Genomic DNA, 55,844 nt, shown 5'->3' on the forward strand with positions numbered 1-55,844 from the left:
CCGCCCCGGCCTCGTTGATGCCGGGGTGCACGATTTGGCCGCTGATGGACTCCTTGTAGGCCAGGACGAGGTCCCGGTCCACGGACAGGTAGTTCTGGCCCTTGGGGTTGTAGATCTTCGCCGTCGGGAAGAACGAATCCATGCCGAAGGTGCGCGCCTCGTCGGGAATGATCGGAACCACGCGGGTGCCGAACTCCTTGTCGCGCATCAGGTCCTTGAGCAGGCGGACGAACGCCATCGTGGTGGCGGCCTGTTGCTTGCCGGATCCGCGCTTGGCGACCTCGTAGGCCTTGTCGTCCGGAAGGTGGACGCTGGCTCGCTTGCCGCGCCGTTCGGGAACAGATCCGCCCAGGTCCGCGCGGCGGTCCATCATGTACTGGATCTCGGGCGAATCAGCACCAGGGTGGTAGTACGGCGGAAGGTACGGATCGGCCTCGAGTTGCTCGTCCGTGATGGGGATGCGCAGGTGGTCGCGGAAGGCCTTGAGGTCATCCAGCGTCAGCTTCTTCATCTGGTGGGTCGCGTTGCGTCCCTCGAAGTGCGGACCCAGTCCGTAGCCCTTGACCGTCTTGGCCAGGATGACGGTCGGCTTGCCCTTGAACTCGGTGGCTGCCTTGTAGGCGGCGTAGACCTTGTTGTAGTCGTGCCCGCCGCGCTTGAGGTTCCAGATCTGCTCGTCGGTGAGGTCCGCGACCATTTCCTTCGTCTCGGGGGACTTCCCGAAGAAGTGCTCGCGCACGAATCCGCCGGACTCCGCCTTGTACGTCTGGTAGTCGCCGTCCGGGGTCTGGTTCATGATGTCGACCAGGGCGCCCTGTTTGTCGTTGTCCAGGAGCGAGTCCCACTCGCGGCCCCACACGACCTTGATGACGTTCCAGCCGGCTCCGCGGAAGAACGCCTCCAGCTCCTGCATGATCTTGCCGTTGCCGCGCACCGGTCCGTCAAGGCGCTGCAGGTTGCAGTTGATGACGAAGTTGAGGTTGTCCAGCTTCTCGTTGGCCGCCAGCTGGAGTAGGCCGCGCGATTCGGGCTCGTCCATTTCGCCGTCGCCCAGGAACGCCCAGACCTGCTGGTCCGAGGTGTCCTTGATGCCGCGGTTCTGCAGGTAGCGGTTGGACTGCGCCTGATAGATCGCGTTCATCGGACCGATGCCCATGGACACGGTCGGGAACTCCCAGAACTCCGGCATGTTGCGCGGGTGCGGGTAGGACGGTAGGGCGTTGCCCTCCTTGGACTTCTCCTGGCGGAACCCGTCCAGGTCCGCCTCCGAGAGCCGTCCCTCCATGAACGCGCGGGCGTACATGCCAGGCGAGGCGTGGCCCTGGAAGAAGATCTGGTCGCCACCGCCCGCGTGGTCCTTGCCGCGGAAGAAGTGGTTGAAGCCCACCTCATACAGCGTGGCGGCGCCCGCGTAGGTGGAGATGTGCCCGCCGACCCCGATGCTGGGGTGCTGCCCACGGTGCACCATGACCGCCGCATTCCAGCGCATCCAGGCGCGATACCGCCGCTCGATCTCCTCCTTCCCGGGGAAGGCCGGTTCCTGGTCCACCGGAATCGTGTTCACGTAGTCCGTGGTCGTGACCATCGGCACGCCGACGCTCTTCGCACCCGCGCGTTGCAGGATGGAGCGGACAATGAATTGGGCACGCTCGGTGCCCTGGGTCTCCACAAGGGCGTCGAATGACTCGAGCCATTCGGCGGTCTCATCCGGGTCGCGGTCCGGCAGCTGGCTGGTCAAGCCGCTACGGATGTGGGAAATGTGATCGTCTTCAGCCACGTCCAACTTCTCCTCGTTACGGGTACAGCGTGGGGCGAGCGGCGGGTTCCTCCCGGGAGTGGAAACTCGTCGCGGCGGCTCGGCCGCCTGGTGGTACGCCGCCGACTCGTGGTCGCGCGTGCCTCCACGACACTCTAATGGGCTGGCGGGCGTCATGCGTAGCCGGACGCCCGCGGGGCGGGCGAATGAGTCGCGCACCGGTTACGCGTAGCATTACGCGTGGTTGAATGCATCATCGTCGGCCAATCGACACTTTTGACGGCGTGTCAAGGGGGTCCCGCTTGATGGCGGGGAACAAAAGGTGTTGGCTGGTGGTGACGCCAACCACTAGTAGGAGGAGAAACGTGAGCGACGCCGGAGCGGCTAACACCGCGGCTGTGGGCAAGATGGGCTTCAAGGACGGAGACCTGATCCAGGAGCTGGGGTATGACGACGACGTCGATTACGATCTGCGCGACGCCCTCGAGGAACTGACGGGCAGCGAACTGCTGACTGAGGAAGACCACGACGTGGTGGATTCGGTCCTGCTGTGGTGGCGGGACGACGAAGGGGATCTGGTGGATGCCCTGATGGATTCACTCACGACCCTCGGCGAGGACGGCGTCGTGTGGTTGATGACGCCCAAGTCCGGCAGGCAAGGATATGTGCGCCCGGCCGAGATTCTCGAGGCCGCGCCAACGGCCGGCCTCCATGTGACCACCAGCGAGGGTGTTTCCGCCGACTGGGCCGCGTCCCGTCTGGTGGCCCGGCGAAAGAACTAGGTGTTTCCTGTGCCCGGTCCGGAGGAGCTCGATCGCGCCGGAGTTCGGCGGCCCGGCGTCGGGGACCGTGCCCCGGCGTTCTCGCTGGAGAACCAGTTCGGCGAATGGGTCACGGGATCCAGGCCAGGCGCCGACGCCTTCTTCCTCGTGTTCTACCCGTTCGCTTTCAGCCGGGTTTGCACGGCGGAACTCGCCGATCTGGAGACAGTTCGCAAGGATCTATCGGCACGCGGGATTCGGCTGTTCGGTGTTTCGGTTGACCACAAGCACGCGCTCCGCGCGTATGCGGAGGACCTCGGCATCGGGTTCGATTTGCTGTCCGACTTCTGGCCACATGGTGCCGCCGCGCGCGCATTCGGATGTTTCGACGAGGAGCACGGGCGCGCCACGCGTGCCACTTTCCTGGTCGCCGGGGGGCGGGTTGCCGCGCGCTTCGACAGCCCCGTCGGGCGTTCCCGGAACTTGTCCGACTACCGTGCCGCGGCGGACGCGCTTGGCTCTTCGCTCCCCTGACGCGCGACGATTGGCGCCCTGCGGGGCGGCCCGGTAGGGTAGGGCGTCGCAAGGGTCTTTAGCTCAGCTGGTAGAGCGCCACGTTTACACCGTGGATGTCATCGGTTCGATCCCGGTAGGACCCACCAGCTGGAAAGTCTCCGCATCAATGCCACGGCAATGATGCGGGGACTTTTTTTCTTATGTGTCGGGCGTCTTTCTGCGCCCGAGGCGGACGCGGTACTAGGCTGGATGCCGAACCCCGCCCGCTTCGGGCCCACACCCCGCTACTTGGAGGAACTCCCAGCATGCCTGCACAGATTGGCGTCACCGGCCTGGCCGTTATGGGCGCGAACCTCGCCCGGAACTTCGCCCGCAACGGCTACACGGTCGCCCTGCACAACCGCTCCGTCGAGAAGACCGACGCCCTCCTGGAGGCCCACGGCGGCGATGGTGAATTCATCCGCACGGAGACGCTCCAGGAACTCGTGGACTCCCTGGAGACCCCGCGCCGAGTCCTGATCATGGTGAAGGCCGGCAAGCCCGTCGATTCCGTGATCGACCAGCTGGTGCCGCTCCTCGAGGAGGGCGACATCGTCATCGACGCCGGCAACTCGCACTACGAGGACACCCGCCGCCGCGAGGCCGCCTTGGCCGAAAAGGGCCTCGACTTCGTCGGCGTCGGCGTCTCCGGCGGCGAGGAGGGTGCCCTGCTGGGCCCCTCGATCATGCCCGGCGGCTCCAAGCGCTCGTACGACGCCCTCGGACCGATGCTCGAGAAGATCTCGGCGAAGTACGACGGCGAGCCCTGCTGCCGCTGGGTGGGCACTGACGGTGCCGGCCACTTCGTGAAGATGGTCCACAACGGCATCGAGTACGCCGACATGCAGGTCATCGGCGAGGCCTACGACCTGCTGCGCTCCGCCGCCGGGATCGAGCCCGCCGAGCAGGCCGGCATATTCCGCGAATGGAACAAGGGCACCCTGTCGTCCTTCCTGATCGAGATCACGGCCGAGGTGCTGGGGCACGTGGACGCCAAGACCGGCCGTCCGTTGGTCGACGTGGTGGTGGATTCCGCGGGCCAGAAGGGCACCGGCCGCTGGACCGTGGTCTCCGCCCTGGAGCTTGGTTCGCCCGTGTCCGGTATCGCCGAGTCGGTCTTCGCCCGCGGCCTCTCGTCGCAGCGCGAGCAGCGCGCCATTGCCCAGGACGTCCTGTCCGGGCACGAGGCGCAGGTCGATGTGCCGGAGAACTTCGTCGAGGACGTGCGCCTGGCGCTGTTCGCCTCCAAGCTGGTCAGCTACGCGCAGGGCATCGACATGCTCGGCTCCGCCGCCGCCGAATACGGATGGGAGTTGAACCTGAAGGAGATCGCCTCGCTGTGGCGCGCCGGGTGCATCATCCGCGCTGAGGTCCTGGACGACATCATGAAGGCGTACGCGGGGGAGTCCGCGCCGAAGAACCTGCTGTTCGCCCCGGCCTTCGCCGGGGCCATCGCCGAGGCGTTGCCGGCTTGGCGGCGGGTGGTCGCCACGGCCGTGCAGATCGGCATTCCGGTGCCGGTGTTCTCTGCGTCGCTGGCCTACTACGACGGACTGCGCCGCGATCGCCTCCCGGCCGCGCTGACCCAGGGCCTGCGCGACCTGTTCGGCGCGCACACGTACCAGCGCATCGACGCCGAGGGCACGTTCCACACGCAGTGGAGCGGCGACAGGTCCGAGGTTTCGGCCGTCGATACCCACTAGGCGCACGCGTAGCAACAGGACGACGCCGGAACCCGCGTTCCGGCGTCGTTTGTCGTTGGTTGCCCCTTAGGCTGGAGGCATGGACTATCGATACCTCGGGAACTCTGGCCTCAAGATCACCGAAATCACCTACGGCAACTGGCTGACACACGGTTCGCAGGTGGAGAACGACGTCGCCGCGGAATGCGTCGCGGCGGCGCTGGACGCCGGCATCACCACATTCGACACGGCCGACGCCTACGCAAACGGCGCGGCCGAAGAGGTGCTGGGGAAGTCGTTGGCCTCCGAGCGGCGCGAGTCACTCGAGATCTTCACCAAGGTCTACTGGCCGGTCGGGCCCAAGGGCCCCAACGACACCGGGCTGTCCCGCAAGCACATCATGGAGGGCATCAACGGGTCGCTCCGGCGCCTGGGGATGGACTACGTGGATCTCTACCAGGCCCACCGCTATGACCACGAGACGCCCCTTGAGGAAACCATCCAGGCGTTCGCCGACGTCGTGCGGTCCGGGAAGGCCCTCTACATCGGTGTCTCCGAATGGTCCGCCGACCAGTTGCGCGCCGGGCAGGAGCTTGCCAGGGAGGCGGGTTTCTCGCTGGTGTCGAATCAGCCGCAGTATTCGGCCCTGTGGCGGGTCATCGAGGCGGAGGTTGTCCCCGCTTCGGAGGAACTCGGCATGTCGCAGGTCGTCTGGTCGCCGATGGCTCAGGGAGTGCTGTCCGGCAAGTACCTTCCGGGGCAGCCCGCGCCCGCCGGGAGCCGCGCGATGGACGAGAAGGGCGGGAAGAACACGATCTCGCGGTTCATGGACGACGATGTGCTTTCGCGTGTGCAGAAGCTCCGGCCCATCGCGGAGGAGTTGGGTCTGGAGATGTCGCAGCTGGCGATCGCATGGGTGCTGCAGAACCCGAACGTGGCCACCGCGCTCGTGGGCGCCTCGCGGCCGGAACAGGTCGCCGAGAACGTGAAGGCCGCCGGGGTGCGCATACCGCGGCCCGCGATGGAAGCCATCGATGCGGCCCTCGACGGTGCCGTGGAGCGGGATCCGGCCAAGACCGTCAGCCCGGAGACCCGTCCGGCCTGACCGGCGGACGGGTACCTTGCCGGCCACACGGTAAAAACGGGTCCGGATGGCGCATGGCGCGCCTTCCGGACCCGTTTCCGAGCTGGTGTTCCTAGATCCACATGGCGGGATCGATGTATTCGGCCGGATCGACGGCCGGCTTGTGCTCCTCCGGCCTGCGCGGGCGGTTCGTCGCCGGGATCCCGGTGATGCTGGAGTCCGGAGGCGCGTCCTTCACGACCACGGCGTTGGCTCCGATGGCCGAGTCGGCTCCGATGACGATGGGTCCGAGTACCTTGGCGCCGGCACCGATCACCACACGATCCCCGATGGTCGGATGGCGCTTGACCTTGGCCAGGGAGCGGCCACCGAGGGTCACGCCGTGGTAGATCATGACGTCGTCCCCGATTTCGGCGGTCTCGCCGATGACGACGCCCATGCCGTGGTCGATGAAGAACCGGCGCCCGATCGTGGCTCCCGGGTGGATCTCGATGCCCGTGGTGAAGCGCGCTGCCTGCGCCAGCAACCGCGCAGGCAACCGCAGGGACGGGTTCTGCCAGAGCCGATGCGTCAGGCGGTGGACCCAGATCGCGTGCAGTCCCGAGTAGGCGAGCGCGTTCTCGGCATTGCCCCGGGCGGCCGGATCGTGGGCGCGCGCACCTTCGAGGTCTTCCTTCAATCGGGAAAAGAAACTCACACCGTGCCTTCGTTGGTTCGGGGCCCCGTGGGACTGGTCGCCGGGCTGTCTAGCCGCGGATGTCGTCGTAGAGGAGTGTCGAGATGTAGCGCTCGCCAAAGTCGCAGACGATTGCGACGATCAGCTTACCTTCGTTCTCCGGGCGCTTGGCCAATTCAAGGGCGGCCCAGACGATGGCCCCGGAGCTGATGCCGCCCAGGATGCCCTCCTCGGTGCCGAGCGCGCGCGCCGTGGTGATCGAGTCCTCGATGCTGGCGTCGAACACCTCGTCGTACACCTTGGTGTCCAGGATTTCGGGCACGAAGTTGGCGCCAAGGCCCTGGATCTTGTGGGGGCCCGGGTTGCCGCCGTTGAGGATGGGGGAGTCCTTGGGCTCGACGGCCACGATCTGCACGGAGGGTTTGAGCTCCTTGAGCAGGTTGCCCGCGCCGGTGATGGTTCCGCCGGTGCCCACGCCGGACACGAAGATGTCCACTTGGCCGTCCGTATCGTCCCAGATCTCCTGGCCGGTCGTGGCCCGGTGGACTTGCGGGTTGGCCTCGTTGGCGAACTGCTGCGCCCAGATGGAGTTTTCGGTCTCGGCGACGATTTCCTTCGCTTTCTCGACGGCTCCACGCATGCCCTCCGAGCCGGGTGTCAACACGATTTCGGCGCCGTAGGCGCGCAGCATGACGCGGCGTTCGGTGGACATGGTTTCCGGCATGGTCAGAATGACCTTGTATCCGCGTGCCGCGCCGACCATCGCCAGTGCGATGCCAGTATTCCCCGACGTGCCTTCGACGATGGTTCCGCCGGGCTTCAGGGCCCCCGCACGCTCTGCCGCGTCGACGATCGCGACGCCGATACGGTCCTTGACGCTGTTCGCAGGGTTGTAGAACTCCAGCTTGGCTACGACCGTGCCCGGCAGCCCCTCCGAAAGTCGGTTCAGACGAACCAGCGGGGTCCGCCCCACCAGTTCCGTGACGTCGTTGTGGATCTTGCCCATGAGTGTCTCCCTGATCTAATCAATGTCGTGGGGCCCTACCGCACGACAGCCTAATCAATCCCGCGGTTTCGCCCGGGTTCACGGCGGCCCTAGAGGTCGGCGGGCGTCATGTCCAGCCATTGGGAGTAATCTTTACGGGCCTTCGCCAGTTTTGGATTGATTATTACGCGGCAGTACCCCTCCCAAGGGTTTTTGGCGTAGAAGTCCTGATGCACGTCCTCCGCCGTGTGGAAGCGCGGTGCGCGCGTCACCTCCGTGACGATCGGATCGGACCAGTTGGCCTGGTTCCGCTCCACGGCCCTGCGGAACAGATCGCGTTGTTCGCCGTCCAGGTAGAACATGGCGGAACGGTACTGTGTTCCGACGTCGTGGCCCTGGCGGTTGAGCGTGGTCGGATCGTGCGTGGCGAAGAAAATGTCCAGCACGACGTCGGCAGGCACGGTTTCCGGATCGAACGTCACGGCCACCGCCTCGGCATGGCCGCTGGTGCCGCTGCATACCTCGCGGTAGTGGGGACTTGGGGTGTGGCCGCCTAGGTAGCCGGACACCACGTCGGCGACCCCGCGGATCTTGCGGTAGACGGCGTCGAGGCACCAGAAACATCCACCCGCCAGAATGAACGTCTGCGGCCGGCTGGGCATGGTCGGTTGCGTGTCAGTGGAAGTGGTCACGATGTGTTCAATGCGTTCGGGAGCGCAAAGATTCCCGGTGCGCCCCAAAACACTCCGGGGCGGTGGGGTGGCGCGGGCGCGGGCCGGTCTACGGTAGAGGCATGCAGAACGATGATTCAGCGGTTCCGGAGGGCGACGCAGACGTCGCGAACGCAGGGTCGCGCGAGGCTTCCGAAGAGGGCCTTCCCACTCTTGGCGATGTCATGCTCGCCATTGAGGAGCTATGGCCGGAGTCGTTGGCCGAGGGCTGGGACGCCGTGGGGCTGGTGGCCGGACGGCCCGAAAAAACCGTGAAACGGATAGTCCTCGCCGTCGATCCCACGCTCGAGGTGGTCAGCGACGCCGTTTCCCGCGGGACGGACCTGCTCATCACGCACCACCCGTTGCTGCTCAAGCCCGTCAACGGAATCGGGGCGACATCCGCCAAGGGCGAGGCCGTGCACCAGCTGATCGAGGCCGGTTGCGCCCTGGTCACAGTCCACACCAACGGCGATGCTGCCGTGGGCGGGGTTTCCGACGTACTGGCCGACATCGTGGGTCTGACGAATGTCGAGCCGCTCTCACCGTCGTCGACCGGCCTCCCGGAAGAGGGAATCGGGCGTGTGGGCTACCTGGCCAAGCCGTTGACGCTGGGCGACTTTGCTGCGCGCGTGTTCGGTGCGCTGCCCGCGGTTGCGGGCGGCGTGCGGGTGGCGGGGGACCGCCTGGGGCTGGTGCGGAAGGTCGCGGTATGTGGTGGCGCGGGCGACAGTTTGTTCGACAGCGTTCGCGAGTCCGGTGCGGACGTCTACGTGACGGCGGACCTGCGCCACCATCCGGCATCCGAGGCGCGCGAGTCGGCGGTGGAGGGCCGGCCGTACCTCATCGACGTCTCGCATTTCGCCAGCGAATGGTTGTGGCTGCCGGCGGCGGCGGAGGCACTGGGCAACGTGCTGGGGGACCAGGACTACGCCGTCGACATAGCTGTCAGCGGGATTAACACCGACCCTTGGGATTTCATCCTGACGCCGGGTGGCTGACTGCCACACTAGGCTGGGGTATCAGCGCATCGTCGGGCGGTTGTCCGACGCCAAACTTCGGAGGCATCCATGGCCAAGGCCCCGCAAAGCCAACAGCACAAGCTGTTGGAACTCCAGTCCCACGATTCGAAGCTCACCAAGATCCACCGGCGCGCGGCCGAGTTGAAGACCGATCCTGCCGTGGCGGCGGCACTCGCCGACCGGCGCGATGCTGACGCTGCGCGGGAGGCCGTGGCCGCCGAACTCGAGGACGCCAAGCGCGCGCTGGCGGCGTCCGAACACGAGGTCGAACGCGTCCAGTCGAAGATCGAGAAGGACCAACAGCGCATCGAAAGCGGCAAGGGCACCGCCCGGGACATGATGGCCCTGCAGCACGAGATCGAAACCCTCCTGCCGCGCAAGGCCCACCTCGAGGACACTGAACTGGAATTGATGGAGGCCCTAGAAGCGGTTGCCGACCGTCACTCGGAAGCGTCCGCCGCGGCAGTCCGGGCGGCGGACGTCCTCGCCGGGGCCGAAGGCGTCCGCGACGCCGAACTGGCTTCGCTTGCGAGCGAGCGCGAGGACATCGCGTCTCGGCGCTCAGAGCTGGCCGCATCGATCGACCCCGGTCTCCTGGCCGTTTACGAAAAACGGTTGGCACAGCACGGGGTGGGGGCGGCGCGTCTCTACCACGGCACATCGGAGGGATCGGGCATGCGATTGGCCGCGGGGGACCTCGCCGAGATCAAGGCCGCGGCCGAGGACGACGTCGTCTTCTGCCCAGACTCCGGATGCATACTGGTGCGCTCCGACGAGTGGAACTCGGCGGCCTAAGCGGGCGCCGCCGTCGCGGTGTAGTGCGGGCGACCTTCGGCTACGCGTGGTCCTCCGGCAAAACGATGTTGAGCTGGTGCGGCTTTCGGTCGGTTCCGGGCACCAGATCGGCCTCCCACTTTTCGCGCGTCGCGTCCAGAAGCGCGGAGGGCGTCGCCGGGGTCCTCCCGGGTCGTGTCAGCAGGTGGCCCGCCAGTGCGCCGCGGGTGTGCTTGGCGAAGTGTGAAACGACCTTGAGCTGACCCTTCCGGCGCTGGTACACGTTGACCGCGACGGCATGGATGGGATCCGGGTGCCACGCTGCTGCGTAGGTGCTGGAACGGCAGTCGACCACGAGCCGGCCCGCTGCCCGGGGTGCAAAGTGCGCGTCCAGACGTGGCCGCCACCAGGCGGCGAGACGTCCGGTCTCCGGCAGCGATACGGACATCGAGAGCCGGTACGCCGGGATCCGGTCCGCGAATCCCACGGCTCCCCACAATGCGGAGACCACGACGACGGATTCGTCCGCCCTGCGTCGCTGCGCTGGCTTCATGCTCGCGTAGCCGAGCGCCTCGTACAGCACGCCTGTGTAGACGGTGTGCGCGGGAACTGCCGGTTGCGTCCTCAGCTGGCGGTTGCGGGCAACGTCGGCCGCCAGGGATGCCCCCACGCCGAGAAGCTCATGCGCGTCCGCCCGGGCCGACGCCGAGGCCAAGGCATCCAGTACGTGTTCGCGGTCCGCGGCGAGACCGGGGAAGCTCAGATCCTCCAACTCGAACGGTTCGCCGGAGTCGGCGGCGTGTTTGCCTTCGGACGGGGGGAGGAGGATCAGCACGCCCCGTAGCCTATCCGGCACATGTCTCCTCCGGCGAAAGTGCCGGTGCGGGCGCGTGCGTGGCGTGGCCGTCCCGGGTGGCCGGTAGAGTGTCATGCGGATGGGTCGGCTGGACGGTCGCGTGTCGCTTCGGCGGCCCGAGGAACGTCCGGGCTCCACGGAACAGGGTGGTGGGTAACGCCCACTCGGGGTAACCCGCAGGCCAGTGCCACAGAAAAGAAACCGCCCGCTTCGGCGGGTAAGGGTGAAACGGCGGTGTAAGAGACCACCAGCGGTCCGGGTGACCGGGCCGGCTAGGTAAACCCCACCCGGAGCAAGGTCAGACAGGTTGCGCCACGAGGGCTGTTCGCCCCAGTAACCGGGTAGACCGCTCGAGGCCAACGGCAACGTTGGCCCTAGATGGATGACCGTCACCGGTTCCCGGGTAACCGGCTACCGGAACAAAACCCGGCGTACAGGCCGGCCCGTCCACACATCGCCTGCGTCGTCGAGTCGCCCGGGCGCATTTGCCGCCGCCGGGGGCGCTCGTCCGCGGCGATGTTCCCCGCCGAACACCCTCGTTGGAGGCGTTCCTGCCCGGCACATACGCGCATTGCACTAGGGCGGCGTAACGGCCTGGCCGCGTCGCGCATCGACTGACGCGTGTCATGATTATTCGATGTTTCGGTTAAAAAGACGTGTCGCAGAACTCGAGTCGACTGTTGAGGAGCTCCGTCGTGAACTGGCCGCAGTCCGGAAGCCGCGTTCATACCGCCCGACTCCCGGCGTCAAAACCGGCCGGGGGGCGCGCATACACCCCACTTGCGAGCTCGTTGCCAGCGGCGGTCGCGACATCGTCGTTGGCGAGCGCACGCTGATACGCAGGAACGCTGAGATGGTGGGTCCAATCACGATCGGCGCGGGATGCTCCTTCAACCGTGATGCCTATGTGCGTGCGAACGTGACAATCGGCAACAACGTCAACATCGGTGCCTTCGCGCGGATCATCTCGGATAGCCACCAGCTCAGCACTGCGGAACGTCGCGCGGGCGTCGTGACTTTCCCCGGTATTGTCATCGGAAACGGCGTCTTCATCGGAGCGAGTGTGACGATTCTGGGCGGGGTCACCATAGGCGACGGTGCCGTGGTCGCGGCCGGCTCCCTCGTTAATAAGGACGTACCCGCCAACACCGTGGTCGGCGGGGTGCCGGCCCGGCCTCTACGCACGCTGGTGGATTAGGCGAGGTCCCCGCACCTCCTGTGAGTGAGGTCACCCGCGGCCACGCGGAGGGGAGCCTTGGAGCGCCTAGAATGGGAGGCGGGGTCCTGCCCCAGGGGAAAGATCCTGATACCCCGATCAACCGTATCTGCAATGGTGCTTTCACGGTGCCAACCGGCCAGTGGATCCCGGCCGGCTGAATTGGAAGGACAACAAGTGACCCAGCAGTCTGTCGCCGCCCTGAATGAATGGAGCGGACGCGAAGAACTCGCCGAGGCCATGATTCCGCTCATCGGGCGTCTGTACCGCAAGAACAACGTGGTGACGTCGATCTACGGACGAAAGCTCATCAACAAGTCGGCCATCGACATCCTCAAGGCCCACCGCGTGGCCCGCCACATCGACGGTGCCGAACTGCCACTAGAGGACACGTTCCCCCTGCTCGCCGCCTTGGACAGCCTCGACCTCGGTGCCGTGTCCGTTGACCTCGCACGCCTGGCCCGCAAGTACAAGAACGCGGCGGACGGCGCAACGCTCAAGGACTTCCTGCTCGCCGAATTTGGCGCGAAGGTCGGTGCCGCCGGAGCCACCGACGCAGAGCCGGTCGACGTTGTTCTCTACGGATTCGGCCGCATCGGGCGTCTGCTTGCCCGCATTCTGATCGAACGCGGTGGCTACGGATTGCGCCTGCGCGCCGTCGTGGTCCGCAGCGGGGGGGAAAACGACCTCGTCAAGCGCGCGTCGCTGCTGCGCCGCGACTCGGTGCACGGCCCGTTCGAGGGATCCATCACGGTGGACCACGAGAACAACACCATCCTTGCCAACGGGACGCTTATCCAGGTCATCTACTCGAACGACCCGTCGACGATCGACTACACGGAACACGGCATCAACAACGCGATCGTCGTGGACAACACCGGCCGCTGGCGGGACCGCGAGGGGCTGTCCCAGCACCTCAAGTCCAAGGGTGTCTCCCGGGTGCTCCTGACGGCACCCGGCAAGGGCGACCTGAAGAACATCGTGCACGGCATCAACCACAAGGACATCACCGCGGACGACGCCATCGTCTCAGCCGCGTCCTGCACGACCAACGCGATCACTCCGGTACTCAAGGCCCTGAACGACGAGTACGGCGTCGCCCACGGCCACGTCGAGACGGTCCACTCGTTCACCAACGACCAGAACCTGATCGACAACTTCCACAAGGGTGACCGCCGCGGACGCTCCGCCGCGCTCAACATGGTGATCACCGAGACGGGTGCCGCCAAGGCCGTCTCCAAGGCGCTTCCGGAGTTCGAGGGCAAGTTGACGGGCAACGCCATCCGCGTCCCCACCCCGGACGTCTCCATGGCCATCCTCAACCTGAACCTGGAGAAGGAGACCACCAAGGAGGAGCTCAACGCCTACCTCCGCCAGACGTCGTTGACGTCCGAGCTGCACAAGCAGATCGACTACATCGATTCCCCGGAGGTCGTATCCACCGACTTCATCGGCTCCCGGCGCGCCGGCATCGTTGACGGACTGGCCACCATCGCCACGGGGAAGAACGCCGTCGTCTACGTCTGGTACGACAATGAGTTCGGCTACTCGTGCCAGGTGGTTCGCGTGATCGAGGAACTCGCCGGCACGCACCCGCTGGCGGTCCCCGCCGTTGCGGCGGCCGACCATGAAACCGTCACGGCCTAATCCAGCCCAACGCGCAAAAGCGGGCCCGCCGGAGACATCCTCCGGCGGGCCCGTCGTGTGTTGCCGGGCGTTGCTAGTGCCCGAACGGGTCGGGGTCGACACCGGGCATCCAGCTGATTCCCGGCACGCCCCACTCCAGCTGCTTCTTGGCCTTTTTCCAGCGCCGGGCCCATTTGTCGTTGAGGCGATCGACGTAGAGGTAGCCGTCCAGGTGGTCGTACTCGTGTTGGACAACGCGGGCGAACCAGTCGGTCGCCTCGAAGTCCACGGCCCCGCCGTCGGCGTCGAATCCCTGAACCCTGGTGTACTGCGCTCGCTTGAGCGGAAAGGCGAGGCCGGGCGCCGACAGGCAACCCTCGGATTCGTCGTCCGGGTCCGGCTGGGCGCCGGACACCTTCGTCAGCGTGATCCGCGGATTGACCACGACGCCACGGGGCGGGACACCGTCGTCGTTCACGAACTCGTAGGTGAAGAGCCGCAGGCCGACGCCGATCTGCGGCGCGGCGAGCCCGACGCCGTTGGCGGCGTCCATGGTGTCGTACATGTCCGCGACAAGTTCACGAAGCTCCGCGTCGAATGCGGTGACCTCCGTGGCGCGGCGATGGAGCACTTCGTCCCCGTAGACGACGATCGGACGGACGGACATCTGCTGCCTTCCTGTGACATGGAAGAGCCGCCCCGGACGGATCCGGGGCGGCTTGTTGGGGTGAGTAACGGGGCTTGAACCCGCGACCTTCTGGACCACAACCAGACGCTCTGCCAACTGAGCTATACCCACCATTGCGCCTCGCGACGCCGTGCCGTGGGACCGATTCCGAGGAACCTGCCTTGCGGGCAACGGATACTAGTTTACACACTTTCCGAGGCTTCGGCGTCACTTCGCGCCGGGTGTGGCACACAACACACGAACGCTCCGCAGGCTAGTCGCCGCGGGTTCCCACGATGCGGCGGGAGATCTCCTGGGCCGTTTTGCTGTCCGGACCGGGAGCGGGCACCATCACGGCCTCGCGGTAGTACCGCAGCTCCTCGATGGAATCCCGGATGTCGCCCAGCGCGCGGTGTCCTCCGGTCTTCGGCGGAGCCTGGAAATAGGCGCGGGCATACCAGCGGCGGGCCAGCTCCTTGATCGTGGAGACGTCGATGACGCGGTAGTGGAGGTGGTCAATGACGCCCGGCATGTCACGGACCAGGAAGTTGCGGTCCGTTCCCACCGAGTTGCCCGCCAGCGGAGCCTTGCCTGGTTCCGGCACCCACATGCGGATGTATTCGAGGACCTGTTCCGTCGCCGTCTCGAGATCGACACCCCGATCCAGGACCTCCAGCAACCCGCTATCGGTATGCATGCCGCGAACGAAATCGCCCATTTGCTCGAGCGCTCCGGGCTCCGGGCGGATGACGACGTCCACGCCCTCGCCCAGGATGTTCAGTTCGGGGTCCGTGACCAGGACGGCTACTTCTATGAGGGCGTCGGCCTGCAGGCTCAACCCCGTCATCTCGCAGTCGATCCAAACGATGTTTTCAGCGGTAATAGGCACCACGTCAATGTACCGGAAAGGAGGACCGTAGGGTGTCCTAGCCTCGTTCGCTGCCCACCGTTCGCCCGGCCGTGCCACTCAGGAGCCACAAGGCCACGAAGACGACGGCGCTTGTCGCCGCCGCTGCGGCGGCACCCGCTGCGGGAAGACCGAGAGCCGGTGACGCAACCCCAAGCAACACGGAGACGAAGAAGCCCCAGCCCAAGAGGCCCGTTTGCCGCGGGGTCTCCGACGCCCGTGTCGAGCGCTGCCCACTGCTTGCGTGCCGTCCCATGATCCGTCCCCCGATGTTCAGCATGCCGTGTCGGCCCGTCGCCTCCGTCTATCAGCGTAGGCGGGGGAGCGGGCAACGAGCGGGTATGCCGCACCGAAACGCGTCGCAGACCCGTTCCGATGCGCTGCGTGGCCCCAGTGCTAATATCGGGGGAGGTTTTTACGGGTCTGCCATGCCCCGCGCGCCCGGCCGTCTCAGAGGCCAACGGGGGCGTCGGCGGCCGGCGGACCAACAATCGAGGGAAAAGGGCCGCAGCGAATGAAGGTCGCCGAGACCGGCATGGGGGCCGGCCGCACGTTCGGCACCGGCTCGGGAACGCTGGTCCACGGACTGGTTGGATCGCTTCTGGTGCTTTTGGGTTCCTTCGGGGTCGGCTGGCTGGCCTCTGTGTCCCCGCTCAACCGCAATGGATTGCTCATCGCCGTGCGCACCGAGCAATGGGGCGTTGTCGCCTCCACAGTGGTGTTGACCGTCGGCTGTTGGGTCATGTTCCGGGCGTGGCTGCGGCTGGGTCAGGTTCTGGCCGGCTGGCCCGACGGGTCCCTGGCGACGGTCCGGTGGGCGTGCCTCCTCTGGGGAACACCGCTGTTGCTGTGCCTGCCGATCTTCAGCCGGGATGTGTTTGCCTACATCGGTCAGGGACGGCTGGTTTCCGCTGGGCAGGACCCCTACCAAGACGGCATCTCCACACTCTCCAACTGGTTCCAGCTAGGTGCGGACGTCACCTGGGCGGAATCGGAGACGCCCTACGGGCCGTTGTTCCTGAGCATTGAACACCTGGTGAACCAAACTGTGGGATCTTCGCCGGACCTGTCGGTGTTCCTCTACCGGCTCGTGGCCTTCGCTGGTGTGGTGGTCTGTGCCGCCTACATTCCCAAGCTGGCCTCGCTGCACGGCGTGTCCGGCGCCAAGGCATTGTGGATCACCGTGCCGAACCCGTTGTTCCTCATTTCGTTCATTGCGAGCGCCCACAACGACGGGCTGATGATCGGGCTCGCCGTCGCGGGCACGTACTACGCTGCGACCGGCCGGGGGATACTCGGCGTCGTGCTGGTCACGGCGTCCATCGGCATCAAACCGATCACCCTGGTCCTGCTCCCCTTCATCGGGCTCCTATGGGCCGGGCCGGGCGCCGGATGGGGTCGGCGCATCGCCTATTGGTGCTACACCGCTGGCCTTTGCCTGGGGATCATGGCCGTGATCGGTTGGGCCAACGGCTACGGGTTCGGCTGGCTCGCCGTCATGCTGGGCACCGGCTCGGGAAGCGTCTTCTTCGCGCCCTTGGGGATCCTGTCAACGTTCTTCCAGGGGGCTTTCGGGGCACTGGGGATGGAGACCGGTTGGGTCCTGCCGACCCTCAAGACCGTGGGCAGGCTGGCCTCTGTGGCCGTTGTGTTGATCCTGGTGTTCAAGGGCAGCCACAGCCACCTGGTGCAGCGGCTGGCCTTGGCGTTCTCCGCGATCGTGGTCCTTTCCCCGATTATCCAGCCCTGGTACATCCTTTGGCTCCTTCCTTTCTTCGCGGCCACCGGCATCCGTGACGACTGGCAGATCGTCTGGGTCTACTTCACCGTCGCCTTCTTCGTGGCCTTCGGAGCGGCGGACCAGATCTTCATCTGGCAGTTCCTCGGGGTCCTTGATCCGTGGGTCAAGCACCTTTCCACCGCAATCTCCTGGCTGGCCATGGCCTATCTGGCGTTTGTGGACCCGCGCACGAAACACTTGTTCCGCGGGTTTTGGACGTCCATCCGGCCGCCCAAGGCCGCGGCCTAGATGGCGTCCGAATCGCCGTCCACCGGTGGGGCGACACGCGGCCTCCGGGCGAGGGCAACCGCGTCGGTACAGGACCTACGCCAACGCCTGGGGCACTTGCCGGTGTTGCGCCGCCTCGCCGGTGGCAGCGAGCTGGACACCGGCGTCGCTCTGGCCCAGGGACTGGTGGCCTCGCTCATGATCCTGATCGGGTCCTGGGGGGTGGGCTGGCTCGCGACGACGCAACAGTCGGTGTTCGCGCGCACCACGTTCCTGAATCCGCTTCGCGTCGAGTCCGCGGGGGTCGTCACCTGCACCGTCCTGCTGGCGCTGGGCTCGATGCTCCTCTGCCGCGCCTGGCTCCGTCTGGGGCAACGCGGCGGTCCGCACGGTTGCGCATCACTGGCCGCGGTGCGCAACGCCGTGCTCCTGTGGACTGCCCCGCTGATGCTGACGTTTCCGGTTTTCAGCCGCGACGTGTATTCGTATCTGGGGCAGGGGAGGCTCATGCATTCGGGGCTGAGCCCCTACGAGAACTGGATCTCCCAACTTCCCGGATGGTTCGCCCAAGGGTCCGACAGCCTATGGGCCGAGTCGGCTTCCCCCTACGGACCGCTGTTCCTGATGGCCGCCCGCGGCGTCTACTACGTCACCGGAGGGGTGCCGGAGGCGGGTGTCGTCATCTTCCGCCTGTTTGCCGTCGGCGGCGTCTTGCTGTGCCTTTATGCGCTGCCCAGGCTGGCCCGCCACCTCGGCTCGGACGCCACCTGGGCGGTCTGGGTTACGATCGCCAACCCGCTGTTCCTTTTGAACATGGTGGCGGGGGTCCACAACGACGCCGTCATGGTTGGGGGGCTGCTCTACGGCTTCCTTCTGGTGTACCGCGGGCATCGGTTCGGCGGCGTCCTGGCGGTGGGGATCGCGATCAGCATCAAGCCCATCGTGGTGTTCGCGCTCCCGTTCCTCGGCCTCGCCATGCTCGGGCGCGACGCGACGCTGCGGAAGAAACTCGGTGCATGGCTTTACACGGCCGCCGTGGCCGGTGCGGCGACGACCTTCTTCGGATGGGCATCGGGCCTGTGGTTCGGCTGGATCAAGGCGGCGGCCACCGCCGGTTCCGCGGCGTTCCCCTACGCGCCGGTGGGGTTGCTGGGACTAGGCATCGGATGGGTGTCGACTCTCGTGGGGGGAGACCTCGACACGACAGCCAACGCCGTCTACGCCCTCTTCAAGATCCTGATGGTGGCGTTCATCGCCTGGCTGGCGGTGCGCCGCACCACGGGCCCCCCCGTACTGCACTGTGCCTATGCCCTGACCGCCGCGGTGGTCCTGGCCCCGATCATCCAACCGTGGTACCTGTTGTGGCTGGTTCCGCTCTTCGCGGCCAGCCGCGTGTACGACGGCGGGTGGGTGCGTTTCTGGTACCTGCTGTCCATGGTGCTGGTCCTGGTGGGCGTCGTCGACCAGGTGAGCGTTGCCCAGTGGATCAACCTGACATTGGTTCGAATCCTCGCCGGAGCCGTGGGACTGTGCTACCTCGCCTACATCGTTTTCATCGACCCGAAGACGTCATCGCTTTTCGCCCTTCGCAACAACACCCCCCGTAGAGACGGAGCCACCTCGCCGTGACCGGACCGCTGAAAACGCTCCTCCAAGCCAGACGGGCCAATCGCACCGTCGTGGTGCTCCTGCTCGCGGCGACGGCCATCGGCGGCGTCCTCGCGGTCCTCAGCAAGCAGTGGTGCCGCTCCAACGGCTGGGGCGGGGCCGAGCAGCACATCCACATGTGCTACTCGGACTTCGCGCAGCTCTTCGGCACGCGCGGGCTGGCAGACAAGCTTTTCCCCTTCTACACGGGCCTGCCGGCCGAGCAGGCCATGGAATATCCGGCTCTCTTGGCCGTCATCGCCGGGGTGGCCGCCATGCTGGTCCCCGGCACGGGGTTCAGCGCGGAACGCCAGCTCGCCTACTTCGACCTCAACTCACTGGGATCGTTTCTTTGCTGGGCCGTGATCGTCGTGGCCGTTGCCTACGCCGCGCGCAACCGAAGCCGTGATGCCCTGATGGTGGCGATCGCACCGGGCATCATCCTCACCAGCACGCTGAACTGGGATCTGTGGGCGGTGATGTTCGCGACGCTGGCCCTCTTGGCGTTCTCCCGAAACAAGGTGGTGCTGGCCGGCCTGCTGTTGGGTCTCGGGACGGCGGCGAAGCTGTACCCGCTCTTCCTCTTCGGCGCCATCCTCGTGCTTTGCTGGCGCACGGGACGCATGGGGGAGTTCTGGAAGTCACTGGCAGTGGCCGTCGCCGCATGGCTCGCGGTCAACGTGCCCTTCATGCTCACCGCCTTCGACGAGTGGTCCCGGTTCTACACCTTCTCCTCGGAACGCGAGATCAGCTTCTCCTCCATGTGGCTGGCCTTCACCTGGACAGGTCTCGACGGCGAAGGCTTTTCCCTGCTGTCCAATGGGCTTTTCGCCGTGGCCTGCCTGGGCATCGCGTACCTCGGTCTTAGCTCCGTGCGGCGTCCACGCATGGCCCAGCTGGCCTTCCTGATCGTCGCGGCCTTCCTCCTGCTCAACAAGGTGTATTCGCCGCAGTTCGTCATGTGGCTCATCCCGCTGTACGTCTTGTCGCGCCCGCGCTGGAGGGAATTCCTCGTGTGGCAAGCGGTCGAGACGTTTCACTGGGCGGCCGTCTGGCTCATGAGTGCCAAGATCGTTTCCGGCGGCGAGTTCGGCTCCGGCGGGCCCCTCATCGAGATGCTCTACGGCGCGGGGATCGCCGCGCACATGGGGATGGTGGTCTACATCGGGGTCCGGATCATCGGCGACATCCGGCGTCCCGACGACGATCTGGTGCGCGCTGGCGGTGACGACGATCCGCTGGCCGGGCCCCTGGAGGGCCTGCCGGACGCGTTCGTGCTCCCCGCGCCATCCCGGATTCGCCGTCAGTCGTAGGGCAGGTACCCGGAGCAGACCGGAGAAACGGGTTTGTCCCGGGTCAGCACCCAGATGCCGTGGTCGTCTTCCGTGACCACGCGGAACCCGAGGTCCGCGGCGCGGTCGAGTGCCTCCCGCGGCGTGAGCGGTTCCCAACCGCCGAGCTCGTCGGCGTTGAAGTCGATGATCATCCAGGTTGACAGGTCGTCGCCGATGTCGCCGTGCAGGCCGACATACGTCCGGTCCACCAGGTGGGGTACGGCGGTGTCGGCCGCCTCGACGCAGACGCCGTTGGGGATGAGGTCCACCGCCCGCTGATGGGCTTGCGCAACCACGGGCATGGACCAGTTCTGGCCGGTCAGCGTGCGCCCGAGCGGAAACACCGCGTGGATGAAGAGCGTGCACACCAGCGCCAGTGCCAACAGGAACGCCGGACCCCGGACCCGCAGCGATGTCCATCCCCTTCGGCCGATGACCTTCGCCAACACCTGGACTGCCGCCATCAGGAAGATGGGGGCCAGGATCGCATCGTATTGGTACACGGGTGCCCACGTGTTCAGCCTGTCGTTGAACAACCGGCTGAGGAGGATCGGCGCGCCGAGAATCACGTAGGGCGAGAAGAACGGCAGGAGTGCGAGAGGCACGAAACTCATGAGCCACAATAGGACCTTGAGCTCGTGGTCGAACAAGAGGACGACCGTCCTGATCGGATGCGTCAGCATGAACGCGATCGCCGCGCCGGCCGTGGGTCCCAATGCCGTGTACTGCCAGTAGGACATGGCCTCCGGCGGAGCGAACAGGGGGATCAGGACCGACGTCGTGACCACGTAACCCGCCACGCCGACGACGGCGAGGAGAATCGCTTTGCCCCACTGCCGGTGGAAGGCGAGGACCACACCGACCGCGGCCACCGTGATGCCCATGTCCTCCCGGATAAGCAGCATGGGCAGCGCAAGTCCGACGACGAGCCAATAGCGCCGCCGATCAAAGGCCCAAATCACCCAGGCCATCAGCGGGACGCCAAAAGCGACCTCGTGGAAGTCCCAGTTGACCATGGCTTGGAAGGGCCACCAGACCAACAGCGCGCAGGACGTCAAGAGCCCACCGACGTGGCCCAGGTGCCTGCGCGCGAAGAGGTAGACGGGCACTGCCGTGGACACCAGCAGCACGATCATGGCCACGTTGAGCATCCGGGGATCGGGCCACACCCAGTACAGCGGCGCCAGAAGGGCAAGAACCGGATGGAAGTGGTCGCCCAAAAGATTGAAGTCCACGCCCTTGACGGGAACGATCGGCGGACGGAACAGGGCATATTGCCGCACGGCCTGATCGAAGATGCCCAGGTCGTAGCCCTTGGCCTCGAAGTTGCGGAACCTGAGCAGGGAATGCGTCAGGTACAGCAGACAAGCAACCGCCATGGCGGAGCCGAGCTGGAGCTTGTGGGCGCGCGCGATCGGTCGGTCGGGTAGGTCCACGGGCATGGCTTCGATTCTAGCCGCGCGGCGGCGCAGTCCGGGCACGACCCCGCGCGGCTAGCGGACCGGGGCGATGCCGGTTCGCGCCATGGCGTCGGCGTAGGCCGCCTGCATCTGATCCAGGTGGGCCTGCTGGCGCTCCGCCGATCCGGCGAATGCGCGCCCGTCCAGGGATTTGACCTTGTACGTCTTGAATCCGCGGCGCCACAGCAGCGGGTTCTGAGTCTTCAGGAGCTGGTCGGCGAGGCGGTGGGCCTCTGTGCCGTGTGCCACGAGGGCCGAGGCGCGCGGAGCGGCCTTGAGCAACCGCAGCAGCGGCTTGAGGCCCGAGGTGATCTGGTTGGGCTCGAACTTGCCGTTCGGCTCGTCGCCGACATGCCACGGGGAAACGTTCCACGGCATGAGGTACTGCGGGCGCAGTCCCAGCTGCCACTGCAGGCCCAGCATGCGGGTTCCCGCGTCCTCGTCGCCCGGGGTGATGAAGCCGGACGGGTCGGCGGAACCCGTATTGGAGAAGAGCGTGATGATCTTGGCCTGGTCGACGTCGTGCATCGGATCCACGTAGCAAACTGAAGAGGCGGGCCGCAGGGCGGCGGTCTCGTCAAGCAGACGGTTGACGGGAGCGATTTGCTCCTCGTAGCGGCGGTCCCACAACTGGTCGCGCGACGTTTCCGGGGCAAGGGCTGTCATAAAGGCGAGGATCTCCTGGTTTTTACTGCGGTATCCGCGGACGTCGATTCCGCTGATTGATGGGTGACCGATCAAGTCGGCCACGCCGCGGGGACGCCGAGCAGGCGAACCCGGTCCGGAACCACTGCCTGATCGATCTCTTCCATCTTACCAACCGTTGGTAACCTTCGGTTCAGATTGGGTTTACCAAACCGCGGTGATACTTCCCACGTCCCCGCGGATGCGGGAGAGTGGGAGCATGCGGCGCTTCAAAAACCGCTCTGACGCGGGCAGGGAGTTGGCCACGGCGCTGTCCCGGCGCGGATTACTGAGCCTGGGTACGGGCGGCGACGGCACCGGCCCGCGGTCCGTCGTCGTGTTCGGTCTGGCGCGCGGCGGGGTTCCAGTGGCCGCCGAAGTGGCCCGGGCGGCGGGGGTCCCCGTGCGCGCATTGGTGGTCCGCAAGGTCTCCGCTCCGGGTTTCGAGGAGTACGCGCTGGGGGCCGTCGCGGCATTCGCCGGCGAGGTGGCGGTGGTGCGCAACGCCGGGCAGGACGAAGGACCGGAGTTCGACGCGGCCGTGGCCCGCCAGCTACCCGAACTCCAACGCCGCGAGTTGCTCTTCGGGACCGGGGGCTCGGCGCCGGACCTGGCGGACCGCACGGCCGTCCTCGTCGACGACGGACTGGCCACCGGGGCAACGATGCTGGCCGCGGTGCAGGCGGTTCGCTCCGTCGGTCCGGCCGCAGTCGTGGTCGCCGTCCCGGTGGCGCTGGGGCGGACGCGCGCCCAGGTCGAAGCGGTTGCCGACGATGTCCTCGCGCTCCAAGAGCCCGCGGGCATGCGGTCCGTGGGAGCGGCCTACGACGACTTCACGCAAACGTCCGAGGGGGACGTCCTGACGCTGTTGGGTCTTACCGGCGGGAGCCAGCGCGACACGTAGGTGTTGTTGCTAGTGTTGCCGGAGGTAATCCGGCTTAATGCGACCCGAGGGGATATCTGGGCCTTGGCTACACCATGGGAGCGATTGGACGAGCGGCTGCGCGCGGGCGTCGAGGAGAGCGCCGCGGAGTACGCGCGCGTGCGGCCGTTGTTGGAGCGGGTCACGGACGACGCCCGCGGAAGGATCCAGGCGATCTTCGCCGAGACGGACGTGCAGCCGCTTTTCATCACGGCCCGAACCAAGTCGGTGGCATCGTTCCGCGACAAGGCGTCCCGCACCCTCGAACCATCCGAGGCGGACGACGTGCCGAGCCTCGAGTTCCCGAATCCGCTCCGCGACCTCCACGATCTGGTGGGGGTGCGCGTCATCGTCAGCCTCCCACACGAGGTCCGCGAGGCGGCGAACCACATCAAGCGGCGCCGAAACGAGTTCGATTGCCGCGCGGACCGGGAGAAGGACATCGGCTCCGTCGAGTCGGGCACGTACGGCTACTCGAGTCGCCACTTGATTCTGCGAACGCGTCAGAACGAGGTGGTCAAGGGTTACCAGGCGTCGCTGGGCGAGAACGTGCGCACCACCGGAAACTTCATGTTCGAGGTGCAGATCCGGACGATCCTGGCACACGCCTGGAGCGAGATCGAGCACGACATCCGCTTCAAGAACGTGGACCACCGCGCATGGAGCCCGTATCTGGACAGGCAGTTCACTGCCACGGCCGCCATGCTCGAGGCCGTTGAATCGACGTTCTCGGAACTCCATGACCGCTACCGTGCGGTCACCGGATACTGGGACGAGGACGGTGACGGTTCCATGCCATTGGAACCCGAGCGAATCCGCGAGGTGTGGCAGACCCTCTTGCCGCACGTGGACCGCAAGACCGACGACGACTGGGGGTGGGCGGCCGAGCTGCTCGCCGCGCACGGGCTGACCACCACGACGCAGTTGGCCGGCCTGCTGGACGCCGAGGCCATCACGCGCGTCCGCCGCGCGCTGGATCACCGGTATTCGCCGGGTCCCGACCGCCTCTTGGACGATGTTCTGCTCTGGCGCTTCGGCGAACGCCACATCGAACTCACCGCCGGTGGGGACCGCCAGCGCAAGGAAAGCCTGGCCCGGCGGCTGCGGCAGATGCAGGCCTTCCGCGGGGACGGCTAGCGCGCGTCCGGCCTCCCGGGGCGCGGACGCCTACGGGAGGAAACTGAGCGCGAGCGCGCCGTCCGGAAGTGGCTCGACCGCTACGGAAGCCAGCGAGGCGACGACGACTCCCGCGTCCAGTTCCGCCGCGGGGTATGTTCCCTCGATGGCGAGCGTCCACGCGCCGGACGCGTTTCCCGCCACCACCCCGGCCGGGGCGTCCTCCATCACCAGGCATGCTGCCGGATCGGCGTCCAGCGCGCGGGCAGCCGCCAGGTAGCCCTCGGGATCCGGCTTGCCGGCGCCGACGTCGTCCGCAGTCACCATCACCGGCGGTGCCGCGATGCCGACCGCCCGCATCCGGGTGGCCGCCAACTCCCGCGTGCACGACGTGACGATCCCCCAGCCTCCCGCTGGCAGGCTGTCCAAGAGGTCGCGGACGCCCTCTTTGATATGGATCCCCTCGGTTTCCGCCACCTCCAGTTCCACGATCAGCCTGAGTGCCTCTTCCCTGCGCGCCGGTTCGACGTGCCGGGCGACCACATCGCGGGCGGGCACGCCGTGGGGATGCTGGCCGTATTCACCGAGTCCCAGCCTGCCGGCCCACTCTCTCCAGCACTTTTCCGTGGCTTCCGTGGAATCGATCAAGGTCCCATCGAGGTCGAAGAGGATGGCGTCCAGGGCGAGCGGCCCATGCGCGGGCCACATGCGCGGGCGGGCGGCGGGTGTGTTGTTCGAACTCATCGGACCAGCGTAGCCGCGGACGCGCCTCCCGACCCGTACGGCGGGCCGGGCGCGTAGCATGTCTCCATGCCGACCAACCCAGCGCCCGCGCCCCTGATCCAGCTCACCAACGGTGCCACCATGCCGGCCATCGGCCTCGGCACGTACCCGATGGACGACGCCGAGGCGGGCGCCGCCGTCGTGCACGCGGTGGAGGCCGGCTACCGCCTGATCGACACCGCCGAGAACTACCACAACGAGGAGGGCGTGGGCCAGGGCGTCGCCCGCGCGGGCATACCGCGCGCCGAACTGTTCGTGACGACGAAATTCAACCGCGGATGGCACTCCATCGAGGGGGTCCGCACCACCTGGGATCACAGCGCGACCCGTCTTGGGCTGGACTACATCGATCTGCTGCTCATTCATTGGCCGAACCCGGGGGAGGGCCGTTACATCGAGGCCTGGAAGGGACTCGTGAAGCTGTTGCAGGCGGGAAAGGTGAAGGCCATCGGCACGTCGAACTTCACTCCCGCGCAGCTGCGGGAAATCATCGACGAGACCGGTGTCGTTCCGGACGTGAACCAGATCCAGCTCAGCCCCTGGTGGCCGAAGGTCGAGGAGCGGGCCTTCCACGCCGAACACGGCATCGTCACCGAGTCGTGGAGCCCGCTGGGCAAGGGGGGATTGTTGGAGTCGGAAGCGGTGGTTGCGGCGGCGGGAAAGCATGGTGTGACGCCCGCCCAGGCAGTCCTGAGGTGGCATGTGCAACTCGGACTGGTACCCATCCCCAAGACCACCGATCCCGCGCGGATGGCGGAGAACATCGACGTCTTCGGCTTTGAGCTCGGTCCCGCGGACATGGAGGCGATCGGCGCCCTGGCCGGAGATGGGCCGGACGCGGCGGACCCAATGGCCTTCGGCCACTGAGCCGACGCCCAGAGTGCCGTGGGGATCGCCGGTGGGGACGCCTTGAACGGACCGGGCCGGTGTGCCGAGAACCCCCAGGATTCTCCGCGCACCGGCCCGGCTGCGGGACGCCGGGCAACCGGCGGCCCTGGGTACGAAGCGGGCTAGGCGCTGACGGACGCGGCGTCGCGCACGTTTTCGAGCGCCTTCGTCCACGGCACCAGCTGGTCGAGCAACGGAGCGAGGGTCTCCGCCGACTGCTCGGTCGGCTTGAACTCGGAGAAGTTCTCGAAGTCGGTGAAGAGGCTGAACATGCCCGTCTTCTGGACGTGGGCGAGCTGGAGCTCGGACAGGATGCCGCGGAGGTGCTCGGCGGCGCGAACGCCCATGGCGGAGCCGTAGGAGACGATGCCGGCGGCCTTGTTGTTGAATTCGGCGTTCAGGTACGACAGCGCGTTGGCCAGGGCCGGGGCGACGCTGTGGTTGTACTCGGGGGTGATGAAAACGTATCCGTCGAACTCCGCGATCTTCGCGGCCCAGGCCTGAGTGTGGGCGTTCTGGTAGTTCTGGTACGCGGCCGGGTAGGCCTCGTCGAGGAGCGGGAGGGAGAAGTCGGCAATATCGACCAGCTCGAACTCGGCGTCGGTACGCAGCTGCGCCTGGGCGAGAACCCATTCGGCAACGCCGCTGTTGTTGCGGCCCGGACGGGTGCTGCCGGTGATGATGGCGATCTTCGTCATATGCGTCTCCTAGGTTCTGGGTGGGCGGAATCATTCCGCCTTCAGTTGATTCTTCAACTTTAGGTGCCGACCCCGCATGTGTCAAGCGAACCGGGCATACTGTGGTTCACAGCCCAGGCAACCAAATGGAGGACCCATGAAGACGATCATCATCGGAGCGCACGGCAAGGTCGCGCTGTTGCTGTCGCGGGAACTCGCCGCACGTGGGGACGTTGTCACGGGCGTCGTGCGGAATGCCGGGCACGTGGCCGAGGTCGAAGCCACGGGTGCCACCGCGCTCGTTTTTGACGTGGAACACGCACCAACCGAAGCCATCGCAGATGCACTGGCGGGGCACGACGCCGTCGTTTGGTCCGCGGGCGCCGGCGGCGGCAATCCGGAACGGACGTACGCGGTGGATCGCGACGCGGCTGTCCGGACCGTCAACGCCGCCGAATCCGCCGGTGTGCGGCGGTTCGTGATGGTCTCTTTCGCGCACGCGGACGTCGGCCAGCTGGTGCCCCTGGACGATCCGTTCTACCCCTACCAGACGGCGAAAATCGCCGCGGACGACCATCTGCGCGCGTCCGCACTGGGCTGGACCATCCTGGGCCCTGGGCGGCTCACCGAGGCGCCGGCATCCGGGAACGTCGGCACCGCCGAGCCCGAGCGCGGCGCGCCATCGGATACTTCGCGTGCCAACGTCGCGCGCGTGGCCGCCGAGGTTTTGGCCAACGAGTCGACCTTCGGGCGCACGCTCAATTTCGTCGACGGCGACGTTCCGATGCTTGATTGGCTGGCGCGTCCCGCTTAGCCTCGATCCACCGATCGGCTGGGGGCGCTGATTTGTTTCGTCGCTGGTCGGCGTTTTTGCTTTCGGGCTGGACTTATCGTCGGGCCTTCCGCCGGGGGTGTTCCACTGTGTTCCTGGTCGGGCCTTTCTCAGGCTGATGGGCGGGTTTCCTACGCTGCGGCAGGTGGCGCGTGGATGGTGGTGCTCAATGCCTCAAATACTCAAAGAACGCGTGCATCATGGGCAGGACGGTCTTGCCAAGCGCATTTTCAACCGCCGCGCCCTCGACGTTCATCACGATGTCGTTCACGCTGAACGAAAAGCCAAACACCACGAGTCCGACCGCGGTCAGGGTGGGGGACTCGCCGAGGCCGGCTGCGAACCCGAGCCCAACCGTGGTTCCTGCCATGGCGAGCATCGCTCTGAGCAAGGCCTTCCGCCCGCCCAGACGCGACAGGATCGAGGGCGCCAGCGCGAGGCCGAAGATCGAGCCGGCAGAGAGCCCGAACAGTAGTAGGCCGATAGTCGACGTCGAAAGGCCCATGCCGTCGCGAACGGCGGGTATTCGCGAAACCCAGGTGGCGAATCCCATACCGCACAAAGCGAAGACCGCGAAAACCGCGTTGCGCCAAGCCCGCGTCCCCACGGATCGTGCGCTCAGGGTGATTCGCACGGAGTACCTCCTGACGGCAGCGTGTATGGATGGGTCGCTTGCGGACGGATCCTGGACACGCGGAGCCTAGAGCCTTTGGAGGAGTTCCTTCCACACGGCGCGCCAGTGCGCCACGGCGACGGACGAGTCCAGCTTGGTGTGGTTGATGCCCAGTCGCGACTTGCCGTTCCCGATGGCACGGATATCCAGGCTGACGCGGCTTCCGTCGGCAAGGGGAACCCGCCAGTATCGCCACTTTTCCGTGGAGCTCGGTGTCGGTGGCCGCACCATCGGGACACCCCCGAATTCGGTGAGGCCATCCACCAAGGACCGCCACGCGGCGTTGGCTTCGTCCAGGGTTCGCGGATAGGTCTTGGAGACTCCCACTTGGAAATCGCCATTGCAGCACCGTCCGGGCTCACGCCTGGCGATCTCCTGCTCGTACGCTACGGCGACGCCCTGCGCCCACCATCCAGCGTTGCCCTCGCGGCCCTCCAGGAGGCGGTGGGCGCTGGCTTCGAGTTCCGCGTGGGTCAGTTCCCTTCCGCCCCACGCTTCCAGGTGCTCCACCCAAGCGGCCACTCGATCCCCGTGCCGTGTTCGATGGCCGCGGTATTGGTTGGCTTCGTCATAAAACCATCCTATGTACGATTTCGCCGGGTCGACAGCACAAGGCGTCGACCCGGACCAAGTGCCCCCGGCGCGACTCGAACGCGCGACCGGCAGATTAGAAGGCTGCTGCTCTATCCAGCTGAGCTACGGAGGCGTGCGCCGCCATGGCGCGCATCCATTCTAAGCATGCGGCGGGGGCAGCTGCCGACGCCACACTCCCTCCACCGGTGCGGCGGTGGGACGGGTTTCATCCGTTTGTCCACAAATCCCGGGGCCGGTCTGTGGAATGTCCCTCGCCTTGCCAAGAATTGGGGGGAAGGCGGCACCGCCTTCGCAGCTCGTCAACGATGGAGGACACGATGAAGGAACGCATAACCGTGAGCGGATTCGTCGCCACTGAACCCGAACAGGCAGTGGCCAACGAGAGGATGATGGTCTCGACTTTCCGGATCGGTACCACGGAGCGGATCCGCGATTGGGAGAGTGGCGCGTGGCGGGACGGCCACACCAACTGGTTCACCGTCAAGGCATTTCGCGATTTGGCGCGGAATGTCCTCGCCTGTGTCCATCAGGGGGAGCCCGTGGTCGTGACGGGCAATCTGAAGGTCAAGAAATGGAGACGCGAGGACGGCACCAACTTCACGTTCGTCGAGCTGGAGGCCGACGCTATCGGCCACGACCTCGCGTGGGGAACCACCAAGCTGATCCGAACCCGATTCCCTCGGCAGCAGGCGCCGGACGACGGTCCCACCGCGGGCGAGCCGACCGACGGCGCCGGCGGCGAGTTGCTCGATCCGGAGACGGGAGAACTCGTCTCCGCGGGACCCGGGTCCCCATCGACCGTCGAATCGGACGAGACGTGGAAGGGCGGGGACGACCCGGTAACCGAGGAGGAGGGGCAGGCGGCCTGAAGTGCGTCCCGACCCGGCCGTGGCCGGGCCGCGCGAATCCCGCGGTCCGGCGGCGTGCGGTCGCCGCAGTCATCCCGTTGGAGTTCGGTGGGCGTCCGTGTACCCGCGGATGTGGGGAATGGCGCCCCACCGACTAGCCTTGATTGCATGGCGGAATTCATTTACACGATGACCAAGGCCCGCAAGGCCGTAGGCGACAAGGTCATCCTCGACGACGTAAGCATGTCCTTCTACCCGGGCGCCAAGATCGGTGTGGTCGGGCCGAACGGCGCGGGTAAGTCGACGATCCTCAAGATCATGGCCGGGTTGGACACCCCGTCGAACGGTGAGGCTCGGCTCAGCCCCGGATACACGGTGGGCATCCTGTTGCAGGAGCCACCGCTGAACGAGGACAAGACGGTCCTGGGCAACGTCCAGGAGGGTGTGGGGGAAATCTACGAAAAGATCACCCGCTTCAACCAGATCTCCGAGGAGATGTCCAGCCCGGACGCCGATTTCGACGCCCTGCTCGAGGAGATGGGCAAGCTGCAGGAGGCCATCGACGCCGCCGACGCCTGGGACATCGACTCCCAGCTCGAACAGGCCATGGATGCCTTGCGCTGTCCGCCGGGCGACTCGGACGTGACCGTGCTCTCGGGCGGTGAGCGCCGCCGAGTCGCGTTGTGCAAGCTCCTGCTCCAGAAGCCGGACCTCCTGCTCCTCGACGAGCCGACCAACCACCTCGACGCCGAGTCGGTCCTCTGGCTCGAGCAGCACCTCACCGCGTACCCCGGTGCCGTCTTGGCCGTGACCCACGACCGGTACTTCCTGGACCACGTCGCGCAGTGGATCGCCGAGGTCGACCGCGGTCGCTTGATCCCCTATGAGGGCAACTACTCCACCTACCTGGAAAAGAAGCGCGAGCGCCTCGAAGTCCAAGGCAAGAAGGACCAGAAACTGGCCAAGCGCCTCTCCGAGGAGCTCGATTGGGTTCGCTCCAACTCCAAGGGGCGCCAGACCAAGTCAAAGGCACGTCTGTCCCGCTACGAGGAAATGGCCGCGGAAGCAGAGCGCACGCGCAAGCTCGACTTCGAGGAGATCCAGATACCGCCGGGACCGCGCCTGGGCAGCCAGGTCATCGAGGCCAACAAGATCCGGAAGGGCTACGGGGACCGCGTCCTGATCGAGGACCTTTCCTTCTCGCTGCCCCGCAACGGCATCGTCGGGGTCATCGGCCCCAACGGCGTCGGAAAGTCGACCCTCTTCAAGACGATCGTGGGAATGGAGGACCTCGACGATGGATCGCTGAAGGTCGGCGACACCGTCAAGATCTCCTATGTCGACCAGAGCCGCGGCGGTATCGACCCGAACAAGAGCCTCTGGGAGGTCGTGTCGGAGGGGAACGACTTCATCCAGGTCGGCCAGGTCGAAATGCCTTCCCGCGCCTACGTCTCGGCCTTCGGTTTCAAGGGCCCGGACCAGCAGAAGAAGGCGGGGGTTCTCTCCGGTGGCGAGCGCAACCGCCTGAACCTGGCGTTGACCCTCAAGGAGGGCGGCAACCTGCTGCTCCTCGATGAGCCCACCAACGACCTGGACGTCGAGACGCTGTCCAGCCTGGAGAACGCGTTGTTGGAGTTCCCCGGCTGTGCCGTCGTGGTCTCGCACGACCGCTGGTTCCTGGACCGGGTAGCGACGCACATCCTGTCGTATGAGGGCACCGACGAAGACCCTGCGAACTGGTACTGGTTCGAGGGCAACTTCGAAGCCTATGAGGAGAACAAGATCGAGCGGCTCGGACCGGACGCGGCCAAGCCGCACCGTGTCACGCACCGCCGCCTCACGCGCGACTAGTCCTGGCCCGGCAGGGCGAGAAGCGGGAGCCGGCGGGACGTCCTCACGGACGGACCGCCGGCTCCCGTCGTTTGCGCCGCGGACCGGGCTCAGGCGTTCGGCGGCACCCGCACCATCCCTTCTTGTGCCACCGTTGCCACCAGCTGTCCCGAGCGGTCGTAGAACCGTCCCTCGCACAGCCCTCGGGCGCCCGAGGCACTGGGGCTCTCCTGCACGTAAAGCAGCCACTCGTCGACACGAACCGGCCGGTGCCACCACATCGCGTGGTCGAGGCTGGCGACGCTCATGCCTGGCGTGACCCATGGCAGCCCGTGACGCCGAAGCACCGACTCAAGCAGCGTGTAGTCGCTGCCGTATGCGAGGGCTGCTCGATGGAGGGCTTGGTCGTCGGGCATGGCTCCGAACGTCTTCATCCAGACCGCGTTGGTTGGTGTTCGCTGTTCGCGGCCCTGCGGCGCCTCGATGTAGAGCGGGGCGTCCACGTAACGGATGTCAAAGGGTCGGTTGAACGCCCAATCACGCGCCACGGGATGGTCGAAGTGCCTGAGCAGGTCGGCGGTCGTGGGAAGGCTGTCCGGATCCGGCATGCCCTCGGGCATGGCGGACTGGTGCTCGAGGCCGTCGGACGGTTCCTGGAACGAGGCGATCATGGACAGTATGGGCTGGCCGTCCTGGTAGGCGTGGACGCGCCGCGCCGAGAACGAGCGTCCGTCGCGCAGCCGCTGAACGCCGAAGGTGATCGGCTTGAGCGCGTCGCCCGGACGCAGAAAATACCCGTGCATCGAATGGATGGGCCGCCCAGCGTCAACCGTGCGGCTGGCTGCCACCACCGATTGTCCCAGGACCTGCCCGCCGAACACGCGTTGCCGGGGTTGATCGGGCGACCTGCCGATGAAGATGTCCTCGTCGGTGCGAGCCTCGGGGTCACCCGCCAGATCAAGCAAGTCCGTCAGTATGGCGGTGATGTCGCGATCCGGCACGATTACTCCTCGGTAGGCAGGCTGTTCGCTCGACAGTATCCGCGCCACGGCATGCGCATCAACCGCAACGCGGGCCATGGGTGTGCCAACGGGGTGCCGCTAATGAAAGCATGGGGGAATGCATACCGACTCGCTGACGCTTGCGGACCACGAATCAGTGGCCGACCTCCACACGTTCCTTTCCCGTGCTCGAACGCTCGGGGACGCGGAGGCCCGACTCCAGGCGACAGGAGATGCCTTGGCGGTCTACGTGCCCGTCCTGCACCCGGACAGCCTGGGCAGTGCGGTTCCAACCATCCTTGGTCTGCGCATCGCCCGACTGGAGGGACACCGCGCGGACGGGGTCGATGCCGTGTACAAGCTCGGCGCCCTAACGGACCGCCTGGCCCGCATGGCCGGTGGCTCGGTGGAGCTTCAGCTGCCGCCCGCCGAGGCGCAGGCGGCGTGGGCGGGCGTGGCGCCACCACGCCAGGGATGGGTGAAGACCGAGCAATACGACGACGACGCGTTGCGTGCCGTAGCCAGCGAGGGCATGGGGGCGGTCGCCGCGGCGGTGCCGGACAACTCCGGTCTGCCGGTCGTCGCCACAGTGCGCAGCAGGATCTGGTCCAGCCCTTCGAACTTCGGCGACCTCCCCGCTGGTGCCGCGTTCGCCGCCGAACTGCTGGGATTCCTGCGGCCCGCGGGAAGCAGCCTCCTGTTTTCGAACGGCCGGTGGCGGCGCCTGAGCAGCGCGGGCGGACACGTCCTCGTGCGCGTGGCGGCGCAATTGGACTGACGCAAAACGGGCTACGCCCGGCAGCGCGTCAGTGCTTTCGCCACCTAGTCCGGGGTGTTCTGCAGCGAATGCGCGGCGCGGTCGAAGTAGTCCCACAGCGTGGCCTCCTGCAGCGGGGGCAGCTCAAGGGAGTCCAAGGCGGCCCTCATGTGGCGCAGCCAGGTGTCGCGGGCCTTCGAATCGACCGCGTAGGGCATGTGGCGCATCCGCAACCGGGGGTGGCCACGTCGTTCGCTGTAGGTGGTGGGTCCTCCCCAGTACTGCTCCAGGAAGAGCTGTAGCCTGACGGCGGCCGGACCCAAGTCCTCTTCCGGGTACATCGCACGGAACTCGGGATCGGCCGCGACGCCCGCATAGAACCGTTCGGTCAGCTTCCGGAATGTCTCCGAACCGCCGACCTGCGCATAGAACGATCCGTCGTAGTCGGGGCTCTGGCCCTCTTCGCCAGTGCTCGGGCCTGCCGGCGCGTCAGATGTCGCTGGTCCACGCGGAACCAGTCGGGCCTGGGCGATCGGACGGCCGAGGCCGCTCGAGGGAAACAAGGGCCCCGCGACGGGGGACTGCGGTCCGGGCTGGGGGATGTTGTTCAAGGCTTCCTTCCCTGGGGTGGCGGTGGATATGCCACCCATCCAGCGTACCGCGGTCCGCTTTCCCTCGTCCCGCCCGTCAGGCCGTGCTCGGGTCCACGGGGTGGTGGAGAACCGGGAAGTTCACGCTGCGCGCAATGAAACAGACCGCATTCGCCTCCCCGTGCAGCGTATCTGCCAGTCCGCGCTGCGATTCGTCCGCCAGAACCACACGTGGCCGCAGCCGCGCTTCGGTGAATTCGCCGCTTCCGTCGCGGTTGAGCCGCATGGTGCCGATGGCGGCATCGCTGTAGCCCGTGACCACCACGCCGTTCTTCACGGCGATGTGGAGGTAGGAGAGCATGTGGCACTGGGCGAGGGCTGCCAGAAGCAGCTGCTCGGGGTTCCAGCGGTCCCGGTCGCCGTGGAACGTCGGGTCCGCTGTGCCGGCGAGATCCGGGAGGCCGTCCGCGGACACCACATGGTCGCGTCCGTAGGCACGGTATCCCGTGGTGCCTGCCTCGCGGGCGCCCGTCCAGATGACGTCGATGGCATAGGAGTGGAGGCCAAGGTTGGATTTCATGGCGCCAGCCTAACCACGGCCGTCGGCGGCCTGGGCCGCCAGGGCGCGGGCCACCGCGTCCTGGCTTTCCATAACCAACCGCCTCAGCGCCGGGCTCTCGTCGCCGAGTCCCTCAAGGAACCTGTTTGTGAGGTCCAGGGTCTCGTCCGAGGTCTGGGCCAACGGAAACAGGCCGACCACGATCTGCTGGGCGATCTCGTAGCTCTTGTCGTCCCACACGTCGCGGATCACGGAGAAGTATTCCCGGGCAAACGGCGCCAGCAGCGCAGGATCGTGCGTCCGAGAGAAACCGGTGATCGCACTGCGTTGCTGCGTGTTGGACAGCTTTCCGCCGGTGACCACCGCGTCCCACGCGGCCCGCTTCGCCTCGGCAGTGGGAAGCGCGGCCTTGGCCAACTCTGCCGCAAGCTGGCCGCTCGCCGTGTTGTCGCGCGCCAGCTCCGCGTCTATTTCGGCCTGTGCGGCGCGTCCCCCGGCCACCAGGGCAGCCAAGAGCTCCCACCGCAGGTCCTGGTCCACGACTAGGCTGTCGAGTGGCCCCGTCCCTGCGTAGAGCCCCTCGACGGCGTCGAGCTGTCCGGTCGATCGCGACCGCAGTGCGAACGCCTTGGCGAACTGCAGTTGGCTGTCCGAGCCGGGAGCCGCCTCGCGGGCCAACGTCCACAGGGCGTCGGCGGCACCCACGGCGGTGGAGGCGCGCGCCCCCGGTGCCACGTAGTAGTCCAGAACCGTGCTGAGCTGGCGGAGGAGGACGAGAACGACGGAGGAATCCGATTCGGCCCCGATGTTGCGCAGGACCAGGTCCACGTAGTCCCGCGCGGCGGTCTCGCCGTCGCGGGCGGCGTCCCAGGCCGAACCCCACACCAGGGTCCGCGGAAGCGACTGCGCGAAGTCCTTCAGGTGCCGGTGGGCCGTATTGAGGGATGCAGGGTCCAGGCGTATTTTGGCGTAGGCCAGGTCGTCGTCGTTCACCAACACGAGTGCGGGCCGCGTACGTCCCACGAGTGTGGGGACATCTGTGCGTTCGCCGGCGACATCGAGCTCCTCTCGGTGCGTCCGGACGAGGCGGCCGGACGCGTCCAGCTCGTAGAAGCCGACGGCGAGGCGGTGCGGACGGATCGTCGGGTGCCCCGTCGTGGCGGACTGTTCGATGGAGAAGGCGGTGATCGTGCCGGCGTCGTCAATCTCGATGCGGGGGACCAGCTTGTTCACCCCGGCGGTCTCCAGCCAGAGGCGTCCCCATTCCGATAGGTCGCGGCCGCTGGCCGTCTCAAGCTCCACCATCAGGTCCGCGAGTCCCGTGTTGCCCCACGCGTGCTTGCCGAAGTAGGCGCGTACGCCGGCCATGAACTCGTCCTGGCCCACCCACGCGACCAGCTGCCGGAGCACGGACGCGCCCTTCGCATAGGTAATGCCGTCGAAATTGACCTGTACGTCCTCCAGATCCCGGATCTCGGCGACGATCGGGTGGGTGGAGGGCAGCTGGTCCTGCCGGTAGGCCCAGGACTTCTCCATCGAGGTGAACGTGGTCCACGCCTGGGTGAATTCCGTGTTCTCCGCCGCCGCGAGGGTGGACATGAATTCGGCGAAGGACTCATTGAGCCAGAGGTCGTTCCACCAGCGCATGGTGACGAGGTCGCCGAACCACATGTGGGCCAGCTCATGGAGGACGGTGATGGCGCGGCGCTCGACCATGGCATCGGTGACCTTGGAACGGAAAACATAGGTTTCCAGGAACGTCACGGCACCGGCGTTCTCCATGGCACCGGCGTTGAATTCCGGAACGAAGAGCTGGTCGTACTTGGGGAAGGGATAGGGCGTGCCGAATTGCTTCTCGAAGAACTCGAACCCCTGTTTCGTCAGCGTGAAGATGTTCTCCGCATCCAGGTGCTCCATGATCGACTTGCGGGCGAAGACGCCCAGGGGCACCGTGCGTCCGTCCGCGCTTTGCAGTTCGTCCCGGACACACTCGTAGGGTCCGGCGATGAGCGCCGTGATGTAGGACGACATCGGAAGCGTCGGTTCGAAGGCCCAGACCGACGCGTCCGCGCCGGCGGGTGTCGGCGCCGGGCTGGGGGAGTTCGAAATGAGGTCCCAGTGGTTCGGCGCGGTCACAGTGAAGCGGAACGGGGCCTTCAGATCGGGCTGCTCGAATACGGCGAACATCCGGCGCGCGTCGGGGACCTCGAACTGTGTATAGAGGTACACCTCTCCGTCCACGGGATCCACGAAGCGGTGCAGCCCCTCGCCGGTGTTCATGTACGGGGCGTCGGCGACGATGCGAAGCTCGTTCGCTTCCGCCAGACCGTCCAGTTGGATCCGCACGCCGTCGGAAGCCACCCGCGGATCGAGGTCGCGGCCGTTCAGTGTCACGGAGTGGACGGTATCGGTGACTGCGTCGATGAATGTGGACGCCCCTTCGCGCGCCGCAAACCGAACGGTCGTCGTCGTACCGAACGTGCGTTCGCCGCGGGTGACGTCGATCTCCACGTCGTAGCCGTCGACGCGCAGCAGAGCGGCACGTGCGCTGGCCTCTTCGCGGGTGAGATTCAATCCAGGCAAGGCGGGCCTCCAGGGTTTCGTCCGCGGGCGGACTCGGCGGACACCTTGTGAAAGAGTCCTTGAACATTGAGAACATTCTCGCATCCGAAACCGCGACACGCGCGGTAACGACTCGCGGGCCTTGAGTAGGCTCGGCCCATGAACGCATTCACCCCGCCGCCCTCCTTCACCACGCGCCCCACCCTGCGGGGAGGCTTCGGCATGGTCTCTTCGACGCACTGGATCGCCTCCGCGTGCGCGCAGGCCGTCCTGGAGCGCGGCGGGAACGCTTTCGACGCGTCCGTGGCGGGCGGCTTCGTCCTGCACGTCGTGGAGCCGCACCTGAATGGGGCGGGCGGCGACATGACGGCCATCGTCAGCGCCCACGGCTGCTCCCCGAAGGTGCTGATGGGGCAGGGACCGGCACCGGCCGGGGCCACCATCGAACATTTCCGGGCAGAGGGCCTGGACATGGTTCCCGGATCCGGAGCCCTTGCCGCCGCCGTGCCCGGAGCGGTGGACGCATGGCTGCTGCTCCTGCTTGAACGCGGCACGTGGGAACTCCGCGACGTGCTGGCGTACGCCATCGACTACGCCCGCGGGGGACACCCGATTTCCGGGAGAGCCGCAGCCACCGTCGGAGCCGTTGCCGGTTTGTTCCGCGAGCACTGGCCATCCTCCGCCGCGCTCTGGATGCCCGAAGGCGTCCCTCCGCGCGAAAACCAACTGGTCCGCAACCCGGCGTACGCGGATACGCTCGAGCGGCTGATCGAGGCCGGCGGTCGGCCGGAACACGCCGGCGGCGCCGGCATCGGTCCTGATGAGGGCGAGCCGGGCCGCCGGGCACGGATCGAGGCCGCCCGCCGGGAATGGGCCGACGGCCTCGTCGCCAACGCCGCCGGCGCCCTCGCCGGGACGGTCCACCGGCACTCCACCGGCACCGACCACCGCGGCGTCATCACGGCGGCGGACTTCGCGGGGTTTCGCGCCTCTTTCGAGCCGGCGGCCATGCTCGAGTTCCGGGGGACCACTCTCGCCAAGACGGGGCCCTGGGGGCAGGGGCCCGTGCTGCTCCAAACCCTGGCGATCCTCGCGGGGTTCGGGGACGAGCGGCTCGACCCGTCCACGGAGCTCGGCGCCCACACCATTCTCGAGGCGCTCAAGCTGGCGATGGCGGACAGGGACGCCTACTACGGCGACCCAGCGGAGCCGGAGGCGGTTCCGCTGCGGATCCTGCTCTCGGAGAACTACGCGGCCCAGCGGCGCGGCTTGATCGGTGATGCGGCTTCCCACGAGTTCCGACCCGGGTCCGTTCCGGGCCACACGGCCTATCTGCCGCCGTTGGCGACCGAGGCCGAATTCCGCGCATCGACCGCGGGCGCGGAGGGTGAGACCGGAGCCGCCGGCGAACCGACCGTGTCGCGACTCGGTGAGACCAGGGGGGACACCTGCCACATCGACGTCGTGGACCGTTGGGGAAACATGGTCGCCGCGACGCCGTCGGGCGGCTGGCTACAGTCCTCGCCGACCATTCCCGAGCTCGGTTTCTGCTTGGGAACCCGGCTCCAGATGGCCTGGCTGGACCCGGATGCGCCGTCCGCGCTCCGTCCCGGCGGCAGGCCCCGCACCACGCTGACGCCGACGATGCTCCTACGCGACGGACGGCCCGTCGCCGCCCTCGGCTCGCCTGGTGGCGACCAGCAGGACCAGTGGCAATTGCTCTATCTGCTTCGCACGATCGTCGGCGGCTACACCGCGCAGGAGGCCGTCGACGCGCCGATGTTCCACACCACCTCGGTCGCCGGGTCCTTTTGGCCGCGCACGTGGGAACCGGGCGGCGCGGTGGCCGAAGACCGGCTCGGCGGGGACGTCGTCGCCGGACTGCGGCGACGCGGGCACCGGGTATCGTTGGCGGGGGAGTGGGCGCTGGGACGGATGTGCGCAGTCGGCAGGGAATCGGACGGAACGCTGTACGCGGCGGCCAACCCGCGCGGCATGCAGGGATACGCGGCGGGCCGGTAACATGGGGCGCATGCGCATCCACATCGCCACCGACCACGCCGGTCTCGAGCTCAGCGCCCACCTCGTTGGGCACCTCACCGCAGCCGGCCACGACGTCGTCGACCACGGCCCGAGCACGTACGACGCCGAGGACGACTACCCGGCGTTCTGCATCAACGCGGCGGTGGCGGTCATTGCGGACCAGAAGGGTGGCGTCGACTCCTTAGGCATCGTCCTGGGCGGATCGGGAAACGGCGAGCAAATAGCCGCCAACAAGGTCGCCGGGGTGCGCGCGGCGTTGGCCTGGAACCTCGATACCGCGCGGCTTTCGCGCCAGCACAACGATGCGAACGTCGTGGCCGTGGGCGGACGGCAACACTCGTTGGAGGACGCGACCGCCATCATCGACGCCTTCCTGGACGAGCCCTTCAGCAACGCCGAGCGCCACGTCCGCCGGATCGGCAAGATCGCCGCGTACGAGACGAGCGGCGTCGTCGTCGACTAGCAGTGCCCGAGGGACATTCGATCCACCGTCTGGCCCGCCAGTTCAACGATGTCTTCTCCGGGTCCGTCGTGGCAGTCACGAGCCCGCAGGGACGTTTCGGCAGCGGTGCGGCGCTGATCGATGGCGCGTCGTTCGCGACGGCCCGTGCGCACGGCAAGCAGCTCTTCCTCGAGTTCAACAACGGGCTGGTCCTCCGGGTGCACCTGGGCCTCTACGGAGCATGGGAGTTCGGGGGCGACGAGACTTTCCGCGGCGCCTCGAGCATCGGCGCGCCACGGCGAATCGGGGAACGCGAAACCCACGACGACGGCGCCCGCCCCGCCTATGCGGGCCCGCCTCCTGTTATTGGCCAGGTCCGGGCACGCTTTGTTGCCCGGCATGGCTGGGCCGATCTGCGCGGCCCGTCCGCCTGCGAGGTGCTCACCACCGCTGAAGCCGCCCTGGTGCGGGCGCGTCTTGGTCCCGATCCGCTGGCGGACGGCGCACCGCAGGAGGGCCGCGAGGAGTTCGTGCGCCGCGTGAGCGGCACGTCGACTGTGGTTGCCACCCTGCTGATGGACCAGTCCGTGGTGTCGGGCATCGGGAACATCTACCGCGCCGAATGCCTGTACCGCCTCGGACTGCATCCGCGCACCCGCGGCGTGGACCTCCTCCCCGGGCAGGCCGCGGACCTGTGGGACGAGGTGGCCTCGGCCATGGCGGACGGCGTCGCGGACGGCCGGATTGTCACAACCGCGGCGGGAGACCGTCCCGCCGGAAATCGTCATCGGGTTTCGGGGGAGGACGCCCACTACGTTTATCGGCGGCAGGGGCTGCCGTGCCGCCGCTGTGGAACCCCTGTCGCGCTGGAGAGCCTCGGTGGGCGAAAGCTCTACTGGTGCCCGCGCTGCCAGCCGGCGGGGATCTGAGCGAAACCCGGAGGTTGGCATCGCGAGATGGTCGGCAACGCAAAAGGCCGCGATCCGTTGGATCGCGGCCTTTTCCCTTGGAGGGGATGACGGGAATCGAACCCGCGTAATCAGTTTGGAAGACTGAGGCTTTACCATTAAGCTACATCCCCACGACGGCCGCCCGGCGTGGAAGCTGAGTCCCTCGGCCTCGGCGGCGCAGGAACAACAGTAGCACCAGCCCGGCCGCGGCACGAATCGGCTGTCGGATTGCCCACGGCCATGATTAGTGCTTGGGCTTTTTATCTGCGTAAACTGGCATCTGCACTTCTCGGGGTGTAGCTCAGCTTGGCTAGAGCGCGCGCTTTGGGAGCGTGAGGTCGCAGGTTCAAATCCTGTCACCCCGACTCTGTAACTTGATCCCTCATGGTGGTCCATCGCGAGGGTGATAAACCCAGTCAGTCCACGATTAGACAATCAGGAGATCTACGCTGTGAAGAGCGCCGTCGAAAACATCACCCCGACCCGGGTCAAGCTCAACGTCGAGGTTCCCCTCGAGGAACTCCAGCCGAGCATCGATGAGGCGTATAAGAGCATCGCCCAGCAGATCCAGGTCCCCGGCTTCCGCAAGGGCAAGGTCCCGAACCGCCTGATCGACCAGCGCGTCGGCCGGGGCTATGTTCTGGAGACCGCCGTCAACGACGGGCTGAACGGCTTCTACCAGCAGGCCATCAGCGAGTCCGAGCTCATCCCGCTCTCGCGTCCCGAGGTCGAGATCACCGAGGTTCCGCAGCCGGACAAATCCGAGGGCCAGCTGGTCTTCCAGGTCGAGGTCGACGTCCGTCCGACCATCGAGCTGCCGGACTACGCGGGTCTCGAGGTCCAGGTCGACGCCGTCGCCGCCTCGGAGGACGACGTCCAGACCGCCCTGGACGAGCTGCGCGGCCGTTTCGGCACACTCAAGGTCGTGGAGCGTCCCGTTGCCGACCAGGATTTCATCACTCTCGACCTCACCGCCAAGGTGGGCGACGAGGAGGTTGATTCCGCGACCGGCCTGTCCTACCAGGTGGGTTCCGGCACGATGCTCGAGGGCATGGACGAGGCCGTCGTGGGCCTTTCCGCCGATGAGGACGCGGTTTTCGAGACCAAGCTGGCCGGCGGCGAGCACGCAGGCGAGACCGCGCAGGTCAAGGTCGTCGTCACGGCCGTCAAGGAGCGCGAGCTCCCCGAGGCAAACGACGACTTCGCGCAGCTCGCCTCCGAGTTCGACACGATCGCCGAACTGAAGGAGGACCTCGCGAAGCAGGCCTCCGAGGGCAAGCTCGTGGACCAGGGCGTTCAGGCACGCGACCTGGTCATGGACAAGCTCGTCGAGCTCATCGAGGTTCCCGTCCCGGAATCCGTCGTGGCGGAGCAGGTCGAGCAGCACTTCGCCCAGGGCGGCCACACCGAAGGGGAGGACCACGACAGCGAGGAGCACCGCGCCGAGGTCCAGACCAACACGGAGCGCGCCTTCCAGAACGAGGTCATCCTCGACAAGATCGCCGAGAAGGAAGAGATTGGCGTCGAGCAGTCCGAGCTCATCGACTACATCGTGCAGTCGGCCAGCCAGTACGGCATGGACCCGAACCAGTTCGCCCAGATGCTCGACGGCGCCGGCCAGGTTCCGATGATGGTCGGCGAGGTTCGCCGCCGAAAGGCCCTCGCGAAGGTCCTCGAGTTGGCCAAGGTCACCGACAGCGACGGCAACGTCGTCGACCTGACCGACTTCGTGCGCCCCGCCGGCGAGACCGGCACCGCCGGATCCGTCTCCTCGGCATCTTCCGCCTCGTCCGCGTCCGCGGCGTCCGCCGAGTAGTTGTCCAGGCCCCCGGGCCGCAACGTGTGGGGCCGTCCGCAGGGACGGCCCCACACGCGTTTAAGCCCGCCGCGATTACCGCGTTTGGGGGTATGCGCCGTCAGCGAACAGTTCCGCATCCTACGCCCCGACCCGAATCACAGGCAGTAGTCTCAAGGAAAGTAAGCGAGCTTGATGTCCGCGGTCGATGACCGCGGCGAATGGCACCACGGAGAGGTATTCGAGCATGTCCAAGGAATCCCGCACCCCCACGATGGCTTCCGTAGATCCGGCCGGCCGCGAGGACTACATCTACAACCGTCTCCTGAAGGAGCGCATCATCTGGCTGGGGACCGAGGTGGCTGACGAGAACGCGAACGCCATCTGCTCCCAGCTGCTGTTGCTCTCGGCCGAGGACCCCGAGAAGGACATCTACCTGTACATCAACTCTCCCGGCGGTTCGATCACCGCCGGCATGGCGATTTACGACACGATGAACTACATCCCGAACGACGTCGTCACCGTCGCCACCGGACTCGCCGCCTCGATGGGCCAGTTCCTGCTGTCCTCCGGCACCAAGGGCAAGCGTTATGCGACGCCGAACGCCCGCATCCTGATGCACCAGCCCTCCGGCGGCATCGGGGGCACGGCATCCGACATCCGCATCCAGGCGGAACTGATCCTGCACATGAAGAAGGTCATGTCCGATCTGACGGCCGAGCAGACGGGGCAAACCCTCGAGACGATCCTTCGGGATAACGACCGCGACAAGTGGTTCACCGCAGCACAGGGTCTGGAGTACGGCTTCTTCGACCACATCGCCGAGAGTTCCGTCAGCGTATCCGGTGGCGGCGGAGTCCAGCAGTAGCCCCGACAGGCGCCGAGCAACCACCACAGATTCCCAGGAGAGAACAATGAACTTCAACGGCTACGGAACCGCCGGACAGCTGCCTTCCGCCCGCTACATCCTGCCCCAGTTCGAGGAGCGGACGCCCTACGGCTTCAAGCGCCAGGACCCCTACGCGAAGCTTTTCGAAGACCGCATCGTGTTCCTTGGTGCGCAGGTCGACGACGCGTCCGCCGACGACGTCATGGCCCAGCTGCTGGTCCTTGAGTCGATGGACCCGGAGCGTGACATCACGCTCTACATCAACTCGCCCGGCGGGTCGTTCACCGCAATGACCGCCATCTACGACACGATGCTCTTCATCCGTCCCGAGGTGCAGACGGTCTGCCTCGGGCAGGCCGCCAGCGCCGCCGCCGTCCTTCTGGCCGCCGGAGCCCCGGGCAAGCGGCTCGCGCTGCCGAACGCCCGCGTCCTGATCCACCAGCCGGCCATGGGCGGAGGCGAGCGCGGCACCGCCACGGACCTCCAGATCCAGGCGGAGGAAGTGATGCGGATGCGCACCTGGCTCGAGAACGCGCTGTCCTCGCACAGCAACAAGTCCGCCGAACAAGTCGGGATGGACATCGAGCGCGACCTGTATATGACGGCGGACGGCGCCAAGGACTACGGCCTGATCGACGAGGTCCTGACACCGCGAAAGATCAAGCCACAGCCGATTACGACGTAGCGGCCAGTGCGGGGGGCGGACCGGCGAATGCGGCAACCCGCTCCGCCTTCCCCCAAACTGTCGGTGACCTGACCTACAGTTGGTTGTGTTGAATTCCGCGGCCGTTTCGGGCCGTGGACCGGTATCAAGTTAGGGGTCGAGCGAGATGGCACGAATGGGTGAGAGCTCAGATCTGGTCAAGTGCTCCTTCTGCGGCAAGAGCCAGAAGCAGGTTCGGAAGCTCATCGCCGGCCCCGGTGTGTACATCTGCACGGAGTGCATCGAACTGTGCAACGAGATCGTCGAGGAGGAGCTGGCCGAGGTCGAGGAGGGCGTCGACTTCGAACTTCCCCGCCCGCGCGAGATCTTCGACTCCCTGCAGGAGTATGTGATCGGCCAGGAAGGCGCGAAGCGTTCGCTGGCTGTTGCCGTCTACAACCATTACAAGCGCATCCAAGCCGGAACCGCGCCCAAAGCCGCGAGTCTGGGCGAGGATCCGGCCCACGCGCTCGACGACGTGGAGGTCGCCAAATCCAACATCCTGTTGATCGGCCCCACCGGTTGCGGCAAGACGTACCTGGCGCAGACCCTGGCCCGTCGACTCAACGTCCCCTTCGCCGTCGCGGATGCCACCGCGCTGACGGAGGCGGGCTACGTGGGTGAAGACGTGGAGAACATCCTCCTCAAGCTTATTCAGGCCGCCGACTACGACGTGAAGAAGGCCGAGCAGGGCATCATCTACATCGATGAGATCGATAAGATCTCCCGTAAGAGCGAAAACCCCTCCATTACACGTGACGTCTCCGGCGAGGGGGTGCAGCAGGCGCTGCTGAAGATCCTCGAGGGTACTGTGGCCTCGGTGCCACCCCAGGGAGGGCGCAAGCACCCCCACCAGGAATTCATCCAGATCGACACCACGAACGTCCTCTTCATAGTCGCCGGCGCCTTCGCCGGGCTTGAGGAGATCATCGGATCGCGGGCCGGTCGCAAGGGCATCGGTTTCGGCGCGCCGTTGACCGCGCTGAAAAGCGAGGCCGCGTCCTACTCGGACGTCCGTCCAGAGGACCTGCTGAAGTTTGGCTTGATCCCCGAGTTCATCGGCCGTTTGCCCGTGATCACCACCGTGGAGAAGCTCGACAAGGACGCCCTCATCAAGATCCTGACCGAGCCCAAGAACGCCCTGGTCAAGCAATACCAGAAGATGTTCCGAATCGACGGCGTCGAGTTGAGTTTCGACGAGAGCGCCTTGGACGCCATCGCCGACATGGCGCTTGAACGCGGCACGGGCGCCCGCGGGCTGCGGGCGATTCTGGAGGAGACGCTCGGGACCGTCATGTTCGACCTGCCGGGCCGTGACGACGTCGCCGAGGTCGTCATCACGGCCGACGTGGTGATGAACGGATCCGAAGCCACGCTCATCTCCCACCAGGTCGCCACCAAGCGAAGGAACAAATCCGCCTAGCGGCGGCGTTGCACCCACGTGCGGCACCACATGCCGTGCGCCAGCCCGCGGGCGTCCCATGGGCCGCACGCGCACGAAGCCGAGGAGGCACAGTGTCCGAGAGCACCCACGTTGATTTCTGGTTCGATCCGATCTGCCCGTTCGCCTGGGCGACATCCCGCTGGATCCTCGAAGTCGAGAAGGTCCGGCCCATCGACATCTCCTGGAATGTCATGAGCCTGGCCGTGCTCAACGAAGGCCGCGACCTCCCGGAAAACTACCGTAAGTCCATGGACAACGCATGGGGGCCCGTGCGCGTGGTCATCGCGGCCGCCGCCGCCCACGGTGATGACGTCGTCGGACCGCTCTACACGGCCATGGGAACGCTCTTCCACCACGAGAAGGTCGAAGATCGCTCTGAGGTCGTCGTCCGGGCGCTGGAGACTGTAGGCCTTCCCGCCGAGCTGGCGTCCGCTGCCGATTCCGATGCCCACGACGGCGCACTGCGCGAGAGCCACAATGCGGGCATCTCCCAAGTGGGGGAGGACGTCGGCACGCCGGTGCTCTCGCTCAATGGCACGGCCTTCTTTGGTCCGGTCATCACCCGCGTACCTTCCGGTCAGGAAGCGGGCGAGCTGTTCGACGCGGCCGTGACCCTCGCGGGCTACCCGCACTTCTTCGAGCTCAAGCGCACCCGCACCGAGAGCCCCGAGTTCGATCTCTCGGCCCTGGACACCACCGCCGCAAACTCCTGACCTCGCGACATTCGTCAAGAGGGATGTCCCACAATGCTTTTTTGGGACACGCCGGGGAAGCCACGAAAACTTCGCCCGGGGGTTGTGTCCAGCCAGCCCCGGGGGTAGAACTATACGTACGCATCCCCATAAGATGCGGGAACGATCACCAATTCCGCAGAGACGGAATGGAGAGATCCTCTCCAGACCGACCGCCAGTAACGGGGCGGCAGGACCTGTAGGACCAGGAGATCGTCCGGTTCGACAATCGTTACAACAGAACCATGATGAGTCGAAGCCCCTCCGACGCGGAAACGCCGAAGGGGCTTCCCCTCGTTAAGGGGGCCCTTGTCGCCCGCCTCGGATCCGGCTCAGGCCTGCACCTGCTCCTCCGCGGACGCCAGCTCGACGCCGGTGACAGCGAGTTCGCCTTCGCCGGCGACCAGGGTCAGGTCACGTGCGTTTCCGGCAGCCAACAGGTCGCCAAGTCCGGCACGCAGTTGGTCCAGTTGCGGCGCGGGTGCCGTGACGATCCCGGCGAGAACCTCCGTGCGCTGTTTCACCTTGGCCTCGGACTTGGCCTTCCGGATCCCGCCCAACGCGATTCCAACGATGGGCAATACGCTCGCGTCGGCGCCCTCGACGGCGGCGGTCAGGTGTTCCGCGCCGGGCCACTCGGCACGGTGCACCGACCCGGACCGCCACCAGCCCCAGACTTCCTCTGTCGCGAACGGGAGGAACGGTGCGAGCAATCGGAGCACGGCGTCCAGCGTCGTCGCCAGAGCGGCCAGCACCGACGCCTGTTCCTCGTCGCCACGCGCCCCGTAGGCACGGTCCTTGATGAGCTCGACATAGTCGTCGGTGAACGACCAGAAGAACGATTCGGTGATCGAGAGGGCCCTGGCGTAGTCGTAGGCTTCGAAGGCCCTGGTCGACTGCTCGATGACGTCGGATAGACGCGTCAGCAGCGATTTGTCCAAGCCGTTCGTCACCACCGCGGCGTCGCCGGTGAGGACATTGGCCTCGGTCGCGCCCAGGTTCAGGACGAACTTCGACGCGTTCAGTAACTTGATGGCCAGGCGGCGGCCAATCTTCATCTGCGCGATCTCGTAGGCCGTGTCGGCGCCCAGTTTCGCGGATGCGGCCCAGTAGCGGACCGCGTCGGAACCGAATTCGTTGAGCACATCCGTCGGAACGACGACGTTGCCCTTGGACTTCGACATCTTCTTGCGGTCGGGGTCGAGGATCCACCCCGAAATGGCCGCATGCTTCCACGGCGCCGCACCATGCAGCGCATCCGCGCGGACGGCGCTCGAGAAGAGCCAGGTCCTGATGATGTCGTGTCCCTGTGGACGCAGGTCGAAGGGGAAGACCTTGGCGAAGAAGTCCTCGTCGCGACTCCAGCGACCCACGATCTGCGGAGTGAGCGACGACGTCGCCCAGGTGTCGAGAACGTCGGCGTCACCGATGAATCCGTTCGGCTGGTCGCGCTGCTCCGGCATGAATCCGGGTGCGGCATCGGCCGCCGGATCGACCGGCAACTGGTCGTCGCCCGGCAGGAGCGGGCGTTCGTAGTCCGGTTCGCCGGCGGCATCGAGCGGATACCAGACCGGGATCGGCACGCCGAAGAAGCGCTGGCGGGACACCAGCCAGTCGCCGTTGAGGCCGTTGACCCAGTTCGTGTAGCGGGACCGCATGAACTCCGGGTGGAACTCGATCTCCGAGCCGCGGCCGATCAGTCGCTCGCGGCGACCCGGGTCGCGGCCACCGTTGCGGATGTACCACTGGCGGGAGGTGACGACCTCGAGGGGCTTGTCGCCCTTCTCGAAGAAGTTCACCGGGTGCACGATCTTCTTCGGCTCGCCGTCGAGCAGGTCCGCGTCGGCCAGGAGCCGGACCACGGCTTCCTTGGCGGAGAACACGGTCTTCCCCGCGATCTCGGCGAACGCCTCGCGGCCCGCCTCGTCCGTGATCCACTCGGGAACGTCGGACGCCACGCGACCGTCACGGCCGATGATGGCACGGGTCGGCAACTCGAGTTCGCGCCACCAGGTGACGTCGGTCAGGTCGCCGAAGGTACACACCATGGCGATCCCCGAGCCCTTGTCCGGCTTGGCCAGCGGGTGGGCACGGACTTCGACCTCGACACCGAACACCGGCGAGGTCACTTTCTTGCCGAACAGCGGCTTGTAGCGTTCGTCGTCCGGGTTCGCGACCAGGGCCGCGCACGCGGCCAGCAGCTCGGGACGCGTTGTCTCGATGAAGATCTTGGTGCCGTCCTCGGCGAAGAACGGATAGCGGTAGTACGCGCCGGCGACTTCGCGGTCCTCCAACTCGGCCTGCGCGACGGCGGTCCGGAACGTCACGTCCCACAACGTCGGGGCCTCCGCCATGTAGGCGTCGCCCGCGGACAGGTTTCGCAGGAAGGCGCGCTGGGAGACGGCCCTCGACGTGTCGTCGATGGTGCGGTAGGTCAGGTCCCAGTCCACCGAAAGGCCCAGGGTGCTGAAGAGGTGCTCGAAGACCTTTTCGTCCTCGACGGCCAGTTCCTCGCACAACTCGATGAAGTTCCGGCGGGAGACGGCGTCCCAGTCGCGCTGGTTCTTGGCAGGCTGCGCCGGGGGGCGGTAGGCGGCGTCGTACGCGATCTTCGGGTCGCAACGCACACCGTAGTAGTTCTGAACGCGGCGCTCGGTGGGCAGTCCGTTGTCGTCCCAGCCCATGGGGTAGAAGACGTTCTTGCCGCACATGCGCTGGTAGCGCGCCAGCACGTCCGTCTGCGTGTAGGAGAACATGTGTCCCACGTGAAGCGATCCGGAGGCGGTCGGCGGGGGAGTGTCGATCGAATAGACCTCCTCCCGGGTGGTGTCCGGATTGAACCTGTAGGTGCCCTCGTCGCGCCAGCGGCGGCCCAGGCTCTCCTCGAGGCCCTCCAGCGCCGGCTTGTCGGGAACGGAAACGGTCGCGGGCGTGTCTGTGCCCAAGGTGTCTTCAGCCATGGGCACCATTCTTTCACGCCGATGTGCCGGCCTCCCCCCGGAGCCGTGCTTGTCTTTGCTTCGCGTGACCTCGAACGGAACAACACGCCACACTAGGCTGGTTTCATGACTCAGAACACCACGCATGCAGCAGTTGTCACCGGCGCTTCCACGGGAATCGGCGATGCCACCGTCCGCGAACTGACCGCAAGAGGCTGGACCGTCTACGCGGTGGCGCGACGGGCCGAGCGCCTCGCCACGTTGGCCGCCGAAACCGGTGCCATCGCCGTGCCCACCGACATCACCGACGACGACGACGTCGCCGCGCTCCTCCGCGAGGTTGAATCCGGCGGCGGAATCGACACGTTGGTCAACATCTCCGGCGGCGCCCGGGGCGCGGACCCGGTGGGGGATGCGGACACGGCGGACTGGGACTGGATGTACCGCGTCAACGTCCTCGGCACCATGAAGGTGACCCGGGCCTTCCTTCCCATGCTCCGGACCAACGGGGAGGGCACCGTGCTGAACCTGACCAGCGTCGCTGCCTTGGTCAGCTACGAGGGCGGGGCCGGGTACAACGCTGCGAAGGCCGCGCAGCGGGCCATGACCCAGGCCCTGCGACTCGAGGAGGTCGGCAACAACCTCCGCGTCATCGAGGTCCTCCCCGGCATGGTGCAAACCGAGGAGTTCGCGCTGCGGCGCCTCGGCAACACGGAACGCGCCGAGGCGGTGTACGCCGGTGTCGCCAAACCGCTCGTGGCCGCCGACATCGCCGACATCGTCTCCTACGCCGTCAACGCGCCTCACCATGTCAACCTCGACGAGATCGTCGTCCGCCCCGTGGCCCAGGCCGCGGCGCACAAGGTCGTCCGCGGACAGGCGTGAGCCCCGAACGCACCGCGCCCGGGCCTGCGCTACACGTCGTTGCCTGCGCACACGGAACCGACAATCCAGACGGCCGGAGGCTGGTCGACGGGCTCCGCGACGACCTCTCCGGGGCCCTGCGCGAGGCAGGTATCCACGCCGTTGTCCACGAGGCCTACGTCGACGTCCAGCAGCCGGCGCTCCCGGACGTCCTCGCCGCCCTGCCGGCGGGGGATCGCGCGGTGGTCGCCCCGCTGCTCCTGTCCGAGGGTTTCCATACCGGGGTCGATATCGCGGAAGCGGTGGCCGGACGCGCCGGAACGACGGCCGCGGCGCCCATCGGCGCCGATCCGCGCGTGGCCGAGGTGCTGGCCGAGCGTCTGTTCGCCTCGGGTTTCGCTCCGGGGGACGCCGTGGTGTTGGCGGCCGCGGGCACCAGAATCGAAGCCGGGCAGCAGCAGGCCCGCCGCGTGGCCGACCTGCTCGCCGAACGGCTCGGGCAACCCGTGACGCCGGCGTTCTGTTCCGCCGCGTCGCCCTCCGTCGCGGCCGCGGTCGCAGATGCCCGTGCCTCCGGAGCCGCACGGGTGGGCGTGGCCAGCCACCTGCTGGCGCCGGGTTTCTTCCACGACCGGCTGTCGACGGTGGGCGCCGACTACGTCTCGGAGCCGCTCCTGCCGTCCGTCACAATCGCGTCATGTGTCGCCGGAAGACTCGCGGAATCCGATTTCGGGGGGTCCGCGGCATTCCAATAAGTCGCCATGTTCCGGCATGACGCAGTGGGTCGGGGCGGGGTCGCGGTCCCACGGGAGCCTCCCTAGGCTCGCAGTCATGACTCAGGCAACCGACACCCCGGCCCGCACACGGCCAGCCCGCCCGGCGTCCAAGCCACACGGACAGTGGAAGATCGACGGCACCGACCCCCTGAACGCCAACGAGGCGTTCAAACAGGAGGACAACGGGCTGAACGTGCGCGAGCGCATCGAAACCATCTATGCCCGCGACGGATTCGACTCCATCGACCCGGACGACCTGCACGGCCGATTCCGCTGGTGGGGCCTGTACACGCAGCGCAAACCCGGGATCGACGGCGGCAAGACAGCGACCCTGGAGCCGCACGAGCTCGAGGACCGCTACTTCATGCTGCGGGTCCGCATCGACGGTGGCGCCCTCAACGTGGAGCAATTGCGCACGATCGGTGGGATTTCGAAGGAGTTCGGCCGCGACACCGCCGATGTCACCGACCGCCAGAACATCCAGCTGCACTGGATCGATGTCGTGGACGTGCCCGAAATCTGGCGCCGACTGGAGTCCGTGGGCCTGAACACCACGGAGGCCTGCGGCGACGTGCCCCGCGTCATCCTGGGTTCGCCGGTCGCCGGCATCGCCAAGGACGAGATTCTGGACCCGACGCCGGCCATCCGCGAGATCGCGAACCGCTTCATCGGGGATCCGGAACTGGCGAACCTGCCGCGCAAGTTCAAGTCCGCGATCACCGGTCATCCGTCCCAGGACGTGGTGCACGAAATCAACGACATCTCCCTGGTGGGAGTGGTCCACCCGGAGCTTGGCCCGGGTTACGACCTGTGGGTTGGTGGCGGGCTTTCGACCAACGCGCGTTTGGCGGAACGTCTGGGCGCGTTTGTTCTTCCGTCGCAGGCCGCCGAGGTGTGGCACGGGGTATGCAGGGTCTTCCGGGACTACGGCTACCGGCGGTTGCGCAACAAGGCCCGGCTGAAGTTCCTGCTGGCGGACTGGGGCCCGGAGAAGTTCCGGCGGGTACTCGAGGAGGAATACCTCGGATACGCGATGCCGGACGGCCCGGGGCCGGCCGCGGCCACCACGCCGGGCGACCACGTGGGCATCCACGAACAGAAGGACGGGCGTTACTTCATCGGCGCCAGCCCCAGCGCCGGCCGGCTTTCCGGAACACTTCTGCTCCAGCTTGCGGACCTGCTCGAGCGGCACGGCTCCACCCGGCTTCGCACCACGCCGCACCAGAAGCTACTTGCCCTGGACATCCCGGCGGAGTCCGTCGAGGCTGCCGCCGCCGAACTGGACGCGCTCGGCCTGGAGACCGGTCCCTCCCTGTTCCGCCGGTCCGCGATCGCCTGCACCGGGATCGAATTCTGCAAGCTCGCCATCGTGGACACCAAGGACACGACGATCGCAGCCGTCTCCGAACTCGAGCGCCGCTTCGCGGACAAGAGCGCGGTGAGGCTGCCCGAAAGCCTGAGCCTGCACGTCAACGGCTGCCCGAACTCCTGCGCACGCATCCAGACCGCCGACATCGGGCTCAAGGGACAGCTCCTGCCGGACGGCAACGGGGGCCAAACGCCGGGTTTCCAGGTCCACCTGGGCGGGGGACTCGCGTCCTCCTCCCGCGGCGAGGCCGGGCTGGGTCGGACGGTCCGCGGTCTGAAGGTCACCGCCGCGGACCTGCCGGACTACGTTGAGCGCGTTCTCGAGAGTTACTCGGCAGGCAGCAACGAGGGCGAGTCCTTCGCCGAATGGGCGCACCGCGCCAAGGACGGGGATGTCGCATGAGCGCCCCGGCGAACACACCTAGCACGGTGCCCGGCAACCGCAACTCCGATAGGTCAGCCGCAGACCGCGAACTCGCTGCCGCCGGCGCCGCTGAACTGGGTTTCGACGCCGCGACCTCCGATGTCATCGCGTGGGTGGCCCGAAGCTTCGCACCCGCGGAGGTAGCCGTGGCCTGTTCCATGGCAGACGCCGTGTTGCCGGCGGTCGTCGCGCGTGAGCTCCCCGGGGTCGATGTCTTGTTCCTGGAGACGGGCTACCACTTCGCGGAAACGAGGGCCACCCGCGACCAGGTTGAATCCACCCTGGACGTCCGGATCGTCGATGTCCTGCCGGAACAGACGGTCCAGGAACAGGATGCGGCGCACGGGGCACGGCTGTACGAACGCGATCCCGCGACCTGCTGCCAACTGCGAAAGATGGCGCCGCTGGCCAAGGCGCTCTCCGGTTACCGGCTCTGGTTCACCGGAGTCCGCCGCGACGAGGCCCCCACCAGGACGAACACGCCTCTTGTGGTCTGGGACGAGGCGCACGGGCTGATTAAGGTGAACCCGCTGGCGGGCTGGAGCTTCGACGATCTCACGGGATACGCAGTGGACCACAAGGTCCCCGTGAACCTGCTCCTTTCCAACGGCTACCCCTCGATCGGATGCGCACCGTGCACCCGACCGGTGGCCCCCGGCGAGGACCCTCGGGCGGGGCGCTGGGCCGGGCTGGCCAAGACGGAGTGCGGCATCCACACCTAGCCGAACCGGCCTGACGCCACCGCACCGCAAGACCCCCACCCACCATCCGCCCACAAAACTTGCACCACCGACCAAAGGAGAGACCGATGAGCGCGGAAACGCACACGGCAGCGATCCCCGAAGCATCACCGGTTGCGCCGGTGCCGGGCGCCACCCCCGGCGTGCTGGAGGCCCTCGAGGCCGAATCCATCCACATCCTGCGTGAGGTCGTGGCCGAGTTCGAGCGGCCCGCCATGCTGTTCTCCGGCGGCAAGGACTCCGTGGTCATGCTCCACCTTGCCGCGAAGGCCTTTTGGCCCGCCGCCATCCCGTTCCCCGTACTCCACGTGGACACGGGCCACAACTTCGGCGAGGTGATCGAGTTCCGCGACAACACCGTGGAACGCCTTGGCCTGCGCCTCGTCGTGGCCAGCGTTCAGGACTACATCGACGACGGCCGCCTCGCCGAGCGGGCTGACGGCACGAGGAATCCGCTGCAGACCACACCGCTCGTGGACACGATCGCCGAACACCGCTTCGACGCCGTCTTCGGCGGCGGCCGCCGCGACGAGGACAAGGCCCGGGCGAAGGAGCGGATCCTCAGCCTGCGGGACGAGTTCGGCCAGTGGGACCCGCGCAACCAGCGACCGGAGCTGTGGAACCTCTACAACGGCCGCCACACCGTCGGCCAGCACGTGCGTGCGTTCCCGATCAGCAACTGGACCGAACTGGACATCTGGCGCTACATCGAGGCCGAGGGCATCGAGCTTCCTCCGCTTTACTACGCGCATGAGCGCGAGGTCTTCGAACATTCCGGCATGTGGCGGGCGGTCGGCGAGTTCAGCCAGCCCGCGCCGGGGGTTCCCACCGAAACCAGAACCGTGCGCTACCGAACCGTGGGGGACATGTCCTGCACCGGTGCGGTGCTGTCCGACGCCTCCACCGTCGCGAACGTGATCCGCGAGGTGGCCACCACCACCCTCACCGAACGCGGGGCAACCCGCGCCGACGACCGCATTTCCGAGGCGGCCATGGAAGACCGCAAGAAGGACGGGTATTTCTAAAATGGGCACCACCATCCTGGACACCAACACCCCCGAGTCCCACACCGACATCCCGGTGCTCGGACGCGGCGGCCTCTTTCGCTTCGCGACGGCCGGCTCGGTCGACGACGGCAAATCGACCCTCGTGGGTCGCCTGCTGCATGACGCCAAAGCAGTGCTCGTCGACCAGCTCGACGCCGTGGCCCGTGCCTCCGCGGACCGCGGCTTCGGTGGAGGCGACGGCAGCCTGGACCTGGCCCTGCTCACCGACGGCCTGCGCGCCGAGCGCGAACAGGGCATCACCATCGACGTCGCCTACCGCTACTTCGGCACGGGCCTGCGCTCCTTCATCCTCGCCGACTGCCCCGGACACGTGCAGTACACCCGCAACACGGTCACGGGCGCCTCAACGGCGGACGCCGCGATCGTCCTGATCGATGCCCGCAAGGGCGTGCTCGAACAGACGCGGCGACACCTCGGGGCCATCGGACTGCTGCGGGTGCCCCATGTGGTCGTCGCCGTCAACAAGATCGACCTCATCGGCTACGACGCCCAGCGCTTCGCCGAGATCGCCGCCGACGTCGAACGCGTGGCCGCGGGACTCGGGTTGCCCGTTCCGCACACGCTCCCGGTGTCTGCGTTGCTCGGCGACAACGTCGTCGAGCGTTCCGCGCAGACCCCCTGGTACACCGGGCCGACGCTGCTGGGGCTGCTCGAAACGCTGCCCACCCGCGACGATCAGGAGCAGGCCGGGGCCGCCTTCCGCTTCCCGGTCCAGCTGGTGCTGCGTCCGCAGGGCGCGCTGGCACCCGGACTGGACGCGGAGGCGTACCGCGACTACCGGGCGTATGCGGGACAGATCGCCGCGGGCTCCATCGCCGTCGGGGATCCGGTTACGGTCGCCACCGCCGGCCAGCCGCGGCGCACCTCGCGCGTGGTCGGCATCGACGTCGCGGGGCGCTCGTTGGAGCGGGCGACCGCACCGGCGTCGGTCGCGATCCGGCTGTCCGATGAACTGGACATCGCCCGCGGCGACACCTTGGCTGCCGCCGGCACGCTCCCGGCCTCCTCGGCCGATCTCGACGCCCAGCTGTGCTGGCTCGCTCCGGAGCCGCTGCGGCAGGGGGCCACCGTGCTCGTCAAACACGGCACCGCGACCGTCCGGGCGCGCGTGGCCGGGATCGAGGGCCGACTGGACCTCGACGACTTCGGACTGGTTCCCGCAGCGGAACTGGAGCTGAACGACATCGGTCAGGTGCGCCTCCGGCTGGCGAGCGAGTTGCCCACCGAGCCATACACCGCACAGCACCGCACCGGTGCGTTCCTGGTGATCGACCCGCAGTCCGGCAACACGCTGGCCGCCGGTCTCGTCGCCGACCGCCCGGCCAACTAAACCCCGACCACCAGACCCGACACGGGCCCCACCACCCACCTCCGCGAAAGGGGACAATGCCATGGACACCATCCGCCACACGCCACCAAGCCGGCATTCCGGTCCCGGACGCCGCGCCTTCCTCGCCGCGGGCAGCGGGTTGCTTGGGCTGCTGGTCGGCGGGGCCGCCGCCACCACGACCCAGCCGCGCCCGGGTGCGGCGGTCGCCTCCGCCCAGGGTCCGGCGGAGCGGTTGCGGCTGGGCTTCTTCCCGAACCTCACCCACGCGCCGGCCCTGGTCGGAACGGGCCTCGGCCT

General features: G+C 67.0%; 51 protein-coding genes, 5 tRNA genes and 1 other RNA gene (2 of these 57 running past the window's edge). 36 read left to right on the forward strand and 21 right to left on the reverse strand.

From position 1 onward, the window contains the following. Window positions 1-1,777: the 5' portion of a pyruvate dehydrogenase (acetyl-transferring), homodimeric type gene (gene aceE, locus ACHAAJ_RS05045; RefSeq protein ID WP_435726851.1), read on the reverse strand. The gene continues 965 nt to the left of window position 1, outside the view; 1,777 of the gene's 2,742 nt are visible here — the first part of the coding sequence; it begins with the start codon at window positions 1,775-1,777; its stop codon lies off the left edge, out of view. 344 nt (window positions 1,778-2,121) lie between these two features. On the opposite strand from aceE, the gene ACHAAJ_RS05050 reads away from it, so the two are divergent. The 5 genes from ACHAAJ_RS05050 to ACHAAJ_RS05070 all read left to right on the forward strand — a co-directional run bounded on the left by ACHAAJ_RS05050 (window position 2,122) and on the right by ACHAAJ_RS05070 (window position 5,859). Next, window positions 2,122-2,538 carry a DUF3052 domain-containing protein gene (locus tag ACHAAJ_RS05050; protein WP_435726853.1) on the forward strand — a complete coding sequence of 139 codons (417 nt, stop codon included), beginning with the start codon at window positions 2,122-2,124 and terminating at the stop codon, window positions 2,536-2,538. Between the two features lie 9 nt (window positions 2,539-2,547). Next, window positions 2,548-3,051, forward strand: coding sequence for a redoxin domain-containing protein (locus tag ACHAAJ_RS05055; protein ID WP_435726855.1), 504 nt, complete (start codon window positions 2,548-2,550; stop codon window positions 3,049-3,051). Window positions 3,052-3,103: 52 nt separating this feature from the next. Next, window positions 3,104-3,179: transfer RNA gene (locus ACHAAJ_RS05060), tRNA-Val, on the forward strand. A gap of 159 nt (window positions 3,180-3,338) precedes the next feature. Further along, entirely contained in the window at window positions 3,339-4,775 is a 1,437-nt protein-coding gene (gene gnd / locus ACHAAJ_RS05065; protein WP_435726857.1) for an NADP-dependent phosphogluconate dehydrogenase, read from the forward strand. A gap of 79 nt (window positions 4,776-4,854) precedes the next feature. Beyond that, window positions 4,855-5,859, forward strand: coding sequence for an aldo/keto reductase family protein (locus ACHAAJ_RS05070; protein ID WP_435726859.1), 1,005 nt, complete (start codon window positions 4,855-4,857; stop codon window positions 5,857-5,859). Window positions 5,860-5,950: 91 nt separating this feature from the next. On the opposite strand, the gene epsC is transcribed toward ACHAAJ_RS05070, so the two are convergent. From epsC to msrA, 3 genes are all read right to left on the reverse strand, one after another. Beyond that, window positions 5,951-6,535: a serine O-acetyltransferase EpsC gene (gene epsC / locus ACHAAJ_RS05075; protein ID WP_435726861.1), complete on the reverse strand. Its 585-nt coding sequence runs from the start codon at window positions 6,533-6,535 to the stop codon at window positions 5,951-5,953. Between the two features lie 49 nt (window positions 6,536-6,584). Next, the gene (cysK, locus tag ACHAAJ_RS05080; RefSeq protein ID WP_435726862.1) at window positions 6,585-7,520 is read right to left on the reverse strand and encodes a cysteine synthase A; all 936 of its coding nucleotides are present in this window, start codon (window positions 7,518-7,520) and stop codon (window positions 6,585-6,587) included. Between the two features lie 89 nt (window positions 7,521-7,609). Beyond that, window positions 7,610-8,161, reverse strand: a complete 552-nt coding sequence (gene msrA / locus ACHAAJ_RS05085) for a peptide-methionine (S)-S-oxide reductase MsrA (protein ID WP_435726960.1) — start codon at window positions 8,159-8,161, stop codon at window positions 7,610-7,612. 131 nt (window positions 8,162-8,292) lie between these two features. On the opposite strand from msrA, the gene ACHAAJ_RS05090 reads away from it, so the two are divergent. Continuing rightward, a complete protein-coding gene (locus tag ACHAAJ_RS05090) occupies window positions 8,293-9,210 on the forward strand; it encodes a Nif3-like dinuclear metal center hexameric protein (protein WP_435726864.1) in 918 nt (305 codons plus the stop codon). 69 nt (window positions 9,211-9,279) lie between these two features. Further along, entirely contained in the window at window positions 9,280-10,026 is a 747-nt protein-coding gene (locus ACHAAJ_RS05095) for a zinc ribbon domain-containing protein (RefSeq protein ID WP_435726866.1), read from the forward strand. A gap of 40 nt (window positions 10,027-10,066) precedes the next feature. Here the strand turns inward: ACHAAJ_RS05095 and ACHAAJ_RS05100 are convergent, their stop codons facing one another. Then, window positions 10,067-10,840, reverse strand: coding sequence for a YaaA family protein (locus ACHAAJ_RS05100; RefSeq protein WP_435726868.1), 774 nt, complete (start codon window positions 10,838-10,840; stop codon window positions 10,067-10,069). Between the two features lie 101 nt (window positions 10,841-10,941). Here ACHAAJ_RS05100 and rnpB point away from each other — a divergent pair. From rnpB to ACHAAJ_RS05115, 3 genes are all read left to right on the forward strand, one after another. After that, window positions 10,942-11,311: RNase P RNA component class A (gene rnpB, locus ACHAAJ_RS05105), an RNA gene on the forward strand. 403 nt (window positions 11,312-11,714) lie between these two features. After that, window positions 11,715-12,059: an acyltransferase gene (locus tag ACHAAJ_RS05110; RefSeq protein ID WP_435726870.1), complete on the forward strand. Its 345-nt coding sequence runs from the start codon at window positions 11,715-11,717 to the stop codon at window positions 12,057-12,059. 195 nt (window positions 12,060-12,254) lie between these two features. Continuing rightward, complete coding sequence (locus ACHAAJ_RS05115) at window positions 12,255-13,724, forward strand: glyceraldehyde-3-phosphate dehydrogenase (protein WP_435726872.1); 1,470 nt, start codon at window positions 12,255-12,257, stop codon at window positions 13,722-13,724. A 73-nt stretch (window positions 13,725-13,797) separates the two neighbouring features. On the opposite strand, the gene def is transcribed toward ACHAAJ_RS05115, so the two are convergent. The 3 genes from def to orn all read right to left on the reverse strand — a co-directional run bounded on the left by def (window position 13,798) and on the right by orn (window position 15,259). Continuing rightward, window positions 13,798-14,370, reverse strand: a complete 573-nt coding sequence (gene def / locus ACHAAJ_RS05120; protein WP_435726874.1) for a peptide deformylase — start codon at window positions 14,368-14,370, stop codon at window positions 13,798-13,800. A 56-nt stretch (window positions 14,371-14,426) separates the two neighbouring features. Next, window positions 14,427-14,502: transfer RNA gene (locus tag ACHAAJ_RS05125), tRNA-His, on the reverse strand. Window positions 14,503-14,644: 142 nt separating this feature from the next. Beyond that, the gene (gene orn / locus ACHAAJ_RS05130) at window positions 14,645-15,259 is read right to left on the reverse strand and encodes an oligoribonuclease (protein WP_435726876.1); all 615 of its coding nucleotides are present in this window, start codon (window positions 15,257-15,259) and stop codon (window positions 14,645-14,647) included. Window positions 15,260-15,791: 532 nt separating this feature from the next. Between orn and mptB (ACHAAJ_RS05135) the strand changes: the two genes are divergently transcribed. Genes mptB (ACHAAJ_RS05135) through ACHAAJ_RS05145 form a run of 3 tightly spaced genes read left to right on the forward strand, consistent with a single transcriptional unit; the run spans window position 15,792 to window position 20,245 of the window. Further along, complete coding sequence (gene mptB, locus ACHAAJ_RS05135) at window positions 15,792-17,306, forward strand: polyprenol phosphomannose-dependent alpha 1,6 mannosyltransferase MptB (protein WP_435726878.1); 1,515 nt, start codon at window positions 15,792-15,794, stop codon at window positions 17,304-17,306. Continuing rightward, window positions 17,307-18,914 carry a polyprenol phosphomannose-dependent alpha 1,6 mannosyltransferase MptB gene (gene mptB / locus ACHAAJ_RS05140; RefSeq protein WP_435726880.1) on the forward strand — a complete coding sequence of 536 codons (1,608 nt, stop codon included), beginning with the start codon at window positions 17,307-17,309 and terminating at the stop codon, window positions 18,912-18,914. Further along, window positions 18,911-20,245, forward strand: coding sequence for a glycosyltransferase family 87 protein (locus ACHAAJ_RS05145; protein WP_435726882.1), 1,335 nt, complete (start codon window positions 18,911-18,913; stop codon window positions 20,243-20,245). Before mptB (ACHAAJ_RS05140) ends, ACHAAJ_RS05145 begins: the two co-directional genes overlap by 4 nt. On the opposite strand, the gene ACHAAJ_RS05150 is transcribed toward ACHAAJ_RS05145, so the two are convergent. Further along, window positions 20,236-21,708 carry a DUF2079 domain-containing protein gene (locus tag ACHAAJ_RS05150; protein WP_435726884.1) on the reverse strand — a complete coding sequence of 491 codons (1,473 nt, stop codon included), beginning with the start codon at window positions 21,706-21,708 and terminating at the stop codon, window positions 20,236-20,238. The genes ACHAAJ_RS05145 and ACHAAJ_RS05150 overlap by 10 nt on opposite strands. 51 nt (window positions 21,709-21,759) lie before the next feature. Beyond that, entirely contained in the window at window positions 21,760-22,392 is a 633-nt protein-coding gene (locus ACHAAJ_RS05155; protein WP_435726886.1) for a uracil-DNA glycosylase family protein, read from the reverse strand. Between the two features lie 238 nt (window positions 22,393-22,630). On the opposite strand from ACHAAJ_RS05155, the gene ACHAAJ_RS05160 reads away from it, so the two are divergent. Together ACHAAJ_RS05160 and ACHAAJ_RS05165 are read left to right on the forward strand one after the other, a co-directional pair. Further along, window positions 22,631-23,314, forward strand: a complete 684-nt coding sequence (locus ACHAAJ_RS05160; RefSeq protein ID WP_435726888.1) for a phosphoribosyltransferase — start codon at window positions 22,631-22,633, stop codon at window positions 23,312-23,314. Window positions 23,315-23,377: 63 nt separating this feature from the next. After that, window positions 23,378-24,469 carry a GTP pyrophosphokinase gene (locus ACHAAJ_RS05165; protein WP_435726890.1) on the forward strand — a complete coding sequence of 364 codons (1,092 nt, stop codon included), beginning with the start codon at window positions 23,378-23,380 and terminating at the stop codon, window positions 24,467-24,469. A 30-nt stretch (window positions 24,470-24,499) separates the two neighbouring features. On the opposite strand, the gene ACHAAJ_RS05170 is transcribed toward ACHAAJ_RS05165, so the two are convergent. Further along, the gene (locus ACHAAJ_RS05170) at window positions 24,500-25,192 is read right to left on the reverse strand and encodes an HAD-IA family hydrolase (RefSeq protein WP_435726892.1); all 693 of its coding nucleotides are present in this window, start codon (window positions 25,190-25,192) and stop codon (window positions 24,500-24,502) included. 66 nt (window positions 25,193-25,258) lie between these two features. Here ACHAAJ_RS05170 and ACHAAJ_RS05175 point away from each other — a divergent pair, with 66 nt between their 5' ends. Further along, window positions 25,259-26,098: an aldo/keto reductase gene (locus ACHAAJ_RS05175; RefSeq protein WP_435726894.1), complete on the forward strand. Its 840-nt coding sequence runs from the start codon at window positions 25,259-25,261 to the stop codon at window positions 26,096-26,098. A 143-nt stretch (window positions 26,099-26,241) separates the two neighbouring features. On the opposite strand, the gene ACHAAJ_RS05180 is transcribed toward ACHAAJ_RS05175, so the two are convergent. Beyond that, window positions 26,242-26,817: an NADPH-dependent FMN reductase gene (locus tag ACHAAJ_RS05180; protein WP_435726896.1), complete on the reverse strand. Its 576-nt coding sequence runs from the start codon at window positions 26,815-26,817 to the stop codon at window positions 26,242-26,244. Window positions 26,818-26,953: 136 nt separating this feature from the next. Here ACHAAJ_RS05180 and ACHAAJ_RS05185 point away from each other — a divergent pair, with 136 nt between their 5' ends. Next, the gene (locus ACHAAJ_RS05185; RefSeq protein ID WP_435726898.1) at window positions 26,954-27,610 is read left to right on the forward strand and encodes an SDR family oxidoreductase; all 657 of its coding nucleotides are present in this window, start codon (window positions 26,954-26,956) and stop codon (window positions 27,608-27,610) included. Between the two features lie 184 nt (window positions 27,611-27,794). Here ACHAAJ_RS05185 and ACHAAJ_RS05190 read toward each other — a convergent pair whose 3' ends face one another. The 3 genes from ACHAAJ_RS05190 to ACHAAJ_RS05200 form a co-directional block, all read right to left on the reverse strand. Next, on the reverse strand, window positions 27,795-28,262 hold the full coding sequence (locus tag ACHAAJ_RS05190) for an MFS transporter (protein WP_435726900.1): 468 nt from the start codon (window positions 28,260-28,262) through the stop codon (window positions 27,795-27,797). A 66-nt stretch (window positions 28,263-28,328) separates the two neighbouring features. After that, window positions 28,329-28,811 (reverse strand): hypothetical protein, encoded by a 483-nt coding sequence (locus tag ACHAAJ_RS05195; RefSeq protein ID WP_435726902.1) that lies wholly within the window; start codon window positions 28,809-28,811, stop codon window positions 28,329-28,331. A 122-nt stretch (window positions 28,812-28,933) separates the two neighbouring features. Then, window positions 28,934-29,007 (reverse strand) — tRNA-Arg (locus tag ACHAAJ_RS05200). 205 nt (window positions 29,008-29,212) lie between these two features. Between ACHAAJ_RS05200 and ACHAAJ_RS05205 the strand changes: the two genes are divergently transcribed. Together ACHAAJ_RS05205 and ettA are read left to right on the forward strand one after the other, a co-directional pair. Further along, entirely contained in the window at window positions 29,213-29,764 is a 552-nt protein-coding gene (locus tag ACHAAJ_RS05205; protein ID WP_435726904.1) for a single-stranded DNA-binding protein, read from the forward strand. Window positions 29,765-29,911: 147 nt separating this feature from the next. Further along, window positions 29,912-31,594 carry an energy-dependent translational throttle protein EttA gene (gene ettA / locus ACHAAJ_RS05210; protein WP_435726906.1) on the forward strand — a complete coding sequence of 561 codons (1,683 nt, stop codon included), beginning with the start codon at window positions 29,912-29,914 and terminating at the stop codon, window positions 31,592-31,594. A gap of 89 nt (window positions 31,595-31,683) precedes the next feature. On the opposite strand, the gene ACHAAJ_RS05215 is transcribed toward ettA, so the two are convergent. Further along, window positions 31,684-32,652 (reverse strand): acyl-CoA thioesterase, encoded by a 969-nt coding sequence (locus tag ACHAAJ_RS05215; RefSeq protein ID WP_435726908.1) that lies wholly within the window; start codon window positions 32,650-32,652, stop codon window positions 31,684-31,686. Window positions 32,653-32,692: 40 nt separating this feature from the next. Between ACHAAJ_RS05215 and ACHAAJ_RS05220 the strand changes: the two genes are divergently transcribed. Continuing rightward, a complete protein-coding gene (locus tag ACHAAJ_RS05220) occupies window positions 32,693-33,352 on the forward strand; it encodes a DUF8185 domain-containing protein (RefSeq protein WP_435726910.1) in 660 nt (219 codons plus the stop codon). A gap of 44 nt (window positions 33,353-33,396) precedes the next feature. Here ACHAAJ_RS05220 and ACHAAJ_RS05225 read toward each other — a convergent pair whose 3' ends face one another. The 3 genes from ACHAAJ_RS05225 to pepN form a co-directional block, all read right to left on the reverse strand. Then, window positions 33,397-33,849, reverse strand: coding sequence for a globin (locus ACHAAJ_RS05225; protein ID WP_435726961.1), 453 nt, complete (start codon window positions 33,847-33,849; stop codon window positions 33,397-33,399). Window positions 33,850-34,018: 169 nt separating this feature from the next. Next, window positions 34,019-34,501 (reverse strand): OsmC family protein, encoded by a 483-nt coding sequence (locus tag ACHAAJ_RS05230; RefSeq protein ID WP_435726912.1) that lies wholly within the window; start codon window positions 34,499-34,501, stop codon window positions 34,019-34,021. Window positions 34,502-34,510: 9 nt separating this feature from the next. After that, window positions 34,511-37,063 carry an aminopeptidase N gene (gene pepN, locus ACHAAJ_RS05235; protein ID WP_435726914.1) on the reverse strand — a complete coding sequence of 851 codons (2,553 nt, stop codon included), beginning with the start codon at window positions 37,061-37,063 and terminating at the stop codon, window positions 34,511-34,513. Window positions 37,064-37,201: 138 nt separating this feature from the next. Between pepN and ACHAAJ_RS05240 the strand changes: the two genes are divergently transcribed. From ACHAAJ_RS05240 to ACHAAJ_RS05250, 3 genes are read left to right on the forward strand one after another with little or no spacing between them, the layout of a single operon-like run. Beyond that, window positions 37,202-39,064 carry a gamma-glutamyltransferase family protein gene (locus tag ACHAAJ_RS05240; protein ID WP_435726916.1) on the forward strand — a complete coding sequence of 621 codons (1,863 nt, stop codon included), beginning with the start codon at window positions 37,202-37,204 and terminating at the stop codon, window positions 39,062-39,064. A gap of 10 nt (window positions 39,065-39,074) precedes the next feature. Next, window positions 39,075-39,548: a ribose-5-phosphate isomerase gene (locus ACHAAJ_RS05245; protein WP_435726918.1), complete on the forward strand. Its 474-nt coding sequence runs from the start codon at window positions 39,075-39,077 to the stop codon at window positions 39,546-39,548. 2 nt (window positions 39,549-39,550) lie between these two features. Beyond that, window positions 39,551-40,456, forward strand: coding sequence for an Fpg/Nei family DNA glycosylase (locus ACHAAJ_RS05250; RefSeq protein ID WP_435726920.1), 906 nt, complete (start codon window positions 39,551-39,553; stop codon window positions 40,454-40,456). Between the two features lie 78 nt (window positions 40,457-40,534). Here the strand turns inward: ACHAAJ_RS05250 and ACHAAJ_RS05255 are convergent. Beyond that, window positions 40,535-40,608 (reverse strand) — tRNA-Gly (locus ACHAAJ_RS05255). Between the two features lie 159 nt (window positions 40,609-40,767). Between ACHAAJ_RS05255 and ACHAAJ_RS05260 the strand changes: the two genes are divergently transcribed. The 6 genes from ACHAAJ_RS05260 (at window position 40,768) to ACHAAJ_RS05285 (ending at window position 46,021) form a co-directional block, all read left to right on the forward strand. Beyond that, window positions 40,768-40,842: transfer RNA gene (locus ACHAAJ_RS05260), tRNA-Pro, on the forward strand. An 86-nt stretch (window positions 40,843-40,928) separates the two neighbouring features. Further along, window positions 40,929-42,293 carry a trigger factor gene (gene tig, locus ACHAAJ_RS05265; RefSeq protein WP_435726922.1) on the forward strand — a complete coding sequence of 455 codons (1,365 nt, stop codon included), beginning with the start codon at window positions 40,929-40,931 and terminating at the stop codon, window positions 42,291-42,293. A 226-nt stretch (window positions 42,294-42,519) separates the two neighbouring features. Continuing rightward, complete coding sequence (locus ACHAAJ_RS05270; RefSeq protein WP_435726924.1) at window positions 42,520-43,140, forward strand: ATP-dependent Clp protease proteolytic subunit; 621 nt, start codon at window positions 42,520-42,522, stop codon at window positions 43,138-43,140. A 46-nt stretch (window positions 43,141-43,186) separates the two neighbouring features. Then, window positions 43,187-43,846, forward strand: coding sequence for an ATP-dependent Clp protease proteolytic subunit (locus ACHAAJ_RS05275; RefSeq protein ID WP_435726926.1), 660 nt, complete (start codon window positions 43,187-43,189; stop codon window positions 43,844-43,846). Between the two features lie 145 nt (window positions 43,847-43,991). Next, the gene (gene clpX, locus ACHAAJ_RS05280; RefSeq protein ID WP_435726928.1) at window positions 43,992-45,287 is read left to right on the forward strand and encodes an ATP-dependent Clp protease ATP-binding subunit ClpX; all 1,296 of its coding nucleotides are present in this window, start codon (window positions 43,992-43,994) and stop codon (window positions 45,285-45,287) included. 92 nt (window positions 45,288-45,379) lie between these two features. After that, window positions 45,380-46,021 carry a mycothiol-dependent nitroreductase Rv2466c family protein gene (locus tag ACHAAJ_RS05285; RefSeq protein ID WP_435726930.1) on the forward strand — a complete coding sequence of 214 codons (642 nt, stop codon included), beginning with the start codon at window positions 45,380-45,382 and terminating at the stop codon, window positions 46,019-46,021. A gap of 350 nt (window positions 46,022-46,371) precedes the next feature. On the opposite strand, the gene valS is transcribed toward ACHAAJ_RS05285, so the two are convergent. After that, window positions 46,372-48,999 (reverse strand): valine--tRNA ligase, encoded by a 2,628-nt coding sequence (gene valS, locus ACHAAJ_RS05290; protein WP_435726932.1) that lies wholly within the window; start codon window positions 48,997-48,999, stop codon window positions 46,372-46,374. 105 nt (window positions 49,000-49,104) lie between these two features. Here valS and ACHAAJ_RS05295 point away from each other — a divergent pair, with 105 nt between their 5' ends. The 7 genes from ACHAAJ_RS05295 to ACHAAJ_RS05325 form a co-directional block, all read left to right on the forward strand. Continuing rightward, complete coding sequence (locus ACHAAJ_RS05295) at window positions 49,105-49,863, forward strand: SDR family oxidoreductase (protein ID WP_435726934.1); 759 nt, start codon at window positions 49,105-49,107, stop codon at window positions 49,861-49,863. Further along, on the forward strand, window positions 49,860-50,597 hold the full coding sequence (locus ACHAAJ_RS05300) for a sirohydrochlorin chelatase (RefSeq protein ID WP_435726936.1): 738 nt from the start codon (window positions 49,860-49,862) through the stop codon (window positions 50,595-50,597). Before ACHAAJ_RS05295 ends, ACHAAJ_RS05300 begins: the two co-directional genes overlap by 4 nt. Window positions 50,598-50,673: 76 nt before the next feature. Beyond that, the gene (locus ACHAAJ_RS05305; RefSeq protein WP_435726938.1) at window positions 50,674-52,389 is read left to right on the forward strand and encodes a nitrite/sulfite reductase; all 1,716 of its coding nucleotides are present in this window, start codon (window positions 50,674-50,676) and stop codon (window positions 52,387-52,389) included. Further along, window positions 52,386-53,132, forward strand: a complete 747-nt coding sequence (locus ACHAAJ_RS05310; RefSeq protein WP_435726940.1) for a phosphoadenylyl-sulfate reductase — start codon at window positions 52,386-52,388, stop codon at window positions 53,130-53,132. Before ACHAAJ_RS05305 ends, ACHAAJ_RS05310 begins: the two co-directional genes overlap by 4 nt. Before the next feature lie 86 nt (window positions 53,133-53,218). After that, entirely contained in the window at window positions 53,219-54,175 is a 957-nt protein-coding gene (cysD, locus tag ACHAAJ_RS05315; protein WP_435726942.1) for a sulfate adenylyltransferase subunit CysD, read from the forward strand. A 1-nt stretch (window position 54,176) separates the two neighbouring features. After that, window positions 54,177-55,547: a sulfate adenylyltransferase subunit 1 gene (locus ACHAAJ_RS05320; protein WP_435726943.1), complete on the forward strand. Its 1,371-nt coding sequence runs from the start codon at window positions 54,177-54,179 to the stop codon at window positions 55,545-55,547. 61 nt (window positions 55,548-55,608) lie between these two features. Further along, a protein-coding gene (locus ACHAAJ_RS05325) for an ABC transporter substrate-binding protein (protein ID WP_435726944.1) crosses the window boundary here: on the forward strand, window positions 55,609-55,844 show its 5' portion. It continues 877 nt past the right edge of the window; 236 of the gene's 1,113 nt are visible here — the first part of the coding sequence; it begins with the start codon at window positions 55,609-55,611; its stop codon lies beyond the right edge, outside the window.

Origin of the sequence: Arthrobacter arnarulunnguaqae (assembly GCF_051262515.1) — a bacterium.
GTDB lineage: Bacteria > Actinomycetota > Actinomycetes > Actinomycetales > Micrococcaceae > Arthrobacter_N.

What these genes read in the sequence shown, in the direction of transcription:
- gnd (WP_435726857.1), top strand. Translation starts at nt 3,339, where the DNA reads ATGCCTGCACAGATTGGCGTCACCGGCCTGGCCGTTATGGGCGCGAAC.
- ACHAAJ_RS05070 (WP_435726859.1), top strand. Translation starts at nt 4,855, where the DNA reads ATGGACTATCGATACCTCGGGAACTCTGGCCTCAAGATCACCGAAATC.
- cysK (WP_435726862.1), bottom strand. Translation starts at nt 7,520, where the DNA reads ATGGGCAAGATCCACAACGACGTCACGGAACTGGTGGGGCGGACCCCG.
- msrA (WP_435726960.1), bottom strand. Translation starts at nt 8,161, where the DNA reads ATGCCCAGCCGGCCGCAGACGTTCATTCTGGCGGGTGGATGTTTCTGG.
- ACHAAJ_RS05090 (WP_435726864.1), top strand. Translation starts at nt 8,293, where the DNA reads ATGCAGAACGATGATTCAGCGGTTCCGGAGGGCGACGCAGACGTCGCG.
- ACHAAJ_RS05095 (WP_435726866.1), top strand. Translation starts at nt 9,280, where the DNA reads ATGGCCAAGGCCCCGCAAAGCCAACAGCACAAGCTGTTGGAACTCCAG.
- ACHAAJ_RS05110 (WP_435726870.1), top strand. Translation starts at nt 11,715, where the DNA reads ATGGTGGGTCCAATCACGATCGGCGCGGGATGCTCCTTCAACCGTGAT.
- def (WP_435726874.1), bottom strand. Translation starts at nt 14,370, where the DNA reads ATGTCCGTCCGTCCGATCGTCGTCTACGGGGACGAAGTGCTCCATCGC.
- mptB (WP_435726878.1), top strand. Translation starts at nt 15,792, where the DNA reads ATGAAGGTCGCCGAGACCGGCATGGGGGCCGGCCGCACGTTCGGCACC.
- mptB (WP_435726880.1), top strand. Translation starts at nt 17,307, where the DNA reads ATGGCGTCCGAATCGCCGTCCACCGGTGGGGCGACACGCGGCCTCCGG.
- ACHAAJ_RS05150 (WP_435726884.1), bottom strand. Translation starts at nt 21,708, where the DNA reads ATGCCCGTGGACCTACCCGACCGACCGATCGCGCGCGCCCACAAGCTC.
- ACHAAJ_RS05155 (WP_435726886.1), bottom strand. Translation starts at nt 22,392, where the DNA reads ATGACAGCCCTTGCCCCGGAAACGTCGCGCGACCAGTTGTGGGACCGC.
- ACHAAJ_RS05160 (WP_435726888.1), top strand. Translation starts at nt 22,631, where the DNA reads ATGCGGCGCTTCAAAAACCGCTCTGACGCGGGCAGGGAGTTGGCCACG.
- ACHAAJ_RS05170 (WP_435726892.1), bottom strand. Translation starts at nt 25,192, where the DNA reads ATGAGTTCGAACAACACACCCGCCGCCCGCCCGCGCATGTGGCCCGCG.
- ACHAAJ_RS05175 (WP_435726894.1), top strand. Translation starts at nt 25,259, where the DNA reads ATGCCGACCAACCCAGCGCCCGCGCCCCTGATCCAGCTCACCAACGGT.
- ACHAAJ_RS05180 (WP_435726896.1), bottom strand. Translation starts at nt 26,817, where the DNA reads ATGACGAAGATCGCCATCATCACCGGCAGCACCCGTCCGGGCCGCAAC.
- ACHAAJ_RS05185 (WP_435726898.1), top strand. Translation starts at nt 26,954, where the DNA reads ATGAAGACGATCATCATCGGAGCGCACGGCAAGGTCGCGCTGTTGCTG.
- ACHAAJ_RS05205 (WP_435726904.1), top strand. Translation starts at nt 29,213, where the DNA reads ATGAAGGAACGCATAACCGTGAGCGGATTCGTCGCCACTGAACCCGAA.
- ettA (WP_435726906.1), top strand. Translation starts at nt 29,912, where the DNA reads ATGGCGGAATTCATTTACACGATGACCAAGGCCCGCAAGGCCGTAGGC.
- ACHAAJ_RS05215 (WP_435726908.1), bottom strand. Translation starts at nt 32,652, where the DNA reads ATGGCCCGCGTTGCGGTTGATGCGCATGCCGTGGCGCGGATACTGTCG.
- ACHAAJ_RS05220 (WP_435726910.1), top strand. Translation starts at nt 32,693, where the DNA reads ATGCATACCGACTCGCTGACGCTTGCGGACCACGAATCAGTGGCCGAC.
- ACHAAJ_RS05230 (WP_435726912.1), bottom strand. Translation starts at nt 34,501, where the DNA reads ATGAAATCCAACCTTGGCCTCCACTCCTATGCCATCGACGTCATCTGG.
- ACHAAJ_RS05240 (WP_435726916.1), top strand. Translation starts at nt 37,202, where the DNA reads ATGAACGCATTCACCCCGCCGCCCTCCTTCACCACGCGCCCCACCCTG.
- ACHAAJ_RS05245 (WP_435726918.1), top strand. Translation starts at nt 39,075, where the DNA reads ATGCGCATCCACATCGCCACCGACCACGCCGGTCTCGAGCTCAGCGCC.
- ACHAAJ_RS05270 (WP_435726924.1), top strand. Translation starts at nt 42,520, where the DNA reads ATGTCCAAGGAATCCCGCACCCCCACGATGGCTTCCGTAGATCCGGCC.
- ACHAAJ_RS05275 (WP_435726926.1), top strand. Translation starts at nt 43,187, where the DNA reads ATGAACTTCAACGGCTACGGAACCGCCGGACAGCTGCCTTCCGCCCGC.
- clpX (WP_435726928.1), top strand. Translation starts at nt 43,992, where the DNA reads ATGGCACGAATGGGTGAGAGCTCAGATCTGGTCAAGTGCTCCTTCTGC.
- valS (WP_435726932.1), bottom strand. Translation starts at nt 48,999, where the DNA reads ATGGCTGAAGACACCTTGGGCACAGACACGCCCGCGACCGTTTCCGTT.
- ACHAAJ_RS05295 (WP_435726934.1), top strand. Translation starts at nt 49,105, where the DNA reads ATGACTCAGAACACCACGCATGCAGCAGTTGTCACCGGCGCTTCCACG.
- ACHAAJ_RS05305 (WP_435726938.1), top strand. Translation starts at nt 50,674, where the DNA reads ATGACTCAGGCAACCGACACCCCGGCCCGCACACGGCCAGCCCGCCCG.
- ACHAAJ_RS05310 (WP_435726940.1), top strand. Translation starts at nt 52,386, where the DNA reads ATGAGCGCCCCGGCGAACACACCTAGCACGGTGCCCGGCAACCGCAAC.
- cysD (WP_435726942.1), top strand. Translation starts at nt 53,219, where the DNA reads ATGAGCGCGGAAACGCACACGGCAGCGATCCCCGAAGCATCACCGGTT.
- ACHAAJ_RS05320 (WP_435726943.1), top strand. Translation starts at nt 54,177, where the DNA reads ATGGGCACCACCATCCTGGACACCAACACCCCCGAGTCCCACACCGAC.